Source organism: Streptomyces ruber (genome assembly GCF_014648075.1).
Classification (GTDB): domain Bacteria; phylum Actinomycetota; class Actinomycetes; order Streptomycetales; family Streptomycetaceae; genus Streptomyces; species Streptomyces ruber.
The window spans coordinates 221341-278787 of the sequence record NZ_BMQK01000001.1; the positions used below are offsets into that span (position 1 = coordinate 221341).

The following is a 57447-nucleotide window of genomic DNA, read 5'->3' on the forward strand; positions in this document are numbered from 1 at the left end:
CTACACCGCTCCGGCCTCCGCCCCCGCCCCCGCGTCCGGCGGAGAGACCCGCACCGCGGAGACCGACGTACTGCCCGGGCTCCCCGGGGGCAGCACCGTCGACGTCTGGGTCGCCGCGGACGGATCCCTCACCGAAGCTCCCCTGACCACCGAACAGGTCCGCGGCCGCACCATGGGATGGGCGATCTCCGCGTTCCTGGCCGTGGCCCTCACCGGTACGGCGCTGTACGGCGCCGCCGCCCGGCTGCTGCGCCGGCGCAACCTCGCGGAGTGGGACGCCCGGTGGGCCGAGGTCGCGCCCCGGTGGAGTACGTCGCCGTGACGTCCCTTCGGGGGCGCCGATCGCGGCCCGCGGCGGCGCGGTGGGGTGCACGGTCCGCTCGACCAGCCCGTTGCGCTCCAGCATGCGCGGGTTCCGGGTGAGCGCCTGGTGGGGTGGAGGCGGAGGCGACGGCGGTCATCGGCCGACCGGGGGCGGGACCAGGGCTGTGGTGGCGCCTCGGGCGCCTGTTACCGGAATGTGGAGTTCGACGCAGGGTGCAGCGGCACGGGCTGACGCGGAAGGCTGTGCTCCGGTGTCCGCCGCAGCACGAGCGTCACGAACCCGAGGGTACGGCGGTAGCCGCGCAGCCAGGCGGTACGGTGCCCGGCGGCGGCATCGAGGGCCGCGCCGCTGTCCGGGTCGCCCGGGTGGTCCAGGGCCCAGCGGGACAGGGAGCCGGTCCAGGACCACTCGTACTCGTCCCACTCGTCGAGGGTGCTGACGTGCCCGTACGTGGGGGTCCACCCGGCGGTCGCGACGCGGTCGACGGTGGTGGCGAGGTCGGCGTACTCGTCTGCGGCGAACCCGGCGCCGAGGGTGCCCGGGTCCGGCTCGCGCTCCCAGAAACCGTCGCCGACCAGGACGCTTCCACCGGGCGCGAGGTGCTCGTGTGCGGCCCTCAAGGTGGGCAGCAGGCCGCCGAAGGCGTGGGTGGCGCCGACGCAGAGTACGAGCTCGAAGGGGGCCTCGGTGGTGAACGCGGCGGCGTCCCCGGCCTCCAGTGCGATCCGGTCGCCGAGCCCCCTCGCCTCGACGCCCTCCCGCGCCCGCGCGACGGTGCCGGCATCGAGATCGACCCCCACGGCCTGCACCCCCGGCCGCCCCTCCACGGCCCGGACCAGCCACTCGGCGCTCCCGCACCCCAGGTCCAGCACTCTTCCGGAGCCTGTGCCCTCCCGCAGCGCCCGGTCGAGGAGGCGCGCCACCGAGGCGTCGTTCAGCGGCGCGGCGATGGGGTGGTCGGCGTGCGCCAAGGCGCTGATGCGGTTGCGGTCCATGGGGTGATGGTGGCGCGGTGGGGGAGGCGGCGTCCCCTGATTTACGGTGCGCCGGTCATCGGGTGGGGCTGCCCAGTTCGAGCATCTGGAGCAGGGCATGGAAGGCGGTGGGGGAGGCCGAGAGCATGGCTCGGGTGGGATCGGCGCTTTCGGTGAGATGAATCGTGCTGATGGTGGCGGCTATGTGAACACATGACTCGCCTTGGCCGCAGTGGGAAGACCTCTGCCGGCTTCCGGCTATGTGCAGGCAGGCCTCGCCCTCCTGGCAGTAGGAAGATTTTTGCCACTTGTCCGTGTACACGTTCGCTCCTTTCAGAGATGCTGGGCGATGGAGTGGATGAGATCCCGTGACTGCTCGGGGTCGAGAGCGGTGCTTTCGACGATGTCGAGTAGTCGCCGGTACTTCTCCAGGTGAGCTTCGGCATCGAGAAACACGGGACCGTGGAACTGGTCCAGTTGCACCGTGTCGAGTTGTGGAACGGGACCATACGCATAGTTGATCGACTGTCCGGAACCAGGGAAGGCTCCGGCGTCGAACGGAAGAACTCGAACCGTGATGTGATCCCGCTCGCTCATTACCAAGATGTGTTCGAGTTGGGCTCGGGCTACGTCTGAGCCGCCGATCTTCATGCGCAGGGCCGCCTCGTGGATGACGGTGCGATACGGGATCGCATCCGCCCGGTACAGGACGTCCTGCCGCTTGATCCGGTACGAGACGCGATGCTCGACCTCGGGTGGTGTCGGCGTGGGAATCACGTGACGAAAGAGTTCGCGGGCGTGATCGTTGGTCTGTAGAAGGCCCGGTACGTGCGAGGTGAACGCAGTGCGAAGTGCCGTGGCGTGATGCTCCAGTTCGGCGAGGTCGAGCAGTCTCGCGGGAAGGACCTCGCGATACTGCTCCCACCAACCTCGCGTGCGGTCGCCGGCCAGGCTGACAAGGGCGCCGACGAAATCGTGGTTCGAGCAGTCATATACGTGGGCCATGGCGCGGATTCGGTCTTCGCTCACTCCGAATCTCGCCGTCTCGACGTTGCTTAGCTGCCCGCTGCTGGTGCTGAGTTGACGAGCCGCTTCTGTTGACGTCATCCCTGCGCGCTCACGGAGTTTCCGCAGTTCGGTGGCGACGCGCAAGCGGCGAGCCGTCGGTGCCGGTCGGTCAGCCATGCAACTCCTCCCCAGCGAAGGCCCTTGTCGGTCGTCACTCACAAGAGGTATTACGCAGGGATCCTTCGGATTTCTGCAAAGTTACTTTGCGGGCAGCCCTACTGTGTACCCCGGGCGCCCCGCCCAGAAGTGCCCCGCTCGACGGAGCGGCGACGGCCACTGGGTAGACCCATGCCCACCCGCGACTACGTAGAACACCCGTCCAACTGCTCACTGTGACCGGAGACTTCCATGGCCACCGTACCGCCGTCCTGGAACTACACCCTCCACCTTCCCCGCGATCCAAGAGCCCCTGGAGTCGCCCGCGCCACCCTCCGCAGCGTCCTCGCCGCCCACGAGCTCACCCAGTTCACCCCCACCGCCGAGCTCCTCGCCTCCGAACTTCTCACCAACGCCCACCTCCACACCACCGGCCCCTACGCCCTGCGCATCCGCTTCACCGCTGCTGACCGGCTCGTGGTCGCCGTCTGGGACACCGATCCGAGGGTGCCGTCCGCCTTCCGGGAGAGTGCTCCCAGCGTGGCCCCTCCGGAGGGCGACGAACACGGTCGCGGACTGCACCTCGTGCGGGCGTGTGCCGATGCCCTCGGGGTGTCCGTGCTGCGGGAGCTGGGCGCGAGCATGGGCGGGAAGTTGCTGTGGACGGAGTGCGGGGCGACGTCGTGAGCCTGCATGAGGAAGAAAGGGGAAGTGGCCCGTCACGGCTCCGGCTCATCGCCCCCTTGATGAGCCGACCCCCGTACCGTGACGAGCCACTGGACCGTGGCCGACCGCCGGTCATTTGCGACCCGTGTGGTGTCTGGGGCCTGTGCGGCGTCGGCGGTTACAAGGGTGCTGGCATCGGCGCGCCCCCGGCAAGAGTGATCGCTGTCCCGGACAGGCGTCGAGTTGTCCGGGCTGGTCAACATGGCGCCCGGAGTCTGTCCGGGATACGGCCCAGGCCCCGGGAAGCGTGGCGGGAAAGGGAATTGTGAACGTGTGCGCGTGCGCCGACGATGATCCGCATGGGAAACACGGGGGAGTTGGGCCCCGCTCGGGCCGGTGATGCGGGTGAGTTCGTCGAAGCGCTGCGACAGCTCAAGAAGCGCTCGGGGCTGACGTACCGGCAGTTGGAGGAGCGGGCCGCCGAGCGGGGAGAGGTGCTGCCGCGCAGCACCCTGGCCGACGTGCTGAGGGGCAGGACGCTGCCCCGGCCCGAACTGCTGGCAGCCTTCCTGCGGGCGTGCGGGGAGGGCGAGCGGGTGCCGGAGTGGCTCGAGACGCGGGAGAGGCTCGCGCGGGAGCGGTCGACGGAGCGCGAAGCCGGGCCCACCGACACGGAAGAGCCGGAGGACAGCCGCCCGCCTGCCCGGACGCGTCCGCCGCTGCGCGCCCGCACCGTCTACCTGCTGGTGACGGTGGCTGTCGTGGCCGTGGTGGGAGCTGCGGTACGGGCCTGGATTCCCTCGGGAGGGGATGACACCGCCTTGCCCGACCTGTCGGGAGGACCGGTGCAGATCCGTCCCGTCTCGGCGGACGGTCTCTGTGTGACGGACGGCATGAGCAGCCGGTACGGGTCCTACGTGGCCGTGCAGCGGCCGTGCGGGGACGTCGCTCCGCAGGAGACGAGGCTGGTGCCGCTCGGCGGGAACGCCTACCGCATCCAGTGGTACCGGCCCGACCAGGGCACGGGCTGCCTGATCGTGCTGACCGAGGGGTCGGCCGCGGGACTGCTGGAGCCGAGGAACGACTGCGAGCGGCAGAGCAGCCGGTTCCGTATCGAGCCCGTCGCGTCGGAGGAGGGCGACCGGGTCTCGATCCGCGTGGACGGTCAGGGGTGCTTGGCCATCGCGGGCTCGGACCCGTCGGAAGGCGCCGAGGTGGTCATGGAGCCGTGCCGCGACACGGACAACCAGGTCTTCGCCGTCACCCCGGCGCCCTGAGCGCGGCGTGCGCCGGTCTTCGCGAGTCGCCCTACTGGCCCTGCTGGGAGACGGTGACGAGAACCGGCTCGGCCGTGCCGGTGGCGCGAAGGGCGTCGGCGAAGATCTCCGTCGTCCAGGCGGCGACGTCCGGCGACCACTCCCGCACACCGCAGCGGAAGGCCAGTGCCTGTCGCATGCCGGTGGTCTGCATCTCGCCCGCCAGTGGTGAGGCGAGGCCGGGCGGCGGGCCGGGGAGGGAAGCCGCCTCTACGGTCATGCGCTCGTACGTCCGGGCCAGGGCCGCCTCACGTACCTCGGCGTCCCGTCCCGCCAGCCCGGCCGAGGGCCGAGCCGAGACGGTCACCGTGAGCACGGCCGAGCCGTCCGGGTCGGCGAGGGCGTACCAGTCCGCCACGGTGGCGAGTTCGGCACGCACGTCCGCGACGCCCCGCAGCGGTACGACGGCGTGCAGACCGGTGAAACGGACGGTGCCGACCCGGTGCAGGGCGTCAGTGAGTACGGTGACCGCGGGCAGCAGGGGCAGCCTTCGCCCGCGCGGCCTGCCCGGAAGGGTGGCCTGGAGCCACGCCAACTGGCGCACCCGACCGTCCTGGGCCCAGTCGCCGTCGGCGTCGTTGTGCTCCCAGAGTTCCAGGTGGGCCGCCGCCTTGCCGAGGAGCGTGGAACTGAAGCCATAGGCGCTGGCCCGCTTCGTGACGAGGCTGAAGACGTCCTCGTCCAAGTCGTCCTCGGTGCGGACACGATCGACCCAAGGGTGTTGGTCGAGGATGCCGTGCACTCCCAGGACCAGAGTGGGGTCGTCCGCGGCACCCCGGCCGGCGTCCTTCATGGCGAAGCCACCTCGCTCAGGAGAGGGTGTTGAGGTCTCGGGTGCTGACGGATCAGAGACCGCACTTCACCGTGACGGCCGCGGTGTACGCCTTCTCCGGTGTGTCGTTCACGCCGATGATGTCCACGTCGATCATAGTGCGCCACTGGGTCTTCTGTGCGTTCGCACATGTCTTGCGTGCGTTGGCCCTGCGGGAACTTCCGCCGCCCGGCTTGACGGTCTTCGATCCCTTCGCCACCGAGCGCCACTTGCCGTTCTTCGTCTTGGTCTGCAACCAGATGGTCACCTTGGCCTTGGTGCCCGGACCGCTGACCTTTATCCACCAGGCATGGGCCGAGGCCGTCCTGGGCGGCGTGCTGGAGACGTGGACGCGGTCCCCGTTGGAGATGAAGGCGCCGGCGCTGGGCGCGGCCGTCGCCGGCGTGCTCGAGAAGCCGGTGGTGACGAGTGCGATGGCCATGGCCGACACTGCGAGACTGCGTATCCGCATGCAAATACTCCGTGGGGTAGAGGCGCACCGGCCGGGCGCGCTGTCGGTGCGGGCGGTTCACAGTCCGGTGTGTCCGGCGGGTGACGGCGGGAAGGCACCGCCACCTCACTTGCGTGGTGCTTACACATAATGACATGTGCGGTGATGAACGGTCATATCGGCGTCGTGTGGCAGCAAGACTCTTGTGCCGTGAGGCCCGGGAGGGGATCGGCAGGCGCGGCACGCGGTACGCCGTACTCCGTGATGGCGGCGGTCGCTCCACCGGACGCCGCCACCCGGTGCGCTCGTGCTGCTCAGCGCCCCAGGAAGACCGGGTTGGTGAAGGCCGCCAACGCCCCCGGCAGGGCCCCCGCCGCCGCCTCGTGCCGCACCTCCGCCCGCACGTACGCCGCGTACTGAGCCGCCGTACGCCACTCCACCGTCCCCTCCCCGGAGTCCGGCAGCGGCGCGCTCGTGTGCAGCACGCCCTGGTCCGTCACGAAGCGGACCGTGCAGCGGGGTGTGCCCGAGACCGTCAGACGTACCGTCACCGGGTCGTCGCCGTCCACGTGCAGTCGCTCGCCGATGCCCGCGTGCCGGCCCCGGCCGCCGGTCGCCGTCAGCTCCAGCGTCACCGACGAGGACTCCGCCACGTACGAGCGGCCCGCCCGCAGGCCCTGGAGGATCGCCTGCCTGCTCAGGTCCTCGGCGTGGACGACGGTCTGGGGCGTACCCACCGCGTCCGGGTCGCGGTGGGCGTCGCTGCTGCCCATCGCCGGGATCCAGGTGCGGCCGTCGCGGAGCGAGGCGACCAGCATGCTGTCCCAGTCCGCAAGGGAGATCTCGTCGTCCGTCGTGTACGGGCCGTTCCACACCTCCACCACGTCGGCGTCGCCGAAGCCGAACTTCCAGTTGCAGCCGATGCAGGTGGAGTGCGGGTGGGCGGGGACGACCAGGCCGCCGGCCGCGCGGATGCGCCGGGCGTACCTGCCGAAGCGGTTGTCGCGGGCCCGGTAGCGCCAGTCGACGAACGTGCCCGGGTCCGTGCCGAGGGCCACCACGTGGCCGTTGCGGGTCGTCACCTCCTCGCCGAGGAGGATCAGGAGGTCGTCGCCCGCGTGCTCGGCCCAGTGGGCGTGGGCGGCGTGGGTGTTGTGCTCGGAGGAGTTGATGAAGTCCAGTCCGGCGGCGCGGGCCAGGGCCGCGATCTCGGCGGGGGTGCGGCGGCCGTCCGAGTACCAGGAGTGGAGGTGGCAGTCGCCCCGGTACCAGGCCCGGCCCCGGCCTCTCGCGCGCTCCGGCGGGTACTTCGGGCGGACCGTCCCGCCCTGCTTCCCGTACGTCAGTGTGATCGTCACCTCGTACGCCAGGCCCTGCGGCGCCACCGTGTACGGGCCCAGCGCGATGTGCCACGTGCCGGGGCGCACCGGGCCGGGGACGTAGCCCGGGGTCGCCTCGTCCGCGCGCAGGAAGAACTCCGTGCGCGCCCCGCCCGACCAGCCGCGGAAGCCCTTGCCGCCGAGGTCGGTGCCGCGTTCGTCGAAGATGCCGATGTCGAGGGCGTTGCCCGCGGTGCCGGTGGGGACGGACGGGCGGTCGTAGGTGTACGCGACGTGCAGTTCGCGGACGCCGTGCGGTACTTCCACGGGCAGGTAGACGTAGTCCGGCGACCCGGTCGGCAGCGTGCCCCGGATCGTCCTGCGGTCCGTCGAGCCCTCGGCCGGCCGTTCCGCGCCGCTGGCGAAGCTCACGCCTCCCAACGTAAGCGCGCCGGCCGCTCCCGTCACGAAGAGGGCGCGTCTGCCGATGCCGGTGGCGGTACCGGTGCCCGTGGCGGGATTCCGGCCGTCGTCCTCGCACATGTGCTGCTCCCAACGCGTCGGATGTCACGGTGTGGTGCGGGTGGAGCGGGTGGAGCGGGTGGAGCGGATGGAGCGGGTGGAGCGGTACGACTCTGGTATTGAGCCGTGAACTCCCGGGCAAGGGAAGGGGAGCGGCCGGGGTGCGGCAGCTTGCGGGCCGGGACACAGCACCGCCGGGTGCGCCGAGCCGACGGGCCGGAACGGCCGGACCGCCCTGTTTGCCCTGATCACAGCGATCGTATGCTCGAAGGATGACGACTTCCGCGACCCCCGGAACCGGTCCCACCGAGAACTCCATGCGTCGCGCGCTCAAACGTGCCCGTGACGGTGTCGCCCTCGACGTCACCGAGGCGGCGGTGCTCCTCCAGGCCCGTGCCGAGGACCTCGACGCGCTCGTCGCCTCGGCCGCCCGCGTGCGTGACGCGGGTCTCGAGGCGGCGGGCCGTCCCGGCGTCATCACCTACTCCAAGTCCGTCTTCATCCCGCTGACGCGGCTGTGCCGCGACAAGTGCCACTACTGCACCTTCGTGACCGTCCCCGGCAAGCTCCGCCGGGAGGGTCATGGAATGTTCATGTCGCCCGACGAGGTGCTCGACATCGCCCGCAAGGGCGCCGCGCTCGGCTGCAAGGAAGCGCTGATCACCCTCGGCGACAAGCCCGAAGACCGCTGGCCCGAGGCGCGCGAATGGCTCGACGCGCACGGTTACGACGACACCATCGCCTACGTACGGGCCATCTCCATCCGCATCCTGGAGGAGACCGGGCTGCTGCCCCACCTCAACCCCGGGGTGATGAGCTGGACCGACTTCCAGCGGCTGAAGCCCGTCGCGCCCTCCATGGGCATGATGCTGGAGACGACCGCGACCCGGCTGTGGTCCAAGCCCGGCGGCCCGCACTACGGCTCCCCGGACAAGGAGCCCGCCGTACGGCTGCGCGTCCTGGAGGACGCCGGACGGTCCTCCGTCCCCTTCACCTCCGGGCTGCTCATCGGGATCGGGGAGACGTACGAGGAGCGCGCGGAGGGCCTGTTCGCGCTGCGCCGCGTCTCGCGCGCCTACCACGGCATCCAGGAGCTGATCATCCAGAACTTCCGCGCCAAGCCGGACACCGCGATGCGCGGCATGCCGGACGCGGAGCTGGACGAGCTGGTCGCCACCGTCGCCGTGGCCCGGCTCATCATGGGGCCGAGCGCCTGCCTCCAGGCTCCGCCGAACCTCGTCGACGGCGAGTACGAGCGGCTGATCGCGGCCGGGATCGACGACTGGGGCGGGGTCTCTCCGCTCACCATCGACCACGTCAACCCCGAGCGGCCCTGGCCGCAGATCGAACAGCTCGCCGAGCGGTCCGCCGCCGCGGGCTTCGAGCTGCGGGAGCGGCTCTGCGTCTACCCGGAGTTCGTCACGCGCGGGGAGCCCTGGCTCGACCCGCGGCTGCTGCCGCACGTCCGGGCGCTGGCCGACCCGGAGACCGGCCTCGCCCTCCCGGACGCCGAGGTCGTGGGCCGGCCCTGGCAGGAGCCCGACGAGGTGTTCCGGCCGTCCGGCCGCACCGACCTGCACACCACCATCGACACCGAGGGCCGTACCTCCGACCGGCGCGACGACTTCGACGTGGTGTACGGCGACTGGGAGGCGCTGCGCGAGGCCGCCGCGCCCGGCATGGCGCCGGAGCGCATCGACACCGACGTGCGCGAGGCGCTCGCCGTGGCCGCCGACGACCCGACGCGGCTCACCGACGAACAGGCGCTCGCGCTGCTGCACGCGGACGGCCCGGCACTGGACGCGGTCTGCCGGATCGCCGACGACGTGCGGAAGTCCGTGGTCGGCGACGACGTCACGTACATCGTCACCCGGAACATCAACTTCACCAACGTCTGCTACACCGGCTGCCGTTTCTGCGCCTTCGCCCAGCGCCGCACCGACGCCGACGCCTACACGCTCTCCCTGGAACAGGTCGCCGACCGCGCCCAGCAGGCGTGGGACGTGGGCGCGGTCGAGGTCTGCATGCAGGGCGGCATCCATCCCGATCTGCCCGGGACCGCCTACTTCGACATCGCGCGGGCGGTGAAGGAGCGCGTGCCCGGCATGCACGTGCACGCCTTCTCGCCGATGGAGGTCGTCAACGGCGCCACCCGCACCGGGATGTCGATCCGCGAGTGGCTGACGGCGGCGAAGGAGGCGGGTCTCGACTCCATCCCCGGCACGGCCGCCGAGATCCTCGACGACGAGGTGCGGTGGGTGCTCACCAAGGGCAAGCTGCCCACGGCCACCTGGATCGAGGTCGTCACCACCGCGCACGAGCTGGGCATCCGGTCCTCGTCGACGATGATGTACGGGCACGTGGACCAGCCCCGCCACTGGCTCGGCCACCTGCGCACGCTCGCCTCCGTCCAGCAGCGGACCGGCGGCTTCACGGAGTTCGTGACGCTGCCCTTCATCCACACCAACGCCCCCGTCTACCTGGCCGGCATCTCCCGGCCCGGTCCGACGACGCGCGACAACCGCGCGGTGACGGCGATGGCCCGGCTCCTCCTCCACCCGCACATTCCCAACATCCAGACCAGCTGGGTGAAGCTGGGCACGGAGGGCGCGGCCGAGATGCTCCGTTCGGGCGCCAACGACCTGGGCGGCACGCTGATGGAGGAGACGATCTCGCGGATGGCGGGTTCGTCGTACGGCTCGTACAAGTCGATCAGGGACCTGATCGCGGTCGCGGAGGCGGCGGGGCGCCCGGCGAAGCCGCGCACGACGCTGTACGGGGAGGTGCCGGAGGAGCGGCAGCGCGCCGCCGCCGCCTCGGACGGGCACCTGCCGGAGCTGCTGCCGGTGCTGGAGTAGCGAGGTAGCGAGCGGTGCGGGCGCGACGGCGTACGAGCGGGCGTACTCACGCCTCGGGCGCCGTCGCCCTCGCACCCGCCCCCGCCCCCGCCCCCGTGCCCGTGCCCGTGCCCGGCAGGTTCACCACCAGCAGGACGATCCCGCTGAGCACGAAGACGCGGAGGGCGGCGTCCAGCCCGTTCCAGTCCGCCGACTGCCACATGGCGAACCACTCGCCGCCTATGGCCATGAAGCCGGCGCCGAACAGCAGCATCACCATCAGCAGGCCGAGGACGCTCCAGTGGCGCGCCCGGGCCGCGGAGCCGTGCCGCAGGGCCGTCACCCACAGGACCGTCGCCGTGATGAGGACCAGGGCGGACAGGGTCTCCCAGATGATGATCAGTACGTACGCCGTGTCCTGGAGGACGGGCGACTCGACGGCCCGCCACATCAGGTCCTCGTCCTTGAACGTCGTGTCCATCGCGAGGACGTGCCGGACGAACTGCTGGTTGGTGCCGAAGTCGGTGATGTTGCCGAACGCGACGAGCGCCATGTAGAGGGCGACCGTGGCGGTGAGGAGGGTGGCGGCGAGGAGAAGGGGGGCCGTGGGGCGGGCGGTCCGCTTCGTGGTCATGGTTTCACTATGTCCTCGTCGGGCCGTTGGCAACAGATGCGCCGTCGCGATCGGTGAGCGATCGGTGAGCGATCAGTACATGCCCTGAACGGACCGCTTGTGTTCGTTACAGTGCTGGGCGTTATGTGAGGGGAGGCGGGGGCGATGGGTGTGGCGGCGACCGGTGGTGCCATCTGGGGCCGGATGGAGCAGCAGGACTTCCGCAGCCGGGTGCGCGGGACCCTGCTGGGCACCGCCGTCGGGGACGCGCTGGGCGCACCGCTCGACACGCTCACCCTGGAGGAGATCCGCGCGGCGCACGGCCCCGGCGGACTCACCGACCTGGCGCCCGCGTACGGCCGGCGTGGCACCGTCACCGGCGTCACGCAGCTCACGCTCTTCACGGTCGACGGACTGATCCGCGCCCAGGTGCGCCGCGACACCGGCGCCTGGCACCCGCCGACGGACCTGCACCGCGCGTACCTCAGATGGGCGGCGACCCAGCACGACTGGGGGCCCGACGAGCGCCGCGCGGAGGACGGCTGGCTGGCGCGCGAGGAGTGGCTGTACGCCCGGCGCGACCCCGCCCGCGCCTGTCTGCTCGGCTTCGGCGACACCGTCATGGGCACGCTGGACGCCCCCAAGAACCCGGGTGAGCCGGGCCCGGAGGCGGCCGCCCGCTCCGCCCCCTTCGGGCTCCTGGTGGGCTGGGACCCGCAACTCGTGGTGCAGCTAGCCGTGGAGTGCGCCGCGCAGACCCATGGGCACCCCGCGGCCTACCTCACCGCCGGGGCGTACGCCGCCGTCGTGCACGCGCTGGCGCGCGGCGGGAGCATCGACGCGGCCGTACAGCAGGCGCTGGCGCTCCTCGCCGCGCGCCCCGGCCACGAGCCGGTCACCGAGGCTCTCCAGGACGCCCTGGGGGCCGTACGGCAGGGCCTGCCGACGCCGGACCGGATCGAGGAGCTCGCCGGGGACGGCAGGGCGGAGGGGGCGCTCGCGGTGGCCGTGTACTGCGCGCTGGTCGGCGAGGACGTACGGCACGGGCTGTGCCTCGCCGTGAACCACGGCGGCCCGTCGGGCACCGCGGGCGCCCTCACCGGCGGCCTGCTGGGCGCCCTGCACGGCGAGACGGCCCTCCCGCCGGCCTGGCTGGCCGAACTGGAGGGCCGTCCCACGATGCTGGTCCTGGCGGACGACTTCGCCATGGAGATGACCCAGGGGCCCGCACTCCACGGCCCGGCCGACTCGTCCCCGGCCTGGCTGGCCCGCTACCCGCGCGCGTAGCCGTCGCGCTCCCGCGCGCGAGCCGGCGCAGCCGTTCCCCGTGCCCCCGTGCCACCCGTGCCCGGACGGACCGGACGGACCGGACGGACCGGACGGACCGGACGGACCGGAAGCACCGGAGGTCCGGGGGAGCACTCAGTCCCGCACCTGATCCTTGGCCCGGACCCGGGACGGCACCGCGGCCGCGGTCGCCGCGCCGTCCCCGTCCCCGTTGATGCGCCCGATGAGCGCGTCGCGCTCCGGCGTGTCCTCCGGCTTCACGAGGCCGATCACCACGTACAGGATCAGCGAGACCGCCAGCGGGACGGAGACCTGGTACTGGAGCGGGGTGCCGCCCTCGATGTTCCAGCTGACCGGGTAGTTCATCAGCCAGAAGGCGAACAGACCGGCGGCCCAGCTGGTCAGCGCGGCCGTCGGGCCGGAGCGGCGGAACGCCGGCAGCATGCCGAGCATGAACGGGATGGCGATCGGCCCCATCAGTCCGGCCACCCACTTCACGACCACGGTGATGATGTCCTCGAACGTCGGCGAGTTCACCTGCGTCGCGATCATCATGGACAGCAGCAGGAAGGTCACGGTCGACCAGCGGGCCGCCAGCAGACCCGCCTTCTCCGACCAGGTGCGCGCCTGCTTGGCGAGCGCCGGCGCGATGTCCCGGGTGAACACCGCGGAGATCGCGTTGGCGTCGGAGGAGCACATGGCCATGGTGTGCGAGAAGAAGCCGACGATCACGAGCCCGAGCAGACCGTGCGGCAGCAGTTGCTCCGTCATCAGCGCGTAGCTGTCCGAGGCGTCCGGGTTCTTCGCCTCGACGAGCAGCGGCGCGCACCACATCGGGAAGAACAGCACCAGCGGCCACACCAGCCACAGCGCGGCCGACAGCAGAGCCGAACGCGTCGCCTCGCGTGCGGACGACGTGGCCATGTAGCGCTGGGCCTGGTTCCACATGCCGCCGCTGTACTCGAAGGTCTTGATGAAGGTGATCGCCACCAGGTAGGTCACGGTGTACGGCCCCGCCGTCGGCTCCGCGTGCCCGGAGGGCAGCTCGTCCCAGACGGTCCACAGCGTGGAGAAGCCGTTCAGCTCCACCATCACCGCCACCAGCATCGCGACGCCCGCGAAGAGCTGGATGATGAACTGTCCCATCTCCGTCAGCGCGTCCGCCCACAAGCCGCCCACCGTGCAGTAGATGCCGGTGATGATGCCCGTGATGAAGATGCCCTGGGTGATGGTGATTCCGGTGTAGATGGACAGCAGGGTGGCGATCGCCGCCCACTTGGCGCCCACGTCCACGATCTTCAACAGCACCCCGGACCAGGCGAGCGCCTGCTGGGTGCCCAGGTTGTACCGGTCCTTGAGGTACTCCAGCGGCGACGCCACCCCGAGCCGGGAGCGCAGCCGGTTGAGCCGGGGCGCGAACAGCCGGGCGCCGATGGCGATACCGACGGCGATCGGGAAGGACCAGGTGACGAAGGAGGTCACCCCGTACTGGTAGGCGATCCCGGCGAAGCCGGTGAACATCACCGCGCTGTAGCCCGACATGTGGTGCGAGATGCCGGAGAGCCACCATGGCATCTTGCCGCCGGCGGTGAAGAAGTCGCTGACGTTGTCCACGCGTTTGTGCGACCAGAGGCCGATCGCGACCATCACACCGAAGTAGGCGATGAGCACGGTCCAGTCGAGACCGTTCATGGTGCTTCCTCCCGGGTTCCGCCCTCCCCGACCGTTTTGGTCAGGGCATGCCAAGGTTCCGCGAAGTGCCCGCTCATCGTGGGATCGCTGGTGCACGTGCGACAACGGTTGGTAAGGTCAAGAGCGAGTAAAAAAGTTCGGAGAGCTGACTTACGTTCATGGTGATGAACGAGTCGGCGCCTCGCCTCGCTCAGCGGTGTGGATCAGAACATGTACGTGGACACAAGGGCGAGTGAGCCGAAGGGGTGCGCCTGTGTCGAGAGACCGAGCGCGCGGAGGCCCCGGCGGAGGAGGGGCTGAGCACGGTCGATCTCTCGACACAGGCTGAGGCGCCCCGGAGGCGAACCGAGCCCCGAAAAAAGGGGAGAACCCCCTCGGCCGGGACGGCGATCCAGTCGAGAGGGTTCTGTCTGTGGTGCGTATGCGGTTGTGGTGGTGCGGGTGCCGAGACCGGGAGGTATCGGCACTCAGCCTTTGACCGACGACACGAACAAGTTCCACGCGTCGGCGGGAAAGGCCAGGATCGGGCCGCCGTCGGACAACTTCGAGTCCCGGACCGCCAGTTGGGACGAGACGGGGGACGAGACCTCTACGCAAGCGCCGTTGCCCTGGGAGTACGAGGACTTGATCCACACGTTGGTGGCGCCCTGCTTGATTGCCATGGTTGCTCCGGTAGCCAGTTGCTGAGTTGCTGAGTCCGCGCCGAAGGTTCCAAGCGGAACCTGTCATGCGCTTTTGCGCCAATCGATGTCACTCTGTGGCGTGATCGACGCTACTCGCCAACATCGGTTTCCGGAGGGACTATTCACTCGACCGGGTGGCATATTCCAGTGCAGTCTTCCAACGGATCTCCCCAAGGTGTAATTTGCGGCGTTTGCCAGGGGCTCACGGAGCTCGTGGAAGCCACGGGGCCGGTGATGACCCTCTGGCCGCGACGCGGCTGCCCCTCAGGGGGTGTAGTCCTCCTCCACCACCTTGGAGATGAACTCCCGGCTCTGCTCGGCCCCCAGGGCCTGGGCCCGCAGGTGCTCGTACATGACGCTGTACTTCTGCACGTCCTGCGCCTTCTCCAGGTACAGGTCGCTGGTGACGCCCTCGATGTACACCACGCTCGAATCGGCGGTGTCGGGGAACTCCAGAATCGCGTACTGGCCGCTCACGCCGGGGTGCGCGCCCATGCTGAAGGGGAGCACCTGCACCGTCACGTGCGGCAGTTCCGACTGCTTGATGAGGTGCTGGAGCTGCTCCCGCATGACGTCCCTGCCGCCGATGACCCGGCGCAGCGCCGCTTCGTCGAGCACGGTCCACAGGCGCAGCGGGTAGTCCGGTGAAGAGATACGTTCCTGTCGGCGCATGCGGACCTTGACGCGCTTCTCGACGTCGGCGGTGGGCGCCTCCACCAGCGCGCCGTCGATGAGGGCGGCCGCGTACGCCTCGGTCTGCAACAGGCCGGGCACGACCTGCGGATCGTAGACGCGCAGGCTGGCCGCGTCCGTCTCCAGACCGATGTAGACGCTGTACGGCACGTCGCCGAACGCGTGCCACCAGCCCTGCTGGCGCGAGTCCTTCGCCATCTGCATCAGCGAATCCACGACGCGGAGATCCTCGACCTCGTACACCCCGCACAGGTCGCGGACGTCGCGCTGGCTGATGCTGCGGCGGCCGTTCTCCAGCCGGCTGATCTTCGACTGGGACACCAGCAGGCGGTCCGCGACCTCCTCGGCCGTCATGCCCTTCTGTTCGCGGAGCCGGCGCAGCTCCTGGCCCAGCCGGCGCCGACGGACGGTGGGATTGACATTGGACGGCACGAACCTGCACCTCCGGCTGCGGGCCTGACAACTTTACGTATCTGCCAATGAGCAGACTGCCACCAAGGTGCTTACTACCGCTGGGAAACAGCGGATATGCGCCTAGCACACGCCAGTTCGGGCCAAGGTTACGGCCGACGGTCACCGGATGGGGCGACTTCCGGCCGATACGGCCGAAGACGCAGCGCGGACGCGGCCGCGGATGCGGCCGCGCGGGGCGAGGCGGCCGTGGTCCCGTCATGGACCCACGGTCTCCTGCCCCGCGCGGGCCGGCGGCTCCCGAACCGGTTCCGGGGGACTGCGAACGGCGGTGCGGCGTAGGCGGTGCTTCGCGGTACCGCAGCGCGGTTGCCGCCGCGGCGCCGTGCTGTTCGTCGTGCTGTGCCGTACCGGGGTGCTCGTGCGTGCTGCTGTGCCTGCTGTTGTGCCTGCTGCTGTGTGTGCTGTGCGTGCTGTCGTGCGGTGACCCGGGGGTCAGTGCGCCACGACGCGCGCCATGGAGCCGTGGCGCGGCTGCATCGGAACGCCCCTGGCGGGTTCCGTCGCGCCCCTGGCTCCACCGGACGCCTGGCGGCCCGAGGGCGCCGGGCTGCGGCGTGGCTGCGCGCCGACGCCGTTCTGGACGTCCATCACGGCGTGCGCCACGAGTCCGCCCATGGGATCGTGCCGGATCAGATCCCTGAGCCGGGAGCGGGACGACCGTCCCTCGTTCCCGGGGTACAGGTGCTTGCCGAGCCCGACCGCGTGGGCCAGGGCGGCGAGCGCGGCGGTCCGTGGGTCCGGCGGCACGCCGGTACGGATGGCCGCGTCCAGCCGGGCCCTGATCTCCCGGCTGATGGCCGTGTCCGTCGCCTGATAGCGCGTCGTCGGCAGCACCCCGCACATCTGGCCGGCCACGGCATGCACCATGCCGCACCGTTCCAGGTGCGAGAGGTAGGTCTGGCGGAGCCCGAGACGCGGCCCGCCGATCCAGTGGACGGCCCGCACGGGAGCGCCGCGCCTGCGCAGCAACTCCAGTGCGGTATCCAAAGTCGGATCTCCAGTCGGCCGTGGCACCACCACGGCGATACGATCCCCGTCTGGGGCTATCCGTCCGGCCAGCGCCAGCTCCACTAGCTGTGCTCCGGCCAGACCGAGGTCGAGCGACTGCGGCTGCGCAGTGGTACCCGTGGCCGGGTCCAGTGCCAGCAGCAGAAGCTCCTCCGGAAGTGTTCTGCGGCTCCTGCCCATCCATGCCTCCCCGCGTGGATGAATGACAGGGTGACCCCTCTCACATTGGTCTGTCGAGGGTGCGTGACCGGTTCGTAGTGGAACCGGTAGGTATGTCGTTCTCGTCTACCGCTTGGGTCAAGCCCGCACACAGGACACTGGTACATGGTTCGGACAGCGGCACGGTGGGCTGTTCCGGCGGGCGGTTCAGGGTTGGCAGGACGTGCGTCCCGGGAGCGGGACGGCGAAGAGGAGGCATCGGTGGCGGGCGAGTCCCCCGACAGGTCGAAGCGGTACGAGTCGTCGACGGGGTCGACGCCGGGGTCCGGAACCCCGGGGACGGGCGCGGCGGTCTCCGCGTCGGGCGACCCCCGTCTGACGATGGGCCGGGAGGCTGCCGTCCGGGGCACCGACCAGGCGACGGCCGTGTTCACCCGACGGGACCTGGCGGAGGCGGAAGCGGAGCGCAAGGACGAGAGCGCCGACGCGGAGGTCCCGGGGGCGTCCGCGGATGCGAAGACGTCCGAGGGGGCCGCGGAGTCCGGGGACTCCGTGAAGGAGGGCGAGGACTCGGCGGATGTGGACGCCGGGGCCGACGGTGCCGGGTCAGACGGTGCCGGGTCAGACAGTGCCGGGTCAGACAGTGCCGGGTCCGGCGGCACCGACGGTGCGGATGACGACGGTACGGCCGATGACGAGCCGAAGGCCGGGACGAAGCCCGAGGACGGGGCCGAGGGCGCCGGGGACGACGGCGAGGGCAGGACCGGCGCCGGGGCGAAGGCGCAGCCGCAGGACGACGCCGGGAGCGACACCGGGGCCGGGACCGGGAGCGACACCGGGGCCGGGGCCGGGAGCGACACCGGGCCCAAGGGCGATTCCGAGAGCGCCGGCGACGCCGACACCGGCTCCCGCAAGGCGTCTGACAAGGCGTCCGACGAGGCCCCCGAGCCCCCGGTCGACCAGCCCACGGCCATCTTCAAGGCCGTGCCCGCGCCCAAGGTCGACCAGCCCACCACCATGCTCAAGCTGGGCGACAAGCCGCCGGCCGGGAAGCCCGCGGCGGCCGACACGGACACCGCCGCTGACGCCGACGACGAGGGCGGGCCGAAGCCGGACGCCGCCAAGCCGGACACGTCCAAGCAGGCCAAGTCCGAGCCGGACACGTCCAAGCAGGGCAAGTCCGAGCCGGACCTGGCCAAGCGGGACACGTCCAAGCCGGACCCGGCCGAACCGGACACCCCCGAACGCGACGCCGAACGCACCAGCAAATTCGTCGCCCTCAAGTCGCTCGACGAGCCGGCGCCCCGGAAGCCCGCCGCCACGGGCACAGCCGCCACGGGCGCCGCCACCGCGGCCGCCGCCCCCGCGGAGGCCACCGCTGCCGTCCCCCAGGTCGGCCCGGAGCGGACCACGCAGCAGCCCCTGCCGCCCAAGCCGCCGCTGGACCTGCTGGCCGAGCTGACGAACACCCCGCCGCCTCCGCCCACCCCCATGCGCACGCTGGCCCGGCGGGTCAAGATCTGGACGCCGCTGGTCGTCCTGCTGCTGGTCGTCTTCGCGGTCGTACAGTCCCTGCGCCCGTTGCCGGCGCCCACGCTCGACCTCGCCGCCGAGGACACGTACACCTTCGAGGGCGGCAAGCCCGACATCCCGTGGCCGTCCGCCGGGCAGGCGGCGCTGGACGTGCAGGGCATCGGCACGTTCGGCTCCTCGGGTGAGCAGAAGCCCGTGCCGATCGCCAGTGTCGCCAAGGTCATGACGGCCTACCTCGTCCTGCGCGACCACCCGGTGAAGAGCGGCGAGGACGGCCCGATGATCGAGATCGACCAGACGGCCGAGGACGAGTCGGACGCCGGTGACGAGTCGACGGTGAACGTGACCGCGGGCGACTCGATCTCCGAGCGGGAGGCCGTGGAGTCCATCCTCATCGCGTCCGCGAACAACGTGGCGCGGCTGCTGGCCCGCTGGGACGCGGGCTCCGAGGAGGCGTTCGTGGAGAAGATGAACAAGGCGGCCGAGGACCTCGGCATGACCAACACCACGTACACCGACCCGTCGGGCCTGAACAACACCACGGTGAGCACGGCCGTGGACCAGGTGAAGCTGGCCAAGGAGGCGATGAAGCAGCCCGTGTTCCGGGAGGTCGCCGCGATGATGTCGTACGACGACTACAAGGGCGTCAACCACTCCAACTGGAACCAGCTGGTCGGCAGCAACAACGTCGTCGGCATCAAGACCGGCACCACGACCTCGGCGCTCGGCAACCTGGTGTTCGCCGCGAAGCAGGAGGTCGACGGGGAGCCGCGCACGATCGTCGGGGCGGTGGTGCGCCAGCCCGCCGGCGGCCCGGACAACACCATCCTGGGCGCGGCCCTCTTCGAGGGCGACAAGCTGATCCGGGCCGCTCAGGGCGCGCTGGAGTCGGCGACGGTCGTGAAGAAGGGCGATGTCGTCGGGTACGTCGACGACGGTCTGGGCGGCCGTACGCCGGTCGTCGCGACGGAGGACGTGCATGCCGTCGGCTGGGCGGGCCTGACGGTGAAGCTGACCTTCGAGGCCGGTGATCTGCCGCACACGGCGAAGGCCGGCACCGAGGTCGGCACCCTCACCGTGGGCGACGGCACGAGCAGCGCGGTCAAGGTGCCGGTGGCGCTCCGTACCGACCTCGTCGAACCCGGCTTCACGGACAAGCTGACCCGCCTGGGCTGACGTCCACCGCGCCCCGTCGCGCCGGTACACCACCGGCGTGCGCCCGCACCGGCGTGCACCGCATCGCACCCCGTCGGAGGAGCACCACCGGAGGCTCCCCGGCGGGGTGCGTGTTAGCGTCGCGCAATCGGCCGGGCCGAGCGGCGGGACAGGCGGCGGGCGCGGCGGGAAACGGGGCACGGACACGTAGGAACACGTACAGACACGTACAGACACGTACGGACGCGTACGGCATGCGTACGACATGTACAGAGGGACACGGGGAGTGCGTTCAGGTGACCACAGCGGAGCCGACACACACCGACGACGCCCAGCCACGACAGGGCTCCGACCCGCGAATATCTTCGCCGCCCCCACCACCCCCACCACCCCCGCCGACTGTTGCGACCGGAGAGACCAGAGAGACCGGAAAGCGCGGAAAGGGCGGAAAGGCCGGAACGACCGGCCCGGCCCGGCGGGGCGTCCGGCCGGCCCGTATCCTCCGGCACCCGGTCACCCTCGTCACCGTCCTGTCGGGCGTGCTGCACGTCATCTGGTTCTTCACCTTCGCCAACAGCGGCGGTGACCTGGCGGCGCAGGACGCGTGGGCGGAGTTCGTCGGCCGGCACCCGGACTCGGCGTACAACCTCGCCTGGTACGGCGGTATGCACCCGGTCTCGTACAGCGTGGTGTCCCCGTACCTGATGTCGGTCCTCGGGGTCCGTACGACGATGATGATCGCCGGCACGGTCTCGTCGGGCCTGCTGACGATGATCCTGATGCGCAGCAGAGCGGTTCGCAGACCGATCTGGCCGGCGCTGGCGGGTGTCTTCGGCCTGCTGTGCAACGCGGCGTCGGGCCGGGTCACCTTCGGGCTCGGCATGGTCTTCGCTCTCGGCGCGACCGCGGTGGTGTTCTGCTGGCCGTACCGCTGGCGCTACAAGCGCTGGGCGAAGGGCCTGTGCGCGGCGCCGCTGGCCGCGCTGGCGACGATGTCGTCGCCGGTGGCGGGCCTGTTCGTGGGCCTGGTGGCGGTGGCGCTGTTCCTGCAGAAGCGGCTGCCCGGCGCCTGGTCGCTGGGGCTCGCCCCGGCGGCCGTGGTGGGGCTGTCCGCCTGGCTGTTCCCGTTCTCGGGCACGCAGCCGATGTCGTTCGGCTCGGCGGTGCTCCCGGTCGTGTTCGCGGTCCTCGTCGCCGTCCTGGTGCCCAGGAGATGGATCACGGTACGGATCACGGCGGCGGTGTACGCCCTCTCCGTACTGCTCGTCTGGCTGATCAGCTCGCAGATCGGCTCCAACATCACGCGGCTGTCGATGCTGTTCGCGGGCGTGGCGCTGCTGGCGGCGCTCCCCTTCGCCGTCCCGCGGACCCTCAAGTGGTACGCGATCCTGCTCGCCTTCGTCGGCTTCAACGGGTGGATCGGCTACAAGACGGTGGACGACGTCGTGCACACCACCCCGGCGGCGGCGTGGGCGCGCGAGCTGGCGCCGCTGGTGAACCAGTTGCAGGTGGTGGGCGCGGAGCGGGGCCGCGTCGAGGTCGTCCCGGCCCGCTCACACCGCGAGGCGTCGGCGCTGGCGCCGTACGTGAACCTGGCCCGCGGCTGGAACCGGCAGGCGGACATGGAACGCAACCCGCTCTTCTACGACGACACCCTGAACTCGGCGAACTATCACGAGTGGCTGAAGAGGTGGTCCGTCCACTACGTGGTCCTCCCGAAGGAGGACGACCCCGACGGCGGCGCCGAGCGCGAACGGGAGCTCGTCGAGCGGGGCATGCCCTACCTGAAGCAGATCTGGGGCGACGCCAACTGGCAGCTGTACGAGGTGCAGGACCCGACGCCGCTGGCGGAACCGGACGCGGTGGTCGAGCTGGCCGCGCAGGGCGAGATGACCCTGGACGTGAAGGAGGCGGGCCGCATCCTCATCCGCATCCCGTACTCCCCGTGGCTGAGCCTGGTCGACGAGGAGGGCGAGAAGTACGAGGCCCCGCAGGAGACCGAGAAGTCGAAGAACCGGGAGGACGAGAGCCTCCCGAAGACGTACGACAACGTGCACGGCTGCCTCATGGAGGCCGAGGAGGACGCCTTCGGCGACAAGTGGACGGAACTCCTGGCCCCGGCCCCGGGCACGTACCGCCTGGCGGCCCCCTACTCGGTGTCGCGAGGCACACCGTGCCCGGAGGAACTGCGCTGAGGCACCACCGGTGGCGACGGTCGTCGGCCGCGACGCACGCCGGCCGCGACGCACGCCGGCCGCGACGCACGCCGGCCGCGACGGCCGCCTACGCGACCGCCTTCTCCACCGCCGTCACGACCTCCGCCGCGTCCGGCTCCGTCTGCGGCGAGAAGCGGGCCACGACGGAACCGTCCCGCCCGATGAGGAACTTCTCGAAGTTCCAGCGGATGTCCCCGGTGTGGCCCCCGGCGTCGGCGTGCTGCACGAGCCGCGTGTACAGGGGGTGCCTGTCCGCCCCGTTCACCTCCACCTTCTCGGTCATCGGGAAGGTCACGCCGTACGTCGCCGAGCAGAACTCCGCGATCTCCTCCGAGGTCCCCGGCTCCTGCCCGAGGAACTGGTTGCACGGCACGCCGAGCACGGTGAAGCCCCGTTCGGCGTACTGCTCGTGCAGCCGCTCCAGGCCCGCGTACTGCGGGGTGAGCCCGCACCGGGAGGCGACGTTCACGACGAGCACGGCCTTGCCGCGGTACTGGGCGAGGTCGGCGGACCCGCCGCGCAGCGCGCCGATCTCGACGTCGAGGACGGAGGAGGACCGGGAGGGACCGGCCTGGTCGGTAGTCATGGGCGGATGCTAACGCCGCCGGACGTCCGCGGGGGCGTCCGCCCGGCCGCAGGGGCGTCCGAAGCCGCGACCAGTACGTCCCCCGCGGGAGCCCGGTAGTACAGCACGGACCGTCCCGCCCGGCGTCTGCGCACCAGGCCCGCGTCCAGCAGCACCCGCAGGTGCCGCCCGACGGACCCGAGTCCCTGCCCGGTCAGCGCCACCAGCTGGGTCGTGCTCAGCGGGGAGTCCAGCAGCACGAGCACCCGGGCCCGCCCCCGCCCGAGCAGCGCGCCGAGCCCGTCGGACACGGCACCGGCCGCCGCGGCCACGCCCTCGCACGGGTACACCACCGCGTACCGCTCCCCGTCCTCCCACGCCACCCACCCCGCCTTCGGCGTCACCGGGACGAACAGCAGCTGGGCCCCGGAGATCTCCCGCGGCGGATACTCGTGCAGGTTGACCTGCAACCGGTCCCCGCCAAGCCACCGCATCCCCGGCCGCAGCGTGTCCAGCGCCGCGGCCCACCCGCCCTCGCCCATCCGTGCCGTACGGGCTACCACATCGGCTTCGAGGATCCGCCGGCGCCGCTCCCAGTACGGGCGTACGGCGTCCTGCCACACGTACTCCAGCAGCCGGGCGGCGAGCCGCGGCAGGTCGTCCCGGCGCAGCGGCTCCGGCAAGGGCCCCGCCAGCGAGACGGAGAGGTGCCGGCGGGCCTCGGCGGGGTCGGCGTCGCGCACCCGGGCCAGCTCCGCCTCGAAGGACGCGCCCGGCACCGGCGCCGGCGTGAGGAAGTCGGCGATCCACTCGCGCCCGAGCCCGGCCCGCACGAGCAGCGCGGTGACCGGGTCGGCGGCGAGCCGCGCCCGGTACCCGGGCAGGTGCCGGGCCAGCCACGCTCCCTCGCCGGGCCACCTCCCCACGCCCGCGTGCAGCAGTTTCAGCGAGGCGAACACCTCGGCCATCGGCGAGATCACGAACCGGCTCCCGGCCAGCGTGTCGGCGTTCACCTGCCACCAGCCCACGCCCCGCCCCCTCCGCTCTCCACCTCGCGCTCCCCAGCTTTCGCACCGCCGCGAAACACTAACGGCGATCCGCGCCCCCGCCCCACGCTCTCGCCCATGGAATCCACGGAGATACCGGAGACGTCCCACACCCCCGATCCGCCCCGCCCCAGCTACCGATCCCTCTTCCGCACCCGCGAGTTCACCCCCTTCTTCCTCGCCTCCTCCCTCCAGGTCGCCGCCTCGACCGTCGGTGGCCTCGCCCTCGGCACCCTCGTGTACGAGGCGACGAACTCCCCGCTGCTGTCGGCGCTGAGCATGTTCGGCCCGTCACTGGCCCAGGTGCTGGGCGCGACCACCCTGCTCTCGGCGGCCGACCGCGTGCGCCCGCGTGCGACCCTCACGGCCACCGCCCTCGCCTTCGCGGCGGTCATGGCGGTGACGGCCCTCCCCGCCCTGCCGACCTGGGCGGTCCTCCCGCTGATCCTCGCCCTGGGCCTGGTCTCGTCCGTCACGGGCGGGGTCCGCTGGGGTCTGCTCGCCGAGATCCTGCCGGAGGGCGCCTACCTGGTGGGCCGTTCGACCCTCAACATCGTGAGCGGACTCATGCAGATCACGGGGTACGCGGCGGGCGGCGTCCTCGTGGCGCTCGTGTCCCCGCGCACCACCCTGCTCGTGTCGGCCGCCCTGTACGCGGTGGCCGCCCTGACCACCCGGCTCGGTCTGAGCGCGCGTCCGCCCCGTTCCTCCGGCCGCGCCTCCGTCGGCGAGACCTGGCGCACGAACGCCCGCCTCCTGTCGTACGCCCCGCGCCGCCTCACCTACCTGGGACTGTGGGTGCCCAACGGCCTGGTCGTCGGCTGCGAGTCCCTCTTCGTCCCGTACGCCCCCACCCACGCGGGTCTGCTCTTCGCCGCGGCGGCGCTCGGGATGCTCGCCGGCGATCTGAGCGCGGGCCGGTCCGTCCCGGCGCGGCTGCGAGGCGCCCTGGTCACACCCCTGTTGCTGCTCCTGGCCGGCCCCTACCTGCTCTTCGCCCTGCGGCCGCCGGCGCTCGTGGCGGCCGGCTGCGCGGCCCTCGCCTCCATCGGCTTCGGCGCGAGCCTGCTCCAGCAGCAGCGCCTGCTCGCCCTCACCCCGTCCCACCTCACCGGGCACGCCCTGGGCCTGCACTCCGCGGGCATGCTCACGCTGCAGGGGCTGAGCGCCGCGCTGGCGGGCGGCCTCGCGGACCTCACCTCGGCGCCGACGGCGATCACGGTGATGGCGGGCGCCTCGGCGACGGTGACGCTGACCCTGTGGACGGCCGGCCGGAGACACCGCCGGCGTGCGGCGACGGCGACGGGCACGGCGGCGGGCACGGGCACAAGGACGAGCACAGGGCCGGCGACGGGCACAGGGGCAGGGACGGGCACAGGGGCAGGGACGGGCACGGAGCCGGGGACGGGCACAGGGCCGGCGGCGGGCACGGGGACAGGGACGGGCACGGAGCCGGGGACGGGCACAGGGCCGGCGGCGGGCACGGGGACAGGGACGGGCACGGAGCCGGGGACGGGCACAGGGCCGACGGCGGGCACGGACGACGCCGTACGACAGCGCGGCGTCGGGTGATCTCCCGGCGCAACCCCCGCACGAGGCGCCCGAATCCGTACATCTCACCGGTTCCCCGCCGCGCCCCCTCGGCTACGCTCGCCGTGTGACGGGACAGGAGCCCATGCCGCCGCCGGACCGCTACGCCATAGTGGCCGTGGCCTCCTCCGCCGGAGGGATCGGCGCGCTGGGCAGGTTCCTGGGCGGTCTGGGTGGCGACCTGCGGGTGCCGGTGCTGGTGGTGCAGCACCTCGATCCACGGCACCGGACGGTCATCGCCGAGGTCCTGTCGCGCCGTACCCGCCTGAAGGTCAAACTCGCGGAGACGGACGAGACCGCGCGCCCCGGCACCGTCTACATCGCGCCCCCCGACCGCCATCTGCTGGTCGGCCCCGGCGGCGTACTGACGCTCACCAGCACCGAACTCGTCCACTTCCTGCGGCCCTCCGCCGACCTGCTCTTCGAGTCGGTCGCCGGCGCCTACGGGCCGCAGGCCATCGTCTGCATCCTGACCGGCACCGGCAGGGACGGGGCCATGGGCGTGGACGCCGTGAGATCCCGGGGCGGCACCGTGATCGCACAGACCCCGGAGAGCGCCGAATTCTCCGGCATGCCGTCCGCGGCCGTGGGTACGGGAGCGGTGGACTACGTGCTGCCCCTCGACGAGATAGCCCCGGTGGTCCGCGGGCTGGTCGGGACGGAGGGGCGACGATGAGCGCGGAGAGGCGACGATGAGCGACGCATCCGACGCCGAGCCCGACGAGGAGCTGGAGGAGCTGCTCGGCTTCCTGCGGGACGCGCGCGGCTTCGACTTCACCGGGTACAAGCGCTCCTCGCTGGGACGGCGCATCCACAAGCGGATGGCCCAGCTCGGCACCGCCTCGTACGCCGACTACCGGGACCGGCTGGAGGCGAACTCCGCGGAGTTCCACATTCTGTTCAACACCATCCTGATCAACGTCACCTCGATGTTCCGCGACCCGGAGGCCTGGCTCTACCTGGAGCGCGAGGTGCTGCCCGAGCTGCTGTCCCAGTCCGGCCCGGACGACGAGATCCGGGTCTGGAGCGCCGGCTGCGCCAGCGGCGAGGAGACGTACTCTCTCGCCGTCATGTTCGCCGAGGCGCTGGGCATCGAGGAGACGCTCGACCGCGTCAAGATCTACGGCACGGACGTGGACGAGGAGGCGCTGCGCACCGCCCGTTCGGGCCTGTATCCGGCGAAGGTCCTCGAACCGCTCACGCCGGAACTGCGGGAGCGGTACTTCGAGCCGAACGGGGCCCGGTACGGCTTCCGCCCCGACCTGAGGCGGCGGGTCATCTTCGGCCGCCACGACGTCACCCAGGACGCCCCCATCTCGCGCCTGGACCTGCTGGTGTGCCGGAACACACTGATGTACTTCAACGCCGAGGCGCAGGACCAGATCGTCGACCGCTTCCACTACGCGCTCAAGGAGAAGGGTTTCCTGTTCCTCGGCAAGGCCGAGATGCTCCTCAACGACGCCGACCGGTTCGACGTCGTCTCCATGCGCCAGCGCATCTTCCGCCGGCAACCGGGCGGGTCCGGCCCGCCGTACCAGCCCACCGTGCCGAGGGCCCGGGGCGGCTTCGGCCCCGAGATCAGAACGGCGGCCCGGTACCGGCAACTGTACGACCTCATCCTCGACTCCACCCCGGCACCCGCCGTGGCCGTGGACGAGGGCGGTCTGGTCGTGCTCATCAACAACAGCGCCCGCAGGCAGTTTTTCCTCAGCTCCAAGGACCTCGGGCGTCCCTTCCAGGACCTGGAGATCTCCTACCGGCCGGTGGAACTGCGGTCGCTCATCGAGCAGGCCGCCCACGAACGCAGGACCCTGCGGGTCAACGCCGCGGAACGGCGCACGGGGGAGGACGCGCAGTTCTTCGACGTCACCGTCCAGCCGCTGATGGGGCCGGGCGGGCTCCCGGTCGCCACGAACATCACCTTCACCGACGTCACCGTGGCCACACAGCTGCGCGCGGAGATCAAACGCGTACGGGAGGACCTGGAGACGGCGTACGAGGAGCTCCAGTCGACCAACGAGGAACTGGAGACGACCAACGAGGAACTCCAGTCCAGCATCGAGGAGCTGGAGACGACCAACGAGGAACTCCAGTCGACCAACGAGGAACTGGAGACGACGAACGAGGAACTCCGCTCGGGCAACGAGGAGCTGGAGACCATGAACGAGGAGCTGCGCATCCGCACCGACGAGGTGGACGAGGCGCGCGCCTTCCTCGAGGCCGTGGTGGTCAGCATCGCGGCCGGCGTGGTGGTCCTGGACGTGGAGACGCGGGTGCGGTGCTGGAACCGGGGAGCGGCCGACCTCTGGGGGCTGCGCTCCGACGAGACCGTCGGCAAGGACTTCTTCCGGCTCGACTTCGGCCTGCCCGTGGACGAGCTGCGCGCCATGGTCCAGGAGTGCCTCGACACCGCGGAGCGCTGCGGTCCCGTGCACATCCCGTCCGTCAACCGCATCGGCCGCACCATCACGTGCGCGGTGGTGTGCACCCCCTTCGACGGCCACAACGGCGGCGTCGTCCTGCTGATGGAAGAAGCAACGGAGGAGGCGGCGGAAGAAGCAACGGAGGAGGCAGCGGAGGGGGCGGCGGAAGAGGCAGCGGAGGGGGCGACGGCGGAGACAGCGGAGAGGACAGCGGGTGGGCCGGGGGAATAAGAGCGCGCAACGGACGGCGCGCGCCCACCGGCCGGGCGTACGCTACTCGCATGAGCCAGGGGGAGAACCCCACCAGCGTCGCGGCCGTCGCCTGGCGGCGGGCCGCCGGGGCCCGGGAGCGCGCACGCCGGGCCGACGAGGCCGCCGACACCCAGGAGTCCCTCGCCGCCCGCAGCGGACGCGACGTACACCTGAGGATCGCCGCCACCCAGCGCCGTATCGCCGCCGTCCACCTCTCCTCGGCCGAGCTCCAGGAGGCGTACGCCCGCCGCATGGCGGCCTGGTCCCGGCGGCAGGACCCGCGCCCCCTGTTCATGACCGGGGTCGCGGAGGCGTGCGGCGCGCACAGCGCGGCCCTCACCCTGGTCGGACGGAACCGCGCCCAGCTGGCGGTCGCCGCCTCCGACGACGCCTCCCGCGCGGCCCAGGAGTTCGAGTTCATCCTGGAGGAGGGACCCGTACGGGACGCCACCGAGTGCGGCGACGCGGTCTTCGCCACCGGCCCGAGGGCGATAGAACGGCGGTGGCCGGGTTACGGCCCGGAACTCACCGGCCTGGGCCTCACCGGTGTCATCGCCGTCCCCCTCGAGGTGACCGGCCTGTGCATCGGCGCGCTCACGCTGTACGACCCCGAGCCGGGTGCGAAGGGCTACCGCACCTGCGGCGACATCGCGGAGGCCCTGACCCAGACGGTCCTGCTCGGCCCCGACCCCGACCCCGAGCTGTACGGCGGTACGGACCACCGCGACAGCGTGCACCAGGCGGCGGGCGCCCACTCCGTACGCTCGGGCCTCCCCGTGGACGACGCCCTGGCCCTCATCAAGGGCAGAGCCTTCACCCTGGGGCTGTCCACGGAGGCGGTGGCCCTACGGGTGCTGGCCGACTCCGGCGAACTGCCGTGAACGGCCGGTGAGACGCCTCCGGGCCCTCCCTTCCCCTCCTGCTCCCTCCCCTCGTACGGCGTCCGTCCCTCCCTTCTCCTACCTCCGTTCCTCCTCCTGTCCCCCTCCTCCCCGACCGACCGATGAGTTGAAAGGACCGGCAATGGCGTTACCGGAGCAGCTGCTCGCGGATGTGTGCGTGGAACTGGCGGGCAGCGGCCTCCACCCCCCGGGTGGCGGCCCCGGCCTGCCGGAGGTGCTCGCACGGCGTACGGTCGAGCTGCTCGGCGACTGCACCGCGGCAGCCGTGAGCGTGTGGGCCGAGGGCGGCGACGGCACCGTCGTCGCGGCCTCCGACCCGGCCGTACGCGACCTGACGAAGGAAGCGGCCGACTGGAAGGAAGGTCCCGGCCACGACTGCGGGGCCAACGGGGTGCCGGTCGAGGACGCCGCGTTCGGCGACCCGGCGGTGCTCGCCCACTGGCCACGCTACGCACCACGCGCCCGGGAACTGGGCCACGTCCGCGTCGCCGCACGCCCCCTGCGCGCGGACTCCCGGACCCTGGGCGCCCTGACCCTGTTCAGCCGGACCCGGCTCGACTGCGACACCCTGGCGCTCGGCCAGTCCCTGGCCGACATCGCGGCGATCAGCCTTGACCGGGAGCGGAAGATAGGTGAAGGACGAGTGCTGGTCGGCCAGTTGGAACACGCCCTCAACAGCCGCGTGCTGATCGAGCAGGCGAAGGGCATGCTCGCGGCCCGCCTCGCGGTCGAGCCCCAGGAAGCCTTCGCCCTGCTGCGCCGCCACGCACGCTCGCACAACCGGGTGCTGAGGGACGTGGCACGCGAGGTGATAGACGGCCGCCTCACGCTGCTGGGCGGGCCGGACACCTGACGCGGGGCGCGGCCTCGACCCTCCGCTCACGCCCGGCACGCCTGCCGCACCGCCGTCCCGACCCCTGGTTGACGGCGGTGAGGATGCCCTACGATCCCTTCACGGGCATATGTCCGCCGGGCATTCCAGACCGGTGTCCGTACCCGACACGCCCACGCCCCCAGTCCCCGGGCCAGGACGCCGCCCCTTCCACGGGGTGTCGACCGGAGCCGCGTCCGCCCGGCAACGGACGCGACGGCTCCGGACTTCGTCCTCCCGGCCGTTCGAGCCGGGGTGCGCTCCCGCTGCGCCCCGGGGCCCGGTGAGGACGTTCGGCGCGTGGACCAAGCGGACGGGAGCCGTGATGTCCTCGCGCAGGCGGCCGTCGCCGAGGGCGCCGACCCATGTCGGCGGCGGCCGCCCCGAACGGCGCGGCACCGGCAGATCTTCACCAAGGCTTGGCCAAAAGAACGCGGACCGTACAACCATCGGGCGCTCCCGTGCGTCAAACCCCACGCACTCAGCGAATCCCTCCGAATGCGAACATGTCATTCCAAGGCGGCAGCGCAGCCGCGCACCCGCGTGGCCACGCAGGGGATCCCGTTACGGCCCGACGCGGCCGGAAACCGGCTCCCCGGACGGCGCGGCCGCCCGGGTGGCAGTGAGTGCACGCCACCGACGCCGAGCGAGTCCCTAGGAAAGCGATGCCCCAGCCCCGAGTCAGCGTGATCGTCCCCGCCTACAACGCCATGCCCGAGCTGACCGACTGCATCACGTCGGCGATGGAGCAGACCATCGGCCTGGACCAGCTCGAGATCATCGCGGTGAACGACGGGTCGACCGACGGCACCGGCAAGGAGCTCGACCGGCTCGCCGCGCTGTGCCCCTCGCTGCGCGTCATCCACCAGGAGAACTCGGGTACCGCGGCCGTCCCGCGCAACGTCGCCCTGGACGTCGCCCGCGGCGACTTCGTCTTCTTCCTCGACTCCGACGACTACCTGGGCCCCGACGCGCTGCGCCGCATGGTGGCCATGGCCGACGAGAACGACACCGACATCGTGCTGGGCAAGATGGTCTCGGTGGGCGGCCGGGCCGTACCCACCGCCGTCTTCAAGAGCACCCAGCCGCGTACGGACATCTTCTCCTCGGCCGCCTACCGGACCCTCGGCTGCTGGAAGCTCTTCCGCCGCTCCCTCATCGAACGGCTGAACCTGCGCTTCCCGCCGTTCCGCAACACCGAGGACAAGCCCTTCACCGCCGCCGCGTACCTCAACGCGAACGGGATATCCGTCGTCGCGGACTACGACTGCTACTACCACCGCGACCGCGAGAACGGGAACAACCTCACCCTCACCGCGCAGAACCTGAGCCACCGGATGCAGGGCACCCGGATGTGCTTCGAGACGGTGGCCCGCTACCTGGAGCCCGGCCCGCGGCGCGACCAGATCATGCGCCGGCACGTCGAGTGGGAACTGTGCGGCCCGCTGTGGTGGCTGCTGCTCCGGGAGAGCGACGAGGACATCCGCGAGCGGATCTACCCGGAAGTCCGCGACTGGGTGGAGAACTACGTCACCGACCCGATCATCGAGAAGCTCGAACCGCGTGACCGGCTGCTGCTGCACCTGCTGCGGGCCGACCGCTTCGAGGACGTCCTGTCGGTCATCCGCAACGCCAAGGAGGACGCCGGGCGCGGTCACGTCATCGACGGGGGCCGGGTCTACTGGGACCACCCGCTCTTCCGCGCCCCGGAGGCGGGCGTGCCGGACAGCGCGTTCGACGTCACCGACCGGCTGCCGGTGCGCCACCGCATCGACTCGGCGGCCTGGCAGGAGGACGAGGGCGGAAACGGGAACGGCGACGGGGCCGGCAACGGGGTGCTGCGCCTCACCGGCCACGCCTACATCGAGAACGTGCCCACCCTGGACGCGGCCACCGAACTGGTGCTGCGCTGCTACGACGCGGACCACCCGGAGGTCCGCGTCCCCGCGCGCGTGCACGCCGTCGCCGGACTCCCGGACGACGAGCGCTACGCGGACGCGGGCTTCGTCGCGGACATCGCCCTGCCCACGGCGGCGGCCGGCGCCCCGCTGGGCCGCGGCCGGTGGAACCTCTTCCTCGACGTACGGGCGCAGGGAGTCAGCCGTACGGTCCGCATGAAGAGCCCCGAGCCGGCCGAGCGGACACCGCGGCGGAAGACGGTGACGATGGGCGAGGGCAAGCCCACGACGATCACTCCGTACGTGACGAAATGGGGCAACCTCTCCCTCAGCGTCGGCGGCCAGGAGGTGCCGCGCGACGACACGCCCTGCCGGGTCACCGGAACGTCGTGGCACGGCTCGCGCAAGGGCACGCTGGTGGTGACCGGCGTGCGGACCGGCGCGGGGGCCCAGGACGCCGGAGCGCTGACCGTGCGCGTGGAGAACAGCAAGGGGGACCGCCGCGAGGCCCCGGCGTCACTCACCTCGCTCGACCGGACCGACGGCAGCTTCACGGCGGAGCTCCCCCTCAAGGGCCTCCCCCCGGGCCGCTGGACGGTGACCCTGACCCAGCCCGGCCACGCCTCCGTGGCCGCCGTCCCCTACCTCCGCGCCCTGGGCCACGCCCGCTGGTTCCACCTGGCCCGCCCCTACACCGCCCGCCCGGTGAAGAAGGCCTCGGAGACGACGCTGGTGGTGGAGATCCGCGCGGTGGACGTGAAGGCGACGGTGCGCCGGAAGCTGCGGGGGGCCGTGCGGAGGGCGCGGGGGTAGCCAGGCCGACGGGACGCGTGATCGAGGAGGCTCTCGGCGGCCGCGCGGGTATGGCGGCCGCAGCCGGGGCCGTTGCGCTGCAGCCCGTTCCGCCGCCTGCTCCGAAGAAGTCGCAGAACGGGCTTGCTCGACCGGGTGACGATGGCTGACCAGCCGTTTCCTGTACGGCGACCCGATCGTCTTCAGATCACAGTTGTCCACCACGTGATAGGAGTTCCATATGGACGCGCTCGCCGGCCTTCTGAGCAGCCTCGGGGACATCCTGGGCGGCATCCTCGCCGGACTGGGCCTCGGCTGACGCCGATCGACACCGTCCCCGGCGCCCGGTCACCCGGGCGCCGGGGACGTGTGCGCACCCGGCCTGCACGGCACGGGTTTTCACTCCGGTAATCCCGGCAAGCAGTCCGGTACTCGCTTGCGGTTCCGGCTTTTTCCTCGCGGCTCTGGCCAGGTCAGAACGAGTGAAACGATTTCCCACATCGGTGATGGAGACGGAGTCGGTTGGCTTCCGCAGGGGCCTTGCCTGCTATCCTCCTGGCCAGCCTGCTGCCACCAGGTGCGGCAAGGACACCTGCGCGGGAGACGATCCGTGAAAGAAATCTCTGTGCTCGCCTCTCACGCTTGTGGGAGCAATGTGAACTGTCCGTCGGTTCTGCTGCTTCCCGGTGGAGATCTCGCGTTCATCGGAAAAGAGGCTCCCGCCGAGCTGAAGAGCCAACTTCCCGCAGGTATCGGTGTCGGTGAGGGCGAGTGTCTGGTGATCGTCCCCAGAAGCCTCATGTCCGAAGCGGGATGCGTAATTCCGGATGCCTGACGGCAGCGCTCCCGGTGCCATGTCCCGAAGCTCCTGATCAGTCTTGCGACTGTTCGTTGCAGCGCCGCTGGTAGGCGTTCTCGGCCAGCTCGTAGAACTTCTGCATCTTGCCTCCGTGCGGCGTGGCCGCGGATCGACCGGCCCGGCTCGCTTCCCAGAACGTCCGCATCGGGACGCTCTCGAACAGGTAGTGCATCAGCGCCTCGGCTTCGTCGCAGTTGAACACGCCCAGCGTGTACGCCATGCACTGGAAAGAGATTATCTGGTTGGCGTACATGAACTGCTTACGAGTGTCGACGGAGATGTCCGCGCTGTACGGCGGCCACACGTCAGCGAGTGACGGGTCACTGATGGCCATGCTGGTCAACGCGTGATGCTGTGACCTGACGGCAGACTCTGCGATCTTCAGGGCGCACTCGTTGTTGATGCGGGCGTCCTCTCGGAGGGCCACGAGCTCGGCTTGCCGTTGGGCCAGTATCTCGTCCTGCTGCGAAGCCAGCATTTCGCGCTGTCTACGCATCTCTTCGCGCTGGTGGTGGAACGTGCGTGCCAGGTAGATAAGGGCAACGACCGAGGTGGCGCCGGATGCGGCCCCGAGGGCCTGGCCCGCGTTTCCGCTTTCCGCGGAACGAAGCGCTGGAATCTGGACGAGGGCGAGCGTCAGGGCAATCGACGCAGCGCAGCAAATGACGATGATCGTGGCCGTGGCCCCCAGTGCTTTGACCGTCCCGCTATCCGTCATTCAAGCCCCTCCGGCTCTCCGATAACAATGGTCACCCCGGCGGAGACCATTCGAGGGGCCTCGCCGTCTGGGATATCGTCACGCATGAAATGTCTTACACATGTGCGAGTGCCTGCAGAGAGGGCGCACGGAAGCACTGCTCATCGCGACGCCTCACAGGGTTCCGTCGGAAACACCGTGTACATGCGCATCCGTGTGAGCGGACGCTCGGTAATGGGAATCGCCGGAATCGCGGTACTGAATCACCCGTGGTGTCGCCGGGGGAGAAGCACGCTCCCGCCTTCCGCGTGAGCCGAGCAAGCCGAGCGGGTGGAGTGATCCCGAACAACGCAGTCCGAACAACGCAGCCCGAATACCGCGGCCCGGAGCCCGCGGGCGGTGCGCGGGCAGCGGTTTCCCCGCCGGACCGCCATGACGGGCGCGGGTACCCGTTCCGTCGGCCGAGGTGGGATGCGCCAGGGGCGGGCCTCGCTTAAGCCGGCCTTAAACGCTCATTAAGCGATCAGCCGCAGACCTTATGGCATCGCCACGGCGTCAAGTAACAGCAGGTCAGGCGCAGTTGAGGCGCAAATCGGTCAGTTGGCTGCTCTGCTACCCGTCCGTAGCATCGGGCTCCCCACAGCCCCTCCCCACGGACAGACAAGGTGGATCCAGTCATGGCCGCTCATCGCGCACGCCGATGGCCGCTCGGCGGGCTTGTCCTCATGGTCTCGGTCGCGGTCGCCGCCGCCTTCGCACTCATCACGACGGGACCGTCCGCCGACCGGGCCGATGCCGCCACCACGGCGCTGACCTGGTCCGACGAGTTCAACGGCGCGGCCGGCAGCGCCCCGGACCCCAGCAAGTGGACGCTGGAGACCGGTGGCTCCGGCAACGGCAACCACGAGCTGCAGTACTACCGCAACAGCAGGGACAACGCCGCCCTCGACGGCAACGGCAACCTCGTCATCACCGCCCGCAAGAACACCGACCCCGGGCTCCAGTGCTGGTACGGCACGTGCCAGTACACCTCCGCCCGCCTCAACACCGCCAACACCTTCACCCAGGCCTACGGTCACTTCGAGGCACGCATCAAGGTGCCCCGCGGTCAGGGCATGTGGCCCGCGTTCTGGATGCTCGGCAACGACATGGGCACGGTCGGCTGGCCCAACAGTGGTGAGATCGACATCATGGAGAACGTCGGCTACGAACCCGGCACCGTCCACGGCACCATCCACGGCCCCGGCTACTCCGGCGGAGGCGGCATCGGCGCCGCCCACAAGCTCCCGAACGGCGCCTCCTTCGCCGACGACTTCCACGTCTTCGCGGTCGACTGGAGCCCGCAGTCGATCACCTGGTCCGTCGACGGCACCGCGTACCAGACCCGCACGCCGGCCGACGTCGGCGGCAACAAGTGGGTCTACGACCACCCGTTCTTCCTCATCCTCAACCTCGCCGTCGGCGGCGACTGGCCCGGCAGCCCGAACGCCGACACCACGTTCCCGCAGACGATGACCATCGACTACGTACGCGTCTCGACCTCCGGCGACGGCGGCTCCGGCAACGGCGGCGCCACCCGCACCGGCCCCATCAAGGGCATAGGCGGCATGTGCGTCGACGTCGCCGGCGCCTCGGCCGCGGACGAGACCCCGATCCAGCTGCACAACTGCACCGGCGTCGACGCCCAGAAGTGGACCCTGGGCAGCGACGGCACCGTACGCGCCCTCGGCAAGTGCCTCGACGTACGCGCCGCCTCCACCGCGGACGGAGCCCCCGTACAGCTCTACACCTGCAACGGCACCAAGGCCCAGCAGTGGACCTACACCTCCGCCCGCGACCTGACCAACATCGGCGCGGACAAGTGCCTGGACGCCACCGGCAACTCCTCGGCCGACGGCACCCGCCTCCAGATCTGGACGTGCACCGGCGCGGCCAACCAGAAGTGGACTGTGGGCTGACCTCACTGTTCGTTGCGCTTGCGCTCCCCCGGGCTCGACATCGAGCCCGGGGGAGCGCGCGTCCAGGACCGCGCGCTCTCGTGAAATCGACCACGGTTGTGCTCCGCAGTCTCATGGGCCGCTGCACCGCGGGCCGCATCTCACAGTCAGCTGCGGATGGCAGCCGCGGCCGACTCGGGAGATCGCGTACGTGCGCGCCCTGCCGGGCTGAAGCTGTTCTGGGCTGAAGCTGTTCTGGGCGAAGCTGCTTCGGGGCGATGCGCGGCCAGGAGCGAAGCGACGGGTGCCAGAACCAAGCTGATGACGCGCACGGGCCACAGCAGCTCGCGCCGCACTGATGTATCAGCACATGACCAGTGACCGTGACCGCGCCATCGAGAGTCAGCTCGGGGCCATGACCCGAAGCGGTGAAGGAGCGGCCTCGGGCCCCGACGAAGGGAGCCCCGAGCGGTCCTAGCGGCACGTGTGTGGCACGGCGCCTCAAACGGTGAAGGGCCAACCCGGGAGGAAAACCCTCCTGAGCTGGCCCTTCTGCGTGTGCCCCCGGCAGGATTCGAACCTGCGACACCCGCTTTAGGAGTTCGATCAAGGAGACGATCAGGCTTTATGGCCTGCTGTCACTGCTATTGAACTGGCCTGCTGGCATGCGTGGTTGTCCGCCTTCGTTGATGTCAAGAGTGGATGTCAGCGACCAGTCACGGTTGGGGTGCGTCAGCTCACCGGACGGCGTTTGGGCCTCCGTGCTCTTCTCGGAAGACGCACTAACATCTGACTCCTGCACCGGAGTTAGAAATCACCCCCCTGGTGAGCTTCTCACTCACCCAGCGCAGGGGGATTTTTTGCATCTTTTTCTGACAGTGGCAACCGGTTGCGAAGTCGAGTCATTGCGGAACGACCCAATTCGGTGAAAGTCTTGTACTCCTTCTTCCTGTATTTCTCCTCATCGTTCAAGCGTGCTTGCCGCCTCTCGTCATCACTCAGAGAGCATTCGCCCATCACCTCTAGGGCCAAAGCGGGTACCGCATCGAGCGCCTCATCTAGTAAATGTTCGATAGGGACAGCTTGTTTGTTTTTGTCGACGTTAATGGCAGTCGCCCACGCTGCGGGTTCATAGCGTGCCAGCATGGAGAGGGCGTATAGAGCTGCCCACCACGCGAGAAGTGGGTGCAGAGGGAGAGAATTTCCGGTAAGAGCCGGAAAGGCGATTGAGCGTCCGCGATACCGAGTTCCATACAGCGAGGCAAACCCACCTGTGCCGTACCTCCGAAGAGGGTTCAAGTAGATCTGGCCATCCAGGCCGTTCCTTGGAGACTTCAGGTAATCGATCTCCTGCAAGCCTTCCAGGGGCCACACGCTTGGATAATGATTGAGGAATCCCTCGAGCGTGGGCAGATTTTGTGGAACCCCACTCAATACAAGTACGTGTGGCGGGCCCCAGTCCCCCCAGTCCTCACGTGTGAGGTCGCCACCTTCCGAAAGCTCTAGGGCTGGGTAACGTTCACCATCGGAGAGGGCGTGCCCTGCCATTTCTGGAAGAGAGTCCCATATTTCAGCGAGGCGCACGGGTGCGGGGAGTGAGGGAGAGTCTAGAAATCGGGCCAGCTGAGTAAAAGCCCCCTTTCCCTGATCGCGAACCGTCAAGGTTCCGATATTTCCGCGCGCGGCGGCTTGGGATATTCCCGGAATCCTGATGCCGTGGCCGGAAAGTTGCCAATCTTCAGGAGATTTACACCGGTCGGGATGCGCCGCCGCCGCGATGGCCCTACCTATCTGAGAAATGCCGTAAAAAGCCAGCACGGGGCGGGTTTCGTATCCGACACCCTCTGCTGCCTTGAAGTACTGCTCCGACTGCTCTAGTGAGGCAGAAAATACTTCCTTCTTACTTCTTTTTTGTCGGACAGGGTCAGGTGGGGAGGACCGCAAGGAGCGCAGCGATCTCCATGTCTGCTGAGTGTCCGTCATGTGCCCTCCAGGGTTTCTATGCTTGCCCCATGGTTGCCGGTCTCCATTGCCTTGTCGACAGGTTTCCGTCCCTAGCGAATAGAATTTCTAGATCTTGCTCGGGATGGCGTTTCCGTTAAGACAACCGCAACCCCCGCTGCTCCCATCCCGTCCGCCGTCGACCCACACGCAGTGGAGCGGGCGTGGCCCCTGGTGTCCAGGTGAAGCGCGCCACTGTACGAACGACCTGGACACCAGGGGCCACGTCTGCTCGGCTTTGCCTGGGTCGACGGTGGACGGGATGGGAGCTCCCCGCGCACGCCACTATGTGCCCGCACTCGGCGACGGCGCCCCCTCCATCCCGGTGCCGGCCGATCCCCCGCCGGAGGCACCGTCTTTGACGGCGGCCGCGATCGTGCGGTGCTCGCCTCATGGCCTCAGGCCCTATCCACTCGTGGGCGCGCGTCGGCGCAGCGCGGGCGGAGCGGGCCGAAGGCAGGAGCGGCGCCCGCGGCGGAGCCGGGAGCGCGCCCGGCGGAGCGGAGCGCAGCCGGGCCTTGAACCAGCAGAGAAGGTTGTAATTCAGTGCTGTCTGAGCGGTTGTTGCTGTCAGGGCTTGCTCGGGTTCAGATCTCGGCCTCGTGCGGCTGCCCTTAGCAGGGCATGCGCGACCTGCTCCGCATCATCGGGCGTCAGGTAGATGTCCTGGGCCCATAGCAGAGACAGCCGCACTGTGCCGTTCAGGAGGTTGGTGGCAACGTCCACCTCTACACCGTTGTTCATCGCGTCGGCGACGGACAGGTCCTCGTCGCTGCTGTAGGCGCTCATGCTCGCCAGCATGCCGAACCGGGGTCCCTAGGACTCGACGTCGCGCCTGACTGGCTGGTGTTGGTGAAGAGCTCTGCGGTGACGGTGTGACCGCCGTAGTAACTGTCGTGGAAGACGACCCGGTGGGCGAGTGCGTTGACCAGGCACAGGCCGCGGCCGTGTTCGGCGTCCTGGTCGTGGTCCTGGTGCTCGGCCTTGGGGGCCGTGTCGGTGCCTCCGGCGTCTGTGACCGATAGGGCGATCGCCTGCGGGGAGACCTCCAGTGCCAGATGGAAGCTGCCCGCATCCTGGCCGCTGGCGGTGTGCAAAATCGCGTTCGCGGTCAGCTCGCTCACGATCAGTTCGGCCTCCTCGACCAGCGGGGAGTCCCGCAGGATGTCGCGTGTCCAGCGGCGGGCCCGGCTCACCTCTTCCGGAAAACCTGGGCAAGTGAGGCCCCAGACTCGTGCGGTGCTCGTATACTCGTGCATACAAGTTCCTTCGTGCTGGTAGGCCGCCATGTGCAGCGGGTACGGGCTAGACGAGTTTGACGCCGTCGTGGGCGCGGATCGCTGGTGGGGACATCGCGTCGAGTGCGTCCAAGACGCGGATGGCGTACGCCTCGTCGGCGAGTTCGATGACCTCTTCGCGGGTGGCCCAGCGCAGTGCGCGGGTCTCGTCCCCGGTGGTCGGAGTGCCGTCGACAGCCTGGCAGCGGAAGACGAGCGAGACGATTAGGCCCGTCATGTTCTTGTAGACGCCGGTGAGGGTCGCCGGAAGCTCGATTTTGATGCCGGTCTCTTCGAGGACTTCGCGCTGGAGGGCCTCGGTGACGGTCTCCTCGCGTTCGAGGACGCCGCCCGGGGGTTCCCAGTGGCCGTTATCGCGGCGCTTGATCAAAAGGGCCCGGCCCTGGTCGTCGACGATGACTCCGGCGACGCTCACGGAGTGCGGACGGTCAGCAGTCACGGTCCTCGGCCCTCTCGGCTGGCTAGGCTCTCCACCGTAGCAACAGCACTCGCCCACTCGTCTAGATACCTAAAGGAGTACGCGTGACGTCTCTATCGAGCCACCTCGGCGCCCTGGACCCCACGAGTGATCGTGCGGTCTTCCGGCAGATCGCCGACCAACTGCGCGAGGCCATCGACCGCGGGCGATTCAAGGAGGGTCAGAAGCTGCCCTCGGAGGCCGAGCTGGTGGAGCACTATGGGGTGTCCCGGATGACGGTGAGGAACTCCTTCTCCGTCCTCCAGGGCGAGGGCCTGGTCCACGCCGAGCACGGCAAGGGCGTCTTCGTCCGGCCCCGGCCCCCCGTGCGGCGACTCGCCTCCGACCGGTTCGCCCGCCGCCACCGCGAGCAGGGCAAGTCTGCGTTCATCGTGGAGGCCGACGCCGCCGGCAGTCACCCGAAGGTGGACAGCCTGGAGGTCAAGGAGGAGAAGGCCGACCAGGACATCTCCGCTCGGCTCGGGTCCGTGCGGCGAGTGCTCGCCCGGCGGCGCCGCTACCTCCTCGACGGCCGACCTGTCGAGTTCGCCACCTCCTATCTCCCGCTCGACATCGCCCGCGGCACGCAGATCGCCGAACCCAACCCCGGCCCCGGCGGCATCTACGCCCGGCTGGAAGAGCTCGGCCACCACCTCGACCACTTCGAGGAGGAGATCCGGGCCCGGATGCCCTCGCCCGCCGAGGTCAAGATGCTTCAGCTCGCCTCCGGCGTGCCCGTGATCCACCTGATCCGCACTGCCTACGACACCGAGAACCGGGCCGTGGAGGTCTGCGACACGGTCATGGCGGCGGACGCCTACGTCCTCTCCTACCAGCTCCCGGCGACCTGACCGGCGGTGCGCGAGGCCACTCCCGTGAACTCGTACACCCAGGCACGCATACTCGTATAGACGAGTGGGCAAGTTGTGTGTCAGAGTGGTCCCCGTTCTCGGCGTGATCGGGTTCGCAGACTGCATCTTGTATAGACGAGTAGATGGGAAGAAGCCTTGCGCACCATCCGTGTGGAGACCTCGGCCGCGACGATCCTGCTGACCGAGGCCGCTGAGCCCAAGGTCCGGGACCGGCAGACGGGCGAGGTCGCCAAGGACGCCAACAGCGGTGAGGCGCTGATGACGATCGGCGTCGTCTACATCGAGGACGGGGAGTCGTCCCTGATCAAAGTGACCGTTCCGGAGAGCGGGGTGTCGGAGGGGCTGCCGCTCGGTTCGCCGGTCTCGCTGCCGGGTCTGGTGGCCCGTCCGTGGGAGAGCGTGTTCAACGGTCAGCAGCGCCACGGCATCGCCTACCGGGCCGCCGCCGTCACTCCGGCCGTCTTCCCGGCCGCCATGGGGGCCACGGCCTGATGACCGACCTGACGACACTCCTGGAGGTGGGTGGTCCCCTCGCCGCACTCGGCGGTGGGGCCGCCTACGCCCGGGCCAAGCACCCCGGCGTGTACTGGTCCACGGTCGGCCTGCCGGTGACCACCGCCCGGCTGCTCAGCTCGTACGGCTCGGTCATGGAAGCCTGCGGCTTGACCGTGGCCCCGTCCCGGCTGCGGATGCTGGCGGTGCAGGCCACCACCCGCCGGGAAGTCCGGCCCGTACCGCCGCGTCGCGGGATCATTCGCCCCACCGCGACCGGACTGCGGCTCCGGCTGCGGCTCGCCCCGGGGCAGGAACCTGCCGACGTGGCCGCCTCCGCCGAGAGGCTGCGGCATGCCTGGGGCGGCCACGCCGTGTACGTCTCGATCGTCAAGCCTGGTGTGGTGGAGCTGCGGTTGGTCGGCTTCGACGTGCTACGGCGAGTGCGGATGCCGCGCAAGTCGACGGCCCGGTTCCTGAAGATCCCGGTGGCGCTGCGGGAGGATGCGATGCCCTTCGTACGGGACTACCGGACCATCCCGCATCAGCTCACCCTGGGGGCCACCCTGTCGGGTAAGTCCATGTACCTGCGGCATCTGGTCGCGGGCCTGGCCCGTCAGCCGGTCGCCCTCGTCGGCATCGACTGCAAGCGGGGTGTGGAGCTGGCGCCGTTCGCGGCCCGGCTGTCAGCGCTGGCCACCGATCCGGAACAGGCGGCCGAGCTGCTGCCCGTGCTGGTGAGGGAGATGGAGGACCGCTATGACCTGATCAAGTCCCGGCAGGGCATCGCCCCGGACACCCCTGACGAGGAGATCACCTCGGACGTCTGGGGCCTGCCCGAGGGCGAACGCCCGACTCCCGTCGTGCTGTTCGTGGACGAGGTGGCCGAGCTCTTCCTCACCGCCACGAAGAAGGAGGAAGAGCGGCGGGACGAGATGGTCACCCAGCTCATCCGGCTCGCCCAGCTCGGCCGCGCCGCCGGCATCTACCTGGAGGTGTGCGGGCAGCGCTTCGGCGCCGAGCTGGGCAAGGGCGCGACCATGCTGCGGGCCCAGCTCACCGGCCGGGTCTGCCACCGCGTGAACGACGAAGCCTCCGCCAAGATGGCGCTCGGCGACATCGCCCCTGAAGCGGTCGCGGCCGCCTGTGCCATCGCTCCCGAACGGCCCGGCCTCGCCGTCGCCGGTGACACCTCCGGCGGCTGGTCCCGCATCCGTACGCCGTACCTGTCCCTCGGCGACGCCGCCGACATCTGCCGTTCGTCCGCCCACCTGGTGCCCGCGCTGCCCGCGCTCGCGCCCTTCCGGCCCGACGTGCCGGTGCCCCCGGCCGAGAGCCCGGCACCGGTCGTGCAGCCGCGCCCCGTGACCGGCTGACCTTCTTCGGCAATCCCCGGTTGGCGTGACCGTCTCGCGCCACGTCCCTACCCCTCCCATGCCCGAAACCGGAAGAAGCCGCATCATGCGCGCCCTGCTGGCCCGTGTGGACGCGGTCCTCGTCCAAGCCGTCATCGCCGCTGCGCTGTCCTTCGCCCACCTGCACGACATCGCCCTGGCGGCCGGACAGGACGGATGGAAAGCGTGGGCCTACCCCGTCTCGGTGGACCTGCTGCTCGTGGCCGCCTGGCGCCGACTGCGGTCCGGTGAGGCGAAAGCGACTGGGTGGTGCTGGTTCGTCATCGCGCTCGCCGCCTCGCTCGGCGCGAACGTCGCCACCGCCGGCCTGCTCGACATGAATCAGGTTCCCGCCTGGTTGCGCATCCTCGTCGCGGGCTGGCCCGCAGTCGCCTTCCTCGGCGGCACCCTCCTCGCCCACTCCAAGCCAACAGCACCCAACGGCGACACGGACACCGACACCGAGCTCGGCCGGGACAGCGACGACCACAACCACGACCAGGAGGACGATCCCGAAACCGTCCCCGAGCCGCCTGCACGACCGGCCATCGAGCAAGCTCCGCCTGAGCAACCGGTACCCGTAGCAACAGCACCCGAGCAACCGGTTGCCGTGGAGGCGCCGCCCGAACGCCCCGCCTTCCCTGTCCCGGCCGCGCTCGTCGAGCACGCCCGCAAGGTCGCCACCGAGCACCGCACCCGCACCGGAACCCCCATCGACCCCCCGACGCTGCGCGCTCGCCTCGGCGTCCCTGCACCCATGGCCGAAGCCATCGCCACCCACCTCTGAAGGGAGCTCCCGTGACCGCCCACCGCCGCTTTCGCTCCGTGACCCGGATAGGCCCCGTCCAGGTCGGCACCTCCTACGACGGCCGGGGCCGCGAGAAGCACACCGCCGCCTGCACGGCTCCGCGCTGCGGCTTCTCCGCCGACTACGACAGCCGGGCCGCCGCCGAGCTGGCCGCCCGCACCCACCGCTGCCCCGTCCGCTGAAAGGGACTCTGCACCGTGACCGTCAGCCTGCCGCTCGTCCTCGTCCTCGGCTTCTTCGCCTGGGGAGCGGTCAAGTTCCTCGGCGTCCGCACCTGGGTCGTCGTCCTCATCGCCCTGTTCGGCTTCTGGCTCTCGCAGACCTTCATGGCCCCGGCCATCGAGTCCGGCACGCGCTCCGGCGTGGACATCATCAATGGCTCACATGACTAGACGAGTAGGTAAGGCGGCGCCGTAATCCCGCGCTTTGTGCCGCGTGACCAGTACCACCGCTGACCGACCACGCGCCCGACTCCCGGGGCGGCCCGATACCGCCAAGCATCGCCGCCCCGGGAGCCCCGCCCCTCCTGACCAAGCCAGCCAGAAGGAGACCGCCATCTTCACCCGCACCACTCCGCCCCCGCTCCCGGAACTGACCAAGCTGGCCCAAGACGGCACCCTGCCGGGCATCCTCCGCCAGCTCTCCGGACTCGGCGGCTGCACCACCCCCATCCGCCTCGACGGCCACCGCACCGAGTACGACATCGACACCGGAACCGGTGAAATCGGCCGCGTCCTGCACCACCTCGACTCCGCCGACCTCCCCGCCGGCCAACTCCTCGTCCGCTGCAACAACCGCCGTACGACCCGCTGTGCGGCCTGTGCCGAGGTGTACCGCCGCGACACCTTCCAGCTGATCACTTCTGGCCTGCGCGGCGGCAAGGGCGTCCCCGAACGGGTCGGCACCCACCCGCGCGTCTTCGCCACCCTCACCGCGCCCAGCTTCGGCCCCGTCCACAACCGGCCCTCCGGCCCGGCCGGGACCGTCCGCCCCTGCCGCTGCGGCGTCCGCCACGACCAGGAGGACGCCGTACTCGGCACCCCGCTCGACCCCGACACCTACGACTACGACGCGGCCGTGCTCTGGAACGCGCACGCCGGGCCGCTCTGGCAGCGCTTCTCCATCTACCTGCGCCGCGAGGTCGCCAAGCGCGCGGGCCTGTCACAGCGGCTCTTCCGGCAGCACGCGCGCGTGTCCTTCGCCAAGGTCGCCGAGTACCAGAAGCGCGGCGCCGTCCACTTCCACGCCGTCATCCGCCTCGACGGTCCCACCGGCGGCGACACCCCGCCCCCGCCCTGGGCCACCGCAGAACTGCTCACCGATGCCATCGGCGCCGCCGCTGCCAAGGTCCGCGTGGACGGCCCGGTCATCGACGGACGCGCCCACACCTTCACCTTCGGCCGCCAACTCGACGTCCGCACCATCCGCTCCGCCGACTTCAACGACGGCCAGGAGGTCACCGAGCGGGCTGTCGCCTAGTACATCGCCAAGTACGCCACCAAGGGTGCCGAGACCGCGACCGGAGCCCTGGACCGGCCGCTGAAGTTCGTCGCCGAGCTGGCCCAGCTCGACATCAGCGAGCATGCCCGGCGCCTGATCCGCGCTGCCTGGGCGCTCGGCGCCCGCAAGGACCTGGAGAACCTGCGGCTCCGGGCCTGGGCCCACATGCTCGGCTTCCGCGGCCACTTCTCCACCAAGTCCCGCCGCTACTCCACCACCCTCGGCGCCCTCCGCGACGCCCGCGCCGAATGGCGCCGCGCCCAAGCCGCGGCAGCGAACGGCCCGGAACCCGAGACGACGTACGTCCTCGCCCACTGGGTCTTCGCCGGAACCGGCCTCTCCGACGCCGAAGCCTGGCTCGCCGCGTCCCTCGAACCCGCCCCCGGCACAGAAGGAGAACCCACCCGTGCATGACGACGTGCTGTTGACGGTGCCCGACGTGATGGCGCGGCTGAAGCTCGGCCGGTCCAAGGTCTACGACCTCATCCGCTCCCGGCGCCTGCCCTCGATCACCATCGGCCGGTGCCGTCGCATCCCTGCATGGGCTGTCCGCGAGTACATCACCAACGAACTGGAGGCGGCGGCCTGATGGCCCAGCAGCGCAAGCGGAAGAACCCCAACGGTGCGGGCACCATCACCAAGCGCAAGGACGGCCGTTTCCAGTGCGCGGTGTACGTCCTCCAGCCGGACGGCACCCGCGCCCGCAAGTTCGCCTACGGCAAGACCTGGGCCGAGTGCGACGCCAAGCGTCGGGAGCTCCTCGACAAGGTGGACCAGGGCGTGCCCGTGCCCACCAGATCGGCGAGGCTCGCCGAGTGGCTGCCGTACTGGCTGGACAACATCGTCAAGCCTCGGCGGAAGCTCAGCACGTACGACAAGTACGAGGCGCACGTGCGGCTCTACCTGGTGCCCCTGCTCGGCTCCAAGCGGCTCGACTCCCTCGGCGTCGCCGACGTCCGGCGCTTCCTCGTCCGCCTGGAGAAGGAGACCACGGCGGCAACCGCCAAGGAGTCGCACCGGGTTCTGCGCTCGGCGCTGTCCTCCGCCTGCCGCGAGGAACTGATCACGCGCAACGTCGCCAAGCTCGTCGAGCCGCCCCGGACGGACACGCCCGAGCTGCGTCCCTGGACCCTGGACGAGACGCTCGACTTCCTTGCGGCATCCCGCACTGACCCGCTCTACGCGGCCTTCGTGCTCGCCATCATGATGGGGCTGCGTCGAGGGGAGATCGTCGGGCTTCGCTGGTCCGACGTCGACCTGGACAACCGCATCCTCTACGTCCGCCACCAGGTCCAGCGGCGCCGTGGCGTCCTGTACGACGACGACCCCAAGAGCCGCCGTCGCCGGGCCGTCCCGCTGCCCGCGCTCTGCATCGCGCCCCTGCGCTGGCACCGGATGCGGCAGGCGGACGCTCGCGCCAAGGCGGGGGAGAAGTGGGAGGGCTCCGACTACGTCTTCGCCACCCGGACCGGGCGCCCGATCGAGCCGCGCAACCTCTACCGCTCCTTCACGCGCGTCGCCGAGTCCGCCGGCCTTCGCGTCATCCGGCTGCACGATGCTCGCCACGGCACGGCGACCCTCCTCACCGCGGCCGGAGTCGCGCCCCGCGTCGTGATGGAGATTCTCGGGCACAGCCAGATCAGCATCACCATGGACGTCTACACGAACGTCGTGCAGGACACCCAGCGCGAGGCCATGAGCCACATGGACCGGCTGCTCAGGAGGCGCCCCAGGCGTCAGTGACCGTCGTCGTTGATGTCAGATCTAGATGTCAAAGAGCCGCCCACCCATGACGTCATGGGTGGGCGGCTCTTTGAGCTGGTGCCCCCGGCAGGATTCGAACCTGCGACACCCGCTTTAGGAGAGCGGTGCTCTATCCCCTGAGCTACGAAGGCGAGGCTCCCGCGAGCCCTGAGTGTCCTGGGACAGGTGTTGCAGCTGTGAGACGTGGCACCCCGCGTGACGCGCTGCAGCGCCTGTCAGGGCGCTCGTTCCACAGCGTACCGGATGGGGACTCGGGGGAGCGCTGGTGTCCAGGAGTCGAGTGGAAGGAGTGGCCGGAGGGGCGCGGAGAGGTTCCGGTCGGGTGGGTGGTGCGGTTCGTGAGGGCGCCCGGTCGGATGGTGACTGGCAGGGCGCGCGGGAGTGGGGCAGTGGCGTGGTGGAGGGGGGCAAGCGGCGCGAACGGTGCAGCGCGTGTGCCCGCTGCGTACCGACTGCGTAGGGAGTGAGCACGGTGGGACGGCGTGGCGCTCGGCGGGAAGCGGAACGGGTGGCGGGGGTGGCCGCCGATCGGTTGCTGCGGGTGGGCGGGAGACGTTGCGGCGGGCCGCCACCACACCCGATCTGCGGGCGGTCTTCCGTACCGATCAGGGGGCAACGACGCGCCGTTCCGTGAGCGGTGGGCCCATGACAAGGTCGTGGGTCCACCCACGGGGTGAACTGCACGGAGTCCTGTTCGTGGAAGGTGTACGTCAAGGACGGGCTGATCACCTGGGAGGCCCAGGAGACCGACTACCCGTCCACGGGGCCCGACCGGCCCGAGTACGAGCCGCGTGGCTGTCCGCGGGGCGCCGCCTTCTCCTGGTACACGTACTCGCCGACCCGGGTGCGGTATCCGCATGCGCGGGGTGTGCTGGTGGAGATGTACGGGAGGCCCGCGCGCGGCTCGGGGATCCCGTGGCGGCCTGGGCCGAGGTCACCGGGGAGCCGGAGAAGCGGCGGCGGTACCAGGCCGCGCGGGGGAAGGGCGGGCTGGTACGGATCGAGTTCGAGGACCCACGCGCCGGGATCACCGTCACCGTTGGGACGAGGCCCTGGAGATCGCGGCCGCCGCCCATGTGCACACCATCGCCGCTCACGGGCCGGACCGGGTGGCCGGGTTCTCGCCCATCCCGGCGATGTCGATGGCCTCGCACGCGGTCGGAGCCCGGTTCATGGCGCTGATCGGTGCGCCGGTGCTCACCTTCTACGACTGGTACTCGGACCTGCCGATCGCCTCGCCGCAGGTGTTCGGGGACCAGACGGACGTACCGGAGTCGGGGGACTGGTGAGACGCCGCGTATCTGGTGATGTGGGGATCGAACGTGCCGGTGACGCGGACGCCGGACGCTCACTGGATGGTCGAGGCGCGGTATCGGGGGCAGAAGGTCGTCGTCGTGTCGCCCGACTACGCGGACGCCACCAAGTTCGCGGACGAGTGGCTGCATCCGCATCCGGGGACCGATGCCGCCCTGGCCATGGCCATGGGGCATGTCGTCCTCAGCGAGTTCTTCGTGCGGCGGTCGGCGCCCTGCTTCGAGGAGTACGTGCGGCGGTTCACCGAGCTGCCGTTCCTCGTCGAGGTCGAAGCCGACGGGTGTGGCGACGTTTTCGTACCGGGCGAGTTCGTCACCGGCGGCGATGCTCGGGGAGGGCGCAGGCGGCGACCAGTGGAGGCCCGTCCTCCTCGACGCCGGCTCCGGGCGGCCCGTCGCGCCGAACGGCACCCTCGGCGACCGCTGGTTCCGGCGCGGTGAGGGGCAAGGGCGTTGGAACCTTGATCTCGGGGCTGTCGAGCCCGAGCTGAGTCTTTACCGGCCGGGTGGCGGCGGTGACAGCGTCCGAGTGGTGCTGCCCCGCTTCGACGGTGGCCGGCGCGTGTACCGCGGTGTGCCGGTGTGCCGGTGTGCCGGTGTGCCGGTGCGCGAGGTGGGGGACGGCTGGTCACCACGGTGTTCGATCTGCTGCTCGCGCAGTACGGGGTGCGCCGCGACGGGCTGCCGGGTGAGTGGTCCACCGGGTACGAGGACGCGTCACAGCCGTACACGCCCGCCTGGCAGGAGGGCGTCACCTCGGTGCCGGCGGACGCGGTGGTGCGGCTGGCGCGGGAGTTCGCGCACACCGCCGAGAAGACCCGCGGGCGCTGCGTGATCGTGATGGGGGCCGGGACGAATCACTGGTTTCACTCCGACACTATTTATCGCGCTTTTCTGGGCTTGCTGATGCTTACGGGATGTCAGGGGGTGAACGGATCCGGGTGGGCGCACGCGCCGCCCGGATCCGCCGCGCGCGGGCGGCCGCTGCTGGACACCGGTGCACTGCCGCCGGGCCATCGACGGGTCACCGCCGGGTCACGCGCACCCGGTGGTTGCCGGCCGGGTCGGTGCCCGTGACGGCGACGGTGATGCCGGCGCGTGGGTCCTCGAAGGTCTCACCGGGTACGAACGTCGCGTCCGACAGCTCCGCGTGGACGTTGGGCGCGCGGGTGCAGCCGCCGCTGTCGCGCCGCGAGTCGTACACCCGTACGGGACCGGCGCCCGTGTCGACGGTTGCGTCGACCTTGTAGACGAGGACGCCCGGGCGGCAGACCGCCTTGTCGTTGCCGCCCTGGGTACGCAGTTCGACCGCGTACGCCGTGCGCGCGTCGAGCGGGAGGACGACCAGTTTCGCGCCCCCGCGCCTCGGCAGCGGGGTGAGCGTGTACTCGGTGGTGCCCGAGGCGCTCGCGCAGCTCACCTGGGTCGCGTCCAGCCAGCCCAGCTTCCACTTGTGCCAGCCGAGCAGGTCGTTGCCGGCGCCCCAGTCCTCGCTCATGATGTCCCAGTGCCCGACGGCGCCCCCGCCCTCGTGGGTGTAGAGGTCGGGCAGCCCGAAGACGTGGCCGTTCTCGTGGGGGAGCACCCGATAGCCGGTCTCCCCGTATCCTCCGGAGCCGTCGTCCTGGCGGCTGTAGACGAAGGACGCGTTGGCGAGCGGCGCCCCGTCGGCGTCCGGCGCCTCGCGGTTGCCCGCGAAGGTCACCGACAGGACGGTGTCCAGGGCGGAGGGGCCGGCGTTCGGGGTGACCAGCACGTTCACGAGGTCGTAGGCGCGGAAGTCCACCACCGGGTCGGCCGTGGTCACCAGGTCCTCGACCAGTTTCCGGTAGCCGGGTTCGAAGGGGGCGCCGCGCTCTATGCCGTACTCGCCGAACGGCTCGGGCATGCGCAGCCAGTGCCCGACCGGCGCCTCGGGCCGGTAGTCGAGCCTTCCGTAGGAACTGGTGGCGAACCATGCGCGGGTCTGCGGGGCGAACTCCGCGAGCCGGTCCAGGGCGGTGCCCTCACCGGGGGCGTCCGAGAAGTCGATCATCAGGTTGAGGGCGCGTACGGTGCCCGTGGAGCGGGCGTAGCCGGACGGGGTCGGGACGCCCTCCGTCATCTGTACGTCGAGCGGTCCGCTGATCATGCAGGGTGCCAGGGGCGTGCCGTGGCCGAGTGGACGGGCGCCGGCGGTCTCCGTGGGGTGTCCCCTCAGGTGCCCGGTGCCCGCGGACGTGCTGACCGCGAGCGTGAGGGCGGTGACCGAGGCGAGCGCGGCCACGCGGCGGGGCCGTATCCGGCGACGGGCGCCCCGGCCGGCTCCGGCGGGGGGTATCCCGCTGATGGGAGGCATCCGGCTGGTGGCTCGCTGCATGCATGGATCCCTCGTCCCACGGCAGCCGCCGGTACCTGGCTGCACTCTTTCGATCACCCTGGAACGAGGGCGGTGCGGGCGCGCGCTGGGGAAGACCGATCGTGGGTTACCGGTCCGTACGGACGTGCGTACGGGTATGACGCAGGTCACACAAGAAGAGGCGGCCGGGCGAAATAACCGGGGACCGGCTCCCCGTTTAGTCAGGTGTCCGCGTGAAACGGGGAGCCCTTCCCCGGATCGTTGAGCGCGGCTCAAGAGCTACACGGAGCTACACGGCTCGAGAGTTACGGAGGAGTGCACCGTGCAGACCGCGCATCCCGCACCGCGTAAGGCGCCCCGGCCGCGCGCCGACGCCCTGCGCAACCGGGAGCGGATCGTCACCGCCGCCCGGGAGATGTTCGTCGAGTTCGGCCCCGAGGTGCCGCTGGACGAGATCGCCCGCCGGGCCGGCGTCGGCAACGCCACGCTGTACCGCAACTTCCCGGACCGCGACGCACTCGTACGGGAGGTCGTCTGCTCCGTCATCGACCGCACGGCCGAGGCGGCGGAGGCCGCGCTGACCGAGACGGGCGACGCCTTCGAGGCGCTGTCCCGGTTCGTGCACACCGCGGCCGACGAGCGGATCAACGCGCTGTGCCCGATGATGTCCAGCACCTTCGACCAGCACCACCCGGATCTCGTCGCCGCACGCGAGCGGGTCGAGCGGCACGTGGCGGCGCTCATGGAGCGCGCCGGCGCGGCCGGCCAACTCCGCCCGGACGTGGGCGTGGGTGACCTGATGGTCGCGGTCGCCCAGCTCAGCCGACCCCCGGCCGGCGCCGCGTGCCTGCACGTCGACCGGTTCGTACACCGTCATCTGCAGTTGTTCCTGGACGGGTTGCGGGCTCCGGCCCGGTCGGACCTGCCCGGCACGACCACGACCCTGGAGGATCTGCGGCAGGCCTGACCGTCGGCCCACACGGTCCTCCACACACGCCACTGGCAGTTCTCGCACGCTCACCCGGCCGTCGGCGACGAGCCGTGTCTTGCTGTTCGCGTTTTTTCGTTTTTTCGCCCTTTTTCTCGCGAAGTCGTTTTGCTTCGCGAGAACCTACGAAGTCCTGAAGTGGGTACCTCCATGCCTGAAACAGCCCGGGCCGCCACGGGCGCGGCACCGTCCTCCGCTCCCGATCGCCCTTCCGGCAGTCCCGATACCGGTCCCGATACCAGTTTCGATTCCAACCGCTGGAAGGCGCTCGTCTTCATCGCGCTCGCCCAGCTGATGGTCGTCCTCGACGGCACCATCGTGAACATCGCCCTGCCCACCGCCCAGCAGGACCTGGGGATCTCGGACGGCAACCGGCAGTGGGTCATCACCGCCTACGCCCTCGCCTTCGGCGGTCTGCTGCTCTTCGGCGGCCGCATCTCCGACCTGTGGGGCCGCCGGCGCACCTTCGTCACCGGACTGATCGGCTTCGCGGCGGCCTCCGCGCTCGGCGGCGCCGCCACCGGTGAGGCGATGATGCTCGGCGCCCGCGCCCTCCAGGGCGTGTTCGGCGCACTTCTCGCGCCCGCCGCGCTCTCCCTGCTGGCGGTGATGTTCACGGACGCCAAGGAACGCGCCAAGGCGTTCGGCATCTACGGGGCCATCGCCGGTGCGGGCGGCGCGGTCGGCCTCATCCTCGGTGGTGTCCTGACCGAGTACCTGAACTGGCGCTGGACGTTCTTCGTGAACATCCCGTTCGCCGTCGTCGCCGCGGTCGGCGCGTACCTCGTCGTCCGCGAGCCGGCGGGCGGCCGCAACCGCGCGCCGCTCGACATCCCGGGTGTGGTCCTGTCCACCACGGGGCTGGTCGCGCTGGTGTACGGCTTCACGCGGGCCGAGTCCGAGGGCTGGAGTGACGCGCTGACGGTCGGCATGTTCGTCGCCTCGGCCGTGCTGCTCGGAGCCTTCGTCCTCGTCGAGTCCAAGGTGCGGGCCCCGCTGCTGCCGCTGCGGGTGCTCACCGAGCGGAACCGCGGCGGGGTCTACCTCTCCCTCGGCTTCGCGGTCGTCGGGATGTTCGGGCTGTTCCTCTTCCTGACCTATTACCTGCAGGTCGTGAAGGGGTACTCACCGGTCAGGACCGGCTTCGCGTTCCTGCCGATGATCGTGGGCATGGTCACGGGCTCCACCCAGATCGGCGCCCGGCTGCTGACCCGGGTCCCGCCGCGGTTCCTGATGGGCCCCGGCTTCCTGGTCGCCGCCGTCGGCATGCTGCTGCTGACCCGGCTGGACGTCGATTCCTCGTACGCGGGACTGCTGCTGCCGGCGGAGCTGCTGCTCGGTCTCGGCATGGGTACGGCGTTCATGCCGGCCATGTCCATGGCCACGTCGGGCGTCGAACCGCGGGACGCCGGTGTCGCCTCCGCGATGGTCAACACCTCCCAGCAGGTGGGCGGCGCGATCGGTACGGCCCTGCTGAACACCGTCGCGGCCTCGGCCACCACCGCCTACCTCACGGACCACCTCGCCGCGGCGACCTCCCGCACGCAGGCGCAGCTGGTCCAGCTCGAGAGCATGGTGCACGGCTACACCAGCGCCATCTGGTTCGCGGTCGGCATCCTGGTGCTGGCCTCGGTGATCGCGGTGACCCTCGTCAACGCCGGCCGGCCCGGACCGGCCAAGCGCTCCGGCTCGGGCTCGGGCTCCGGCTCCGGCTCCGAGGACGAGCTGAAGATGCCGGTGGCGATGCACTGACCGAACGGGGCTCGTGCGCCTCGCGGTGTCCGTACGCCCCTCGGCTCCCGTGCGCCTCGCGGAGCCTGTACGCCCCTCGGCTCCCGCGCGCCTCGCGGAGCCTGTACATCCCTCGGCTCCCGTGCGCCTCGCGGTGTCCGTACACCTCACTGACGCGTCCCGGCCCGGAGCACACCTGTGGTGCCGTGCTCCGGGCCGGGACGCGTCGTCCGCGTGGCCGGGCCGTCAGCGCAGCCAGGGCAGGTCCGCGCCCGCCTCCTTCGGCTGCAGTCCCTCGGCGATGATCTGCATGAGCTCGCCGAGGGTCTGCTGCTGTTCGTGGGTGAGCCGGTCGAAGAACGCCTGCCGCACGGTGGCCACGTGACCGGGCGCGGTCTGCTTCAGCACCTCGGTCCCCTCGTCCGTCAGTACGGCGAACTGGCCCCGCTTGTCGGAGGGACAGTCCTCGCGGCGGACCCAGCCGTTCTTCTCCAGCCGCGCCACGGCGTGGGAGAGCCGCGACCTCGTGATCTTGGCGCGCATGGCCAGCTCCGTCATGCGCAGCCGCCTGCCCGGCGCCTCGGCCAGCGCCACGAGCAGACCGTAGTAGACGTGCGGCATGCCCGCGTCGCGCTGAAGCTGACGGTCGAGATGGTCGTCGAGAAGGATGGTGGCGTGCAGATACGCGCGCCAGACGCGCTGTTCCTCGGCGGTGAGCCAGCGCGGTTCTTCAGCAGCGGGTTGCGCGGATGCCGTGTTCATTACTCCATGGTACGAGACCTCTCATTGAACATTAAACAAACAAGGGGTAACTTGGTCGCAATGCTATTGAGACTTCAAGCAAGCTTGTTGCGGAGGGAGTCGCCGTATGTCCGCCGTCGCCGAGGAGCGCCCCGCCACGGAGCGCATGCCCGCCGTCTATCTCAGTCACGGCGCCCCGCCGCTCGCCGACGACCCCGTCTGGCCGGGTGAGCTGGCGGCCTGGTCGGCGAGCATGCCGCGCCCCGAGGCCGTCCTCGTCGTCTCCGCCCACTGGGAGGAGGCCCCGCTGGCCCTCGGCGCCGTCGAGACCGTCCCCCTCGTTCACGACTTCTGGGGCTTCCCCGAGCACTACTACCGGGTCCGGTACGACGCCCCCGGCGCACCCGCGCTCGCCGAGTCCGTACGCAAGCTGCTGCGTGCGCCCGGCACGCCGGTGCAGGACATGCCCGACCGGGGACTGGACCACGGCGCGTACGTGCCGCTGGTCGAGATGTACCCCGGGGCGGACATCCCCGTCCTCCAGATGTCGATGCCGACGCTGGACCCGGTGAGACTGATGGACATCGGCCGCCGGCTCGCGCCCCTGCGGGACGAGGGCGTCCTGATCGTCGGATCCGGCTTCTTCACCCACAACCTGGCCGCCCTGCGGCACCCCGGCGTTCCCGCCTGGTCCGCCGAGTTCGACGACTGGGGACAGCGTGCGCTGGCGGCCGGCGACGTGGACGCCCTGCTCGACTTCACCCGCAAGTCTCCGGCCGGCGCCCTCGCCCACCCGCGCACCGAGCACTTCGCCCCGCTCTTCGTGACGATGGGCGCCGCGGACGCCTCCGGTGAGCTGGACGCACAGCAGTCGGTGATCGACGGCTTCTGGATGGGGCTGGCGAAGCGGTCGGTGCAGTTCGGCTGACGGAGGTGCGACGGGGGTGTGGCGGTTGTGTGGGCGTAAGGGGACCGGTTAGCAGGCGTGTGCATGACTGCTTCCCGCGAGGTGACTCCATAACAGGGGACGGAGGGGCGACGGAAAGGGGGCGGAATCCCTCCGTGGGGCCTCCCGCGCGTCCGCGCCCGCGGCAACCGATACGGGGCGCGGCTCGTCTCTCAGGTCGGGAGGGCGGCAAGGGGGACGCCCCCGGCGGGAAGAAGGCGGTGACGAGTGTGAGGGGCGTCTCACTTTCAGGCCGCGTACGGAGGTGCCGATGGCCGGAGGAGCGGCTTCGATCTCGGTCCTGACCTGCACTTCTGTACGTTCGTGAGGTGTCCGACCCCGGTGTGCGGCGGGACAGGGTACTGCATGATCACGGAATTGGGGGGACGGGGTGGGAATTCTGTCCCGATTCCAGTCGTTGTTTCCTTCAGATGGTGGGCACCCGGGAGGGTGTCACCAGCGCCACAGGACCATCCGCTAGCCCTCTCTCCGGCGCACGGCGAAGCACACGGTACGTCGTGGGCGGGGAGGACTCCGATACGCAAGGGAGCTCGCATGGCAACCCGTGCCGTCGCCGCTCGTCGTAAGTCCGCCTCCGGCGGAGACGACGCGGTCAACAGCGTTCGCGCCTCGAGCGGCGAGATCGCCGACCGCGACCTGGTCGGCATGTACCTCGACGAGATCGCGCGGACGCCGCTGCTCGATGCCGCCAAGGAAGTCGAGCTGTCCCAGATCATCGAGGCGGGTGTGTTCGCGCGGCAGATCCTCGACGGCGAGGAGGAGGCCAAGGCGGATGCCACCCGCGAGGAGCTCGAAGCCCTGGTGGCCGACGCCGAGCGGGCCAAGGACATCTTCATCCGCTCCAACCTCCGCCTGGTGGTGGCCGTGGCCCGGCGCTACCCGCGCAGCGGTCTGCCGCTGCTCGACCTCATCCAGGAGGGCAACGCCGGCCTGGTGCGTGCGGTCGAGAAGTTCGACTACCGCAAGGGCTTCAAGTTCTCCACGTACGCAACGTGGTGGATCCGGCAGGCCATCACCCGTTCCATCGCCGACCAGTCGCGGACCATCCGGCTGCCCGTGCACCTCGTCGAGGAGCTGGGCCGGATCCGCCGTGTCCAGCGCGAGTTCAACCGCGAGCACGGCCGCGAGCCGGAGCCGGGCGAGATAGCCGCCGAGCTCGGCTCGACCCCGGAGCGCGTCTCGGACGTGCTGGACTGGGCGCGCGACCCGGTCTCGCTGAACATGTCGGTGGACGACGAGGGCGAGACCCAGTTCGGCGACCTGCTGGAGGACACCTCGGCGGTCTCGCCCGAGCAGTCGGTGCTCACGCTGCTGCGCAGCGAGGAGCTGGACGACCTGATCGGGCGGCTCGACGAGCGCACGGCCTCCATCATCAAGATGCGGTACGGCATCGAGGACGGCCGCGAGCGCACGCTCACCGAGGTCGGCAAGGAGCACGGTCTCACCCGTGAGCGCATCCGCCAGATCGAGAAGCACGCCCTGCTGGAGCTGAAGAAGCTCGCCCGGGACACGGGCTTCGACGCGGCCGCGTGATCCGACGCGGCCGCACGACCGCCGCCGCGTCGGCCCCGGCCGCCTGCCGGGGTCCTGTGGGCGGAGACGTGGAGAAACGTTACTTGGTGGGTTCCGGCAGCCTGCCGTGACCCGTGCGCCGCCGCCGCCACGCCCAGGTGCGGCTCGATGGCGGCGAAGGGAGGGCGGTGACGCACGCCACGTCCCCCGCCGTCGAAATTGGCTGTGTCAAGCCGCTTCAACCCCGTGTTTCCGGGGCACAAGACATCCGAGTCCATGACATCGAAAGGCCTCGAAAGGCCCGGAGCAGCCGTGCGCCCGGGACCTCAGGGTCTGCGCAGTCCTGAAGGTCACGAGGCCGGGTGCCGCCGTACAGCCGTATCCGCACTGCCGCCGTACCCGTACTGCCGCACACTCGACGGAGACCCTGGCCGGAGATGTCCGGTCACTCCGACTGCTTCGACGGTCCCCTGTTCGCTGGAGCCGGGAGCACCCGAGCGACCCGCACCATTCGCACCACCCGCGCCACCCGAAGGCCCGGCACGACGAGCCGGACCCGACCAGAGCCAAGTCCCGACGCACTCCCCCCGGCGCCGGGACCGCCCCCGAGCCGAGCTTCGGCGCCTCCCCCCTGGCGCCGGAGCTCGGCTCCTCCCCGTGGGGGGTCAGGGGCCGGTCGCGCCGCGTCCCGGTCCCATGACGGGAGCACCCCGTACCTGAACCACGGGGTGACCCGATCGGCGAATTGTGTCACAGAGGCAAACTCCGGCCCATAGCGCGACCGGCGCGAACAGCGGCCCGTCCCGACGGCCTCGCGGCCCCGTGTCCGTTTGTGTCTGTCGTATGCCCGAACCCGTTTACTTCCTGGACATCCGGACGTAGTCTTCCGCGTGAAACCACACGTTCGGGCACGAGTCGGAGGCGAACGGGCATGTACGCACCGGAACGGCAGCAGGAGATCCTCCGGCTCGCCCGTGACGGCGGGCGGGTGGACGTGGTGTCGCTGGCGGAGGAGTTCCAGGTCACGGCGGAGACCATCCGGCGCGACCTGAAGGCCCTGGACCGCGCCGGGCTCGTACGCCGGGTGCACGGCGGCGCCATACCGGCGGGCCGGCTGGACTTCGAGCCCGACCTCGCCGAGCGCGAGGGCACCGCGGCCGACGAGAAGGACCGTATCGCCCGCGCCGCGCTCGCCGAACTGCCGACCGACGGCACGGTGATCCTCGACGCCGGCACGACGGTCGCCCGCCTCGCCGCCGCCGTCCCCCTGGAGGCCACGCTCACCGCCGTCACGCACAGCCTGCCCATCGCGGCCCGGCTCGCGGACCACCCCGGCATCCAGCTCCATCTGGTCGGCGGCCGCGTCCGGAACCGTACGCGCGCGGCCGTGGACGCCTGGGCCCTGCGCGCGTACGGGGAGATCCGGGCCGACGTGCTGTTCGTCGCCGCCAACGGCTTCTCCGCCGAGTACGGACTGACCACTCCCGACCTCGCCGAGGCCGCCGTGAAGCGCGCGGCGGTCGCCGCCGCGCGCCGGGTCG

At 70.6% G+C, this 57447-nt stretch carries 46 protein-coding genes, 1 tRNA gene and 3 pseudogenes (2 of these 50 cut by a window edge); 29 read left to right on the forward strand and 21 right to left on the reverse strand.

Annotated elements, in window-relative coordinates; genetic code table 11:
• On the forward strand, window positions 1–322 hold the end of the coding sequence (locus IEZ04_RS01080; protein ID WP_189214688.1) for an Rv1733c family protein. Its footprint begins 347 nt before the window's first position; the window shows 322 of its 669 coding nt (coding positions 348–669); the start codon falls outside the window, past its left edge; it ends in the stop codon at window positions 320–322.
• A 188-nt stretch (window positions 323–510) separates the two neighbouring features.
• Here IEZ04_RS01080 and IEZ04_RS01085 read toward each other — a convergent pair whose 3' ends face one another.
• From IEZ04_RS01085 to IEZ04_RS01095, 3 genes are read right to left on the reverse strand one after another with little or no spacing between them, the layout of a single operon-like run.
• Window positions 511–1320: an SAM-dependent methyltransferase gene (locus IEZ04_RS01085; protein WP_189214689.1), complete on the reverse strand. Its 810-nt coding sequence runs from the start codon at window positions 1318–1320 to the stop codon at window positions 511–513.
• 55 nt (window positions 1321–1375) lie between these two features.
• Window positions 1376–1621: a DUF397 domain-containing protein gene (locus tag IEZ04_RS01090; protein WP_189214690.1), complete on the reverse strand. Its 246-nt coding sequence runs from the start codon at window positions 1619–1621 to the stop codon at window positions 1376–1378.
• Window positions 1622–1632: 11 nt separating this feature from the next.
• Window positions 1633–2484, reverse strand: coding sequence for a helix-turn-helix domain-containing protein (locus IEZ04_RS01095; protein ID WP_189214691.1), 852 nt, complete (start codon window positions 2482–2484; stop codon window positions 1633–1635).
• A gap of 231 nt (window positions 2485–2715) precedes the next feature.
• Here IEZ04_RS01095 and IEZ04_RS01100 point away from each other — a divergent pair, with 231 nt between their 5' ends.
• Both IEZ04_RS01100 and IEZ04_RS01105 read left to right on the forward strand, forming a co-directional pair.
• Window positions 2716–3150, forward strand: coding sequence for an ATP-binding protein (locus IEZ04_RS01100; RefSeq protein WP_189214692.1), 435 nt, complete (start codon window positions 2716–2718; stop codon window positions 3148–3150).
• Between the two features lie 338 nt (window positions 3151–3488).
• Window positions 3489–4406, forward strand: coding sequence for a helix-turn-helix domain-containing protein (locus IEZ04_RS01105; protein WP_229820773.1), 918 nt, complete (start codon window positions 3489–3491; stop codon window positions 4404–4406).
• 31 nt (window positions 4407–4437) lie between these two features.
• Here IEZ04_RS01105 and IEZ04_RS01110 read toward each other — a convergent pair whose 3' ends face one another.
• The 3 genes from IEZ04_RS01110 to IEZ04_RS01120 form a co-directional block, all read right to left on the reverse strand.
• Window positions 4438–5238, reverse strand: coding sequence for a hypothetical protein (locus tag IEZ04_RS01110; protein ID WP_189214694.1), 801 nt, complete (start codon window positions 5236–5238; stop codon window positions 4438–4440).
• Window positions 5239–5290: 52 nt separating this feature from the next.
• Window positions 5291–5698: a hypothetical protein gene (locus tag IEZ04_RS01115; protein ID WP_229820774.1), complete on the reverse strand. Its 408-nt coding sequence runs from the start codon at window positions 5696–5698 to the stop codon at window positions 5291–5293.
• Window positions 5699–6021: 323 nt separating this feature from the next.
• The gene (locus IEZ04_RS01120; RefSeq protein WP_189214696.1) at window positions 6022–7569 is read right to left on the reverse strand and encodes a CehA/McbA family metallohydrolase; all 1548 of its coding nucleotides are present in this window, start codon (window positions 7567–7569) and stop codon (window positions 6022–6024) included.
• 251 nt (window positions 7570–7820) lie between these two features.
• Here IEZ04_RS01120 and IEZ04_RS01125 point away from each other — a divergent pair, with 251 nt between their 5' ends.
• Window positions 7821–10406, forward strand: a complete 2586-nt coding sequence (locus IEZ04_RS01125; RefSeq protein ID WP_189214697.1) for a bifunctional FO biosynthesis protein CofGH — start codon at window positions 7821–7823, stop codon at window positions 10404–10406.
• A gap of 46 nt (window positions 10407–10452) precedes the next feature.
• Here IEZ04_RS01125 and IEZ04_RS01130 read toward each other — a convergent pair whose 3' ends face one another.
• Entirely contained in the window at window positions 10453–11019 is a 567-nt protein-coding gene (locus IEZ04_RS01130; RefSeq protein ID WP_189214698.1) for a DUF2165 domain-containing protein, read from the reverse strand.
• A gap of 150 nt (window positions 11020–11169) precedes the next feature.
• Here IEZ04_RS01130 and IEZ04_RS01135 point away from each other — a divergent pair, with 150 nt between their 5' ends.
• The gene (locus IEZ04_RS01135; RefSeq protein WP_189215341.1) at window positions 11170–12285 is read left to right on the forward strand and encodes an ADP-ribosylglycohydrolase family protein; all 1116 of its coding nucleotides are present in this window, start codon (window positions 11170–11172) and stop codon (window positions 12283–12285) included.
• Between the two features lie 135 nt (window positions 12286–12420).
• On the opposite strand, the gene IEZ04_RS01140 is transcribed toward IEZ04_RS01135, so the two are convergent.
• The 4 genes from IEZ04_RS01140 to IEZ04_RS01155 all read right to left on the reverse strand — a co-directional run bounded on the left by IEZ04_RS01140 (window position 12421) and on the right by IEZ04_RS01155 (window position 17015).
• On the reverse strand, window positions 12421–13977 hold the full coding sequence (locus IEZ04_RS01140) for a sodium:solute symporter family protein (RefSeq protein WP_189214699.1): 1557 nt from the start codon (window positions 13975–13977) through the stop codon (window positions 12421–12423).
• 467 nt (window positions 13978–14444) lie between these two features.
• Complete coding sequence (locus IEZ04_RS01145; RefSeq protein WP_189214700.1) at window positions 14445–14639, reverse strand: DUF397 domain-containing protein; 195 nt, start codon at window positions 14637–14639, stop codon at window positions 14445–14447.
• 285 nt (window positions 14640–14924) lie between these two features.
• The gene (locus tag IEZ04_RS01150; protein ID WP_189214701.1) at window positions 14925–15785 is read right to left on the reverse strand and encodes a helix-turn-helix domain-containing protein; all 861 of its coding nucleotides are present in this window, start codon (window positions 15783–15785) and stop codon (window positions 14925–14927) included.
• A 474-nt stretch (window positions 15786–16259) separates the two neighbouring features.
• On the reverse strand, window positions 16260–17015 hold the full coding sequence (locus IEZ04_RS01155; protein ID WP_189214702.1) for a GOLPH3/VPS74 family protein: 756 nt from the start codon (window positions 17013–17015) through the stop codon (window positions 16260–16262).
• 240 nt (window positions 17016–17255) lie between these two features.
• Here IEZ04_RS01155 and IEZ04_RS01160 point away from each other — a divergent pair, with 240 nt between their 5' ends.
• On the forward strand, window positions 17256–19703 hold the full coding sequence (locus tag IEZ04_RS01160; protein WP_229820775.1) for a D-alanyl-D-alanine carboxypeptidase: 2448 nt from the start codon (window positions 17256–17258) through the stop codon (window positions 19701–19703).
• A 275-nt stretch (window positions 19704–19978) separates the two neighbouring features.
• A complete protein-coding gene (locus IEZ04_RS01165; RefSeq protein WP_189214704.1) occupies window positions 19979–21877 on the forward strand; it encodes a DUF8823 domain-containing protein in 1899 nt (632 codons plus the stop codon).
• An 88-nt stretch (window positions 21878–21965) separates the two neighbouring features.
• Here IEZ04_RS01165 and IEZ04_RS01170 read toward each other — a convergent pair whose 3' ends face one another.
• Window positions 21966–22484: a glutathione peroxidase gene (locus IEZ04_RS01170; RefSeq protein WP_189214705.1), complete on the reverse strand. Its 519-nt coding sequence runs from the start codon at window positions 22482–22484 to the stop codon at window positions 21966–21968.
• A complete protein-coding gene (locus IEZ04_RS01175; RefSeq protein ID WP_189214706.1) occupies window positions 22481–23491 on the reverse strand; it encodes an ArsR/SmtB family transcription factor in 1011 nt (336 codons plus the stop codon). Before IEZ04_RS01175 ends, IEZ04_RS01170 begins: the two co-directional genes overlap by 4 nt.
• Before the next feature lie 96 nt (window positions 23492–23587).
• Between IEZ04_RS01175 and IEZ04_RS01180 the strand changes: the two are divergent.
• From IEZ04_RS01180 to IEZ04_RS01205, 6 genes and pseudogenes are all read left to right on the forward strand, one after another.
• Window positions 23588–24811: pseudogene (locus IEZ04_RS01180) on the forward strand (MFS transporter); the annotation flags it as partial.
• 373 nt (window positions 24812–25184) lie between these two features.
• Window positions 25185–25775, forward strand: coding sequence for a chemotaxis protein CheB (locus IEZ04_RS01185; RefSeq protein ID WP_189215342.1), 591 nt, complete (start codon window positions 25185–25187; stop codon window positions 25773–25775).
• Window positions 25776–25791: 16 nt separating this feature from the next.
• A complete protein-coding gene (locus IEZ04_RS01190; RefSeq protein WP_189214707.1) occupies window positions 25792–27753 on the forward strand; it encodes a CheR family methyltransferase in 1962 nt (653 codons plus the stop codon).
• A gap of 50 nt (window positions 27754–27803) precedes the next feature.
• Window positions 27804–28655 (forward strand): GAF domain-containing protein, encoded by an 852-nt coding sequence (locus tag IEZ04_RS01195; RefSeq protein WP_189214708.1) that lies wholly within the window; start codon window positions 27804–27806, stop codon window positions 28653–28655.
• A gap of 142 nt (window positions 28656–28797) precedes the next feature.
• The gene (locus tag IEZ04_RS01200) at window positions 28798–29529 is read left to right on the forward strand and encodes a GAF and ANTAR domain-containing protein (RefSeq protein WP_189214709.1); all 732 of its coding nucleotides are present in this window, start codon (window positions 28798–28800) and stop codon (window positions 29527–29529) included.
• Window positions 29530–30212: 683 nt separating this feature from the next.
• A complete protein-coding gene (locus IEZ04_RS01205; protein ID WP_229820776.1) occupies window positions 30213–32258 on the forward strand; it encodes a glycosyltransferase family 2 protein in 2046 nt (681 codons plus the stop codon).
• An 851-nt stretch (window positions 32259–33109) separates the two neighbouring features.
• On the opposite strand, the gene IEZ04_RS01210 is transcribed toward IEZ04_RS01205, so the two are convergent.
• On the reverse strand, window positions 33110–33814 hold the full coding sequence (locus IEZ04_RS01210) for a DUF6082 family protein (RefSeq protein WP_189214710.1): 705 nt from the start codon (window positions 33812–33814) through the stop codon (window positions 33110–33112).
• 656 nt (window positions 33815–34470) lie between these two features.
• On the opposite strand from IEZ04_RS01210, the gene IEZ04_RS01215 reads away from it, so the two are divergent.
• Window positions 34471–35751, forward strand: coding sequence for a glycoside hydrolase family 16 protein (locus IEZ04_RS01215; RefSeq protein WP_189214711.1), 1281 nt, complete (start codon window positions 34471–34473; stop codon window positions 35749–35751).
• A gap of 813 nt (window positions 35752–36564) precedes the next feature.
• On the opposite strand, the gene IEZ04_RS34545 is transcribed toward IEZ04_RS01215, so the two are convergent.
• From IEZ04_RS34545 to IEZ04_RS01235, 4 genes are all read right to left on the reverse strand, one after another.
• Window positions 36565–37713: a YaaC family protein gene (locus IEZ04_RS34545; protein WP_229820777.1), complete on the reverse strand. Its 1149-nt coding sequence runs from the start codon at window positions 37711–37713 to the stop codon at window positions 36565–36567.
• Between the two features lie 588 nt (window positions 37714–38301).
• Complete coding sequence (locus tag IEZ04_RS01225; RefSeq protein ID WP_229820778.1) at window positions 38302–38520, reverse strand: hypothetical protein; 219 nt, start codon at window positions 38518–38520, stop codon at window positions 38302–38304.
• On the reverse strand, window positions 38517–38990 hold the full coding sequence (locus IEZ04_RS01230) for an ATP-binding protein (RefSeq protein WP_189215345.1): 474 nt from the start codon (window positions 38988–38990) through the stop codon (window positions 38517–38519). Before IEZ04_RS01230 ends, IEZ04_RS01225 begins: the two co-directional genes overlap by 4 nt.
• A gap of 46 nt (window positions 38991–39036) precedes the next feature.
• A complete protein-coding gene (locus IEZ04_RS01235) occupies window positions 39037–39444 on the reverse strand; it encodes an NUDIX hydrolase (RefSeq protein ID WP_189214713.1) in 408 nt (135 codons plus the stop codon).
• A gap of 107 nt (window positions 39445–39551) precedes the next feature.
• Here IEZ04_RS01235 and IEZ04_RS01240 point away from each other — a divergent pair, with 107 nt between their 5' ends.
• The 9 genes and pseudogenes from IEZ04_RS01240 to IEZ04_RS01280 all read left to right on the forward strand — a co-directional run bounded on the left by IEZ04_RS01240 (window position 39552) and on the right by IEZ04_RS01280 (window position 46295).
• Window positions 39552–40337: a GntR family transcriptional regulator gene (locus tag IEZ04_RS01240; protein WP_189214714.1), complete on the forward strand. Its 786-nt coding sequence runs from the start codon at window positions 39552–39554 to the stop codon at window positions 40335–40337.
• Between the two features lie 156 nt (window positions 40338–40493).
• Window positions 40494–40850 (forward strand): SCO3933 family regulatory protein, encoded by a 357-nt coding sequence (locus IEZ04_RS01245; protein ID WP_189214715.1) that lies wholly within the window; start codon window positions 40494–40496, stop codon window positions 40848–40850.
• Window positions 40850–42226 (forward strand): FtsK/SpoIIIE domain-containing protein, encoded by a 1377-nt coding sequence (locus IEZ04_RS01250; RefSeq protein ID WP_189214716.1) that lies wholly within the window; start codon window positions 40850–40852, stop codon window positions 42224–42226. The genes IEZ04_RS01245 and IEZ04_RS01250 overlap by 1 nt, the downstream gene beginning before the upstream one ends.
• Window positions 42227–42311: 85 nt before the next feature.
• On the forward strand, window positions 42312–43031 hold the full coding sequence (locus tag IEZ04_RS01255) for a DUF2637 domain-containing protein (protein WP_189214717.1): 720 nt from the start codon (window positions 42312–42314) through the stop codon (window positions 43029–43031).
• An 11-nt stretch (window positions 43032–43042) separates the two neighbouring features.
• Window positions 43043–43234, forward strand: a complete 192-nt coding sequence (locus tag IEZ04_RS01260) for a mobile element transfer protein (RefSeq protein ID WP_189214718.1) — start codon at window positions 43043–43045, stop codon at window positions 43232–43234.
• A 15-nt stretch (window positions 43235–43249) separates the two neighbouring features.
• Window positions 43250–43444 (forward strand): hypothetical protein, encoded by a 195-nt coding sequence (locus tag IEZ04_RS01265; protein WP_189214719.1) that lies wholly within the window; start codon window positions 43250–43252, stop codon window positions 43442–43444.
• A gap of 208 nt (window positions 43445–43652) precedes the next feature.
• A pseudogene (locus IEZ04_RS01270) lies at window positions 43653–44966 on the forward strand (replication initiator).
• Entirely contained in the window at window positions 44959–45141 is a 183-nt protein-coding gene (locus IEZ04_RS01275; protein WP_189214720.1) for a helix-turn-helix domain-containing protein, read from the forward strand. The pseudogene IEZ04_RS01270 and the gene IEZ04_RS01275 overlap by 8 nt, the downstream one beginning before the upstream one ends.
• A complete protein-coding gene (locus IEZ04_RS01280) occupies window positions 45141–46295 on the forward strand; it encodes a tyrosine-type recombinase/integrase (RefSeq protein ID WP_189214721.1) in 1155 nt (384 codons plus the stop codon). Before IEZ04_RS01275 ends, IEZ04_RS01280 begins: the two co-directional genes overlap by 1 nt.
• A 76-nt stretch (window positions 46296–46371) precedes the next feature.
• Here the strand turns inward: IEZ04_RS01280 and IEZ04_RS01285 are convergent.
• Window positions 46372–46447: transfer RNA gene (locus tag IEZ04_RS01285), tRNA-Arg, on the reverse strand.
• 396 nt (window positions 46448–46843) lie between these two features.
• On the opposite strand from IEZ04_RS01285, the pseudogene IEZ04_RS36230 reads away from it, so the two are divergent.
• Window positions 46844–48580: pseudogene (locus tag IEZ04_RS36230) on the forward strand (molybdopterin-dependent oxidoreductase); the annotation flags it as partial.
• Window positions 48581–48653: 73 nt separating this feature from the next.
• Here the strand turns inward: IEZ04_RS36230 and IEZ04_RS01295 are convergent.
• Window positions 48654–49967 (reverse strand): M6 family metalloprotease domain-containing protein, encoded by a 1314-nt coding sequence (locus tag IEZ04_RS01295; RefSeq protein WP_229820831.1) that lies wholly within the window; start codon window positions 49965–49967, stop codon window positions 48654–48656.
• 322 nt (window positions 49968–50289) lie between these two features.
• Here IEZ04_RS01295 and IEZ04_RS01300 point away from each other — a divergent pair, with 322 nt between their 5' ends.
• Window positions 50290–50934, forward strand: coding sequence for a TetR/AcrR family transcriptional regulator (locus IEZ04_RS01300; RefSeq protein WP_189214723.1), 645 nt, complete (start codon window positions 50290–50292; stop codon window positions 50932–50934).
• Between the two features lie 171 nt (window positions 50935–51105).
• On the forward strand, window positions 51106–52707 hold the full coding sequence (locus tag IEZ04_RS01305) for an MFS transporter (RefSeq protein ID WP_189214724.1): 1602 nt from the start codon (window positions 51106–51108) through the stop codon (window positions 52705–52707).
• Between the two features lie 225 nt (window positions 52708–52932).
• Here IEZ04_RS01305 and IEZ04_RS01310 read toward each other — a convergent pair whose 3' ends face one another.
• The gene (locus IEZ04_RS01310) at window positions 52933–53448 is read right to left on the reverse strand and encodes a MarR family winged helix-turn-helix transcriptional regulator (RefSeq protein ID WP_189214725.1); all 516 of its coding nucleotides are present in this window, start codon (window positions 53446–53448) and stop codon (window positions 52933–52935) included.
• A 145-nt stretch (window positions 53449–53593) separates the two neighbouring features.
• On the opposite strand from IEZ04_RS01310, the gene IEZ04_RS01315 reads away from it, so the two are divergent.
• The 3 genes from IEZ04_RS01315 to IEZ04_RS01325 all read left to right on the forward strand — a co-directional run.
• A complete protein-coding gene (locus tag IEZ04_RS01315) occupies window positions 53594–54355 on the forward strand; it encodes a dioxygenase family protein (protein WP_189215346.1) in 762 nt (253 codons plus the stop codon).
• Between the two features lie 573 nt (window positions 54356–54928).
• On the forward strand, window positions 54929–55927 hold the full coding sequence (locus IEZ04_RS01320) for a sigma-70 family RNA polymerase sigma factor (RefSeq protein ID WP_189214726.1): 999 nt from the start codon (window positions 54929–54931) through the stop codon (window positions 55925–55927).
• Window positions 55928–56837: 910 nt separating this feature from the next.
• Window positions 56838–57447 carry the 5' portion of a DeoR/GlpR family DNA-binding transcription regulator gene (locus tag IEZ04_RS01325; protein ID WP_189214727.1) on the forward strand. 152 nt of this gene lie beyond the right edge of the window, so the window shows 610 of its 762 coding nt (coding positions 1–610); it begins with the start codon at window positions 56838–56840; its stop codon lies beyond the right edge, outside the window.

Excerpts from the sequence above, each read along its gene's own strand:
- IEZ04_RS01085 (WP_189214689.1), bottom strand. The coding sequence starts at position 1,320 with ATGGACCGCAACCGCATCAGCGCCTTGGCGCACGCCGACCACCCCATC.
- IEZ04_RS01095 (WP_189214691.1), bottom strand. The coding sequence starts at position 2,484 with ATGGCTGACCGACCGGCACCGACGGCTCGCCGCTTGCGCGTCGCCACC.
- IEZ04_RS01100 (WP_189214692.1), top strand. The coding sequence starts at position 2,716 with ATGGCCACCGTACCGCCGTCCTGGAACTACACCCTCCACCTTCCCCGC.
- IEZ04_RS01105 (WP_229820773.1), top strand. The coding sequence starts at position 3,489 with ATGGGAAACACGGGGGAGTTGGGCCCCGCTCGGGCCGGTGATGCGGGT.
- IEZ04_RS01110 (WP_189214694.1), bottom strand. The coding sequence starts at position 5,238 with ATGAAGGACGCCGGCCGGGGTGCCGCGGACGACCCCACTCTGGTCCTG.
- IEZ04_RS01115 (WP_229820774.1), bottom strand. The coding sequence starts at position 5,698 with ATGGCCATCGCACTCGTCACCACCGGCTTCTCGAGCACGCCGGCGACG.
- IEZ04_RS01120 (WP_189214696.1), bottom strand. The coding sequence starts at position 7,569 with ATGTGCGAGGACGACGGCCGGAATCCCGCCACGGGCACCGGTACCGCC.
- IEZ04_RS01125 (WP_189214697.1), top strand. The coding sequence starts at position 7,821 with ATGACGACTTCCGCGACCCCCGGAACCGGTCCCACCGAGAACTCCATG.
- IEZ04_RS01130 (WP_189214698.1), bottom strand. The coding sequence starts at position 11,019 with ATGACCACGAAGCGGACCGCCCGCCCCACGGCCCCCCTTCTCCTCGCC.
- IEZ04_RS01140 (WP_189214699.1), bottom strand. The coding sequence starts at position 13,977 with ATGAACGGTCTCGACTGGACCGTGCTCATCGCCTACTTCGGTGTGATG.
- IEZ04_RS01145 (WP_189214700.1), bottom strand. The coding sequence starts at position 14,639 with ATGGCAATCAAGCAGGGCGCCACCAACGTGTGGATCAAGTCCTCGTAC.
- IEZ04_RS01155 (WP_189214702.1), bottom strand. The coding sequence starts at position 17,015 with ATGGGCAGGAGCCGCAGAACACTTCCGGAGGAGCTTCTGCTGCTGGCA.
- IEZ04_RS01170 (WP_189214705.1), bottom strand. The coding sequence starts at position 22,484 with ATGACTACCGACCAGGCCGGTCCCTCCCGGTCCTCCTCCGTCCTCGAC.
- IEZ04_RS01185 (WP_189215342.1), top strand. The coding sequence starts at position 25,185 with ATGCCGCCGCCGGACCGCTACGCCATAGTGGCCGTGGCCTCCTCCGCC.
- IEZ04_RS01190 (WP_189214707.1), top strand. The coding sequence starts at position 25,792 with ATGAGCGACGCATCCGACGCCGAGCCCGACGAGGAGCTGGAGGAGCTG.
- IEZ04_RS01195 (WP_189214708.1), top strand. The coding sequence starts at position 27,804 with ATGAGCCAGGGGGAGAACCCCACCAGCGTCGCGGCCGTCGCCTGGCGG.
- IEZ04_RS01200 (WP_189214709.1), top strand. The coding sequence starts at position 28,798 with ATGGCGTTACCGGAGCAGCTGCTCGCGGATGTGTGCGTGGAACTGGCG.
- IEZ04_RS01205 (WP_229820776.1), top strand. The coding sequence starts at position 30,213 with ATGCCCCAGCCCCGAGTCAGCGTGATCGTCCCCGCCTACAACGCCATG.
- IEZ04_RS01210 (WP_189214710.1), bottom strand. The coding sequence starts at position 33,814 with ATGACGGATAGCGGGACGGTCAAAGCACTGGGGGCCACGGCCACGATC.
- IEZ04_RS01215 (WP_189214711.1), top strand. The coding sequence starts at position 34,471 with ATGGCCGCTCATCGCGCACGCCGATGGCCGCTCGGCGGGCTTGTCCTC.
- IEZ04_RS34545 (WP_229820777.1), bottom strand. The coding sequence starts at position 37,713 with ATGACGGACACTCAGCAGACATGGAGATCGCTGCGCTCCTTGCGGTCC.
- IEZ04_RS01225 (WP_229820778.1), bottom strand. The coding sequence starts at position 38,520 with ATGAGCGCCTACAGCAGCGACGAGGACCTGTCCGTCGCCGACGCGATG.
- IEZ04_RS01230 (WP_189215345.1), bottom strand. The coding sequence starts at position 38,990 with ATGCACGAGTATACGAGCACCGCACGAGTCTGGGGCCTCACTTGCCCA.
- IEZ04_RS01250 (WP_189214716.1), top strand. The coding sequence starts at position 40,850 with ATGACCGACCTGACGACACTCCTGGAGGTGGGTGGTCCCCTCGCCGCA.
- IEZ04_RS01255 (WP_189214717.1), top strand. The coding sequence starts at position 42,312 with ATGCGCGCCCTGCTGGCCCGTGTGGACGCGGTCCTCGTCCAAGCCGTC.
- IEZ04_RS01280 (WP_189214721.1), top strand. The coding sequence starts at position 45,141 with ATGGCCCAGCAGCGCAAGCGGAAGAACCCCAACGGTGCGGGCACCATC.
- IEZ04_RS01295 (WP_229820831.1), bottom strand. The coding sequence starts at position 49,967 with ATGCCTCCCATCAGCGGGATACCCCCCGCCGGAGCCGGCCGGGGCGCC.
- IEZ04_RS01305 (WP_189214724.1), top strand. The coding sequence starts at position 51,106 with ATGCCTGAAACAGCCCGGGCCGCCACGGGCGCGGCACCGTCCTCCGCT.
- IEZ04_RS01310 (WP_189214725.1), bottom strand. The coding sequence starts at position 53,448 with ATGAACACGGCATCCGCGCAACCCGCTGCTGAAGAACCGCGCTGGCTC.
- IEZ04_RS01315 (WP_189215346.1), top strand. The coding sequence starts at position 53,594 with ATGCCCGCCGTCTATCTCAGTCACGGCGCCCCGCCGCTCGCCGACGAC.
- IEZ04_RS01320 (WP_189214726.1), top strand. The coding sequence starts at position 54,929 with ATGGCAACCCGTGCCGTCGCCGCTCGTCGTAAGTCCGCCTCCGGCGGA.